We start from the raw sequence: 57,671 nt of genomic DNA, 5'->3' as shown, positions 1-57,671 counted from the left end.
TTCGGATCAGTATTGATCTGATTAAAATCCTCTGTACAGGAAGTGATCGTAAATACCATTAAAACTATTATTACATGACCTGCGATCTTAGCTATAGTGTACATGACAATTAATTTTATCTGTGAATTTTCTTAAGAACAACCAGATATGGCACTGAAGTTACAATTTAGTAGCGCACGTTTACTTTAAATCCAAATGTACGTGCAGTGGGTATCTGGAAATTTTCAAATCCGACTCCTTGAACCCCGCCACCCAGTTGGACTTCAGGATCAAGCATATACTCTTTCATATAATCGCTTCTATACAGTATGGCCAGGTTGCGTCCAAAAGCGGAAAGGTTAAGCTGGCTCAACCATTCGATACCACTTACGTCAAAACTGTAGCCAATATGTAATTCCCGAAGTTTTATGTACGAAGCATCTATTATGGAGTATTCATGGTTGTTCCATACCCATGATCCATTAAAGAAATCCTGGGCCGAAACCCGGATATCATTGGGGGTCCCGTCCTCCTTAACTGCACCATCCGAAAATCGGAATCCATCAAAAATCAACCCGTTCTCTCTGACATTGTTTCTAGTGGTTACCTTGTAAGCGCCCGTTGGATAAGAGTGCCAGGCGGTAGTACTAAAAATATCTCCACCCATTTTGAAATCCACCAAAAAGCTTAACGTGGTCCTTTTAAACCTGAATGAATTCCTGATACCGCCCGTCCAGTCGGGGGTAACATTGCCCAATTTCTGCGCCTCATTCGTTGTGGCCGGCAAACCGTCTGCACCGACTACAATCTTCCCCTCATCATTTCTGACGAAAGGAATACCGTAGATAGCCCCCCACTCTTCACCGGGGACTCCGAGAGAACGAGCACCACCAAATCCAGGAGATATCTGAATGGTCTCTAAGCCTTCGTAAAGTTCATTTACCATATTCTTATTCTGGGCATAGTTTACGGTTGCATCCCATTCAAATCCTCCCGGTTCAAGACTTTGGATTATGTTACCATTCAGGATAAGCTCTATACCGCTGTTTTGAATTTCTGCAGCATTAAGCAATCGCGAGGAGTACCCGGAGGAAGTGGGAGTTGGAACCCGCAAAATCTGGTCTTCCGTTATTTGATCGTAGTAGGTAATATCGAGCCCAAGCCTGTCCTCAAAGAATCGGAGTTCAGCCCCTATCTCATATGATGTAGTCTGTTCTGGTTTAAGATTGATCGGGGGTAACGTACTAGAAGGATTGAAAATGGAAACATTGTTAAAAGACCCTGCCGAGTATGTGCGACTCAACTGGTAAGGGCTTGTATCGCTACCAACACGCGCCCAGCTCCCTCGTAATTGGCCGTATGTGAACTTGTCTGACTCTATATTAAACGCTTCCGTTATGCTAAATCCCAAACTTATCGAGGGGTAGAAATAGGAGCGATTATTCGCCGGCAGGGTAGAACTCCAGTCATTTCTTCCGGTAACGCCCAGAAACAGGAAATCCTGATAGGAGAGGTCTACGGATGAATACAGGCTTTGCACTTCTTGCTCCTGCTCATATTGACCAGTAACAGGAGTTCCATTTACATTGGAGACGGTAAAAAGGTCCGGTACCGTAAGGTCGTTCGCTCCAATGGTTTGACTGTCAAGGTTCTCACGCCTCAGGTGGGCGCCCAATATTCCATCAACTTGAATAGACTCGGTAATGCTTTTAGTAAATTCAGCCATCAAGTCAACATTTAGCTCTTTCCTTTTTTGATCATTAAGGCGAAATTGCCCACCGATTCCACTTCTCTGGAAGCCCTTGTCTTCCGAGGTCGTTACTTCATCTTGTGTTTCACCATAGAAATCCAATCCAGTACGAGCCTTTAACGATATCCAGTCCAGCAAATCAAACTGAAGTGTAACGTTTCCATACACTCGATCCCTGTTGAGAGCCTGTGTATAGATATGATAGGAAGCAAATGGATTGTTACTGTTGGGAAATATGTGCCCGTTAAAATCATCTTCATGTACATCTCTCAATTCACTTATGGGAAGATTTCTTGGTCCCCATGCAAAGGATGTCATAGACCACGTAAAACCAGCTCGGCCGGTCCAACCGTACCCGCTCCAGGGCAGATTGTCGCTCTGTTTATTAACGTATGTAAAGGAGGTCGATGCCGTAAAACGATCGGAAGGATCCAGGGTCAGATTACCTGAAATATTGGTCTGCTCCATATCCGTATTGTGAAGTATGCCGCTGGTGTTGCGATTATTGACAGACAACCGGCCGGAAGCGATTCCCTCTTGAGCGGAAATACCGATATTGTTGATGAAACTGGTACCGGTTTCAAAGAAGTTCCTAACATTGTCCGGACGCGATCTGTAAGGACTGTCGGGTCCTGAAGCCCACTGGTCCAGGGTAAGGCCGGCATCCAGGCGGGGTCCCCAGCTGGTACTTCCTCCATCATTAACCCCTCCCCCTTTTCCGTCCACATAGTTATACGAAAATTGCTTTGCATATTCGTTATAGGTAAGGTTTGAGCCGGGATTTTGATCCAAATAACGCTGGTACTCAAATTCACTACCGCGATTGCCGCCGCCATATTCATTTTGATATGCGGGGAAATATGCGGCTTTGTCAACCACAACCGAGGAACTAAAATCAATATTGACACCGGCTGTTCTGCCCTTTTTGGTTTCTATGATTATTGCCCCGTTGGATGCCCGGCTTCCGTATAATGCCGCGGCATTTGCCCCTTTCAGGACAGTCATTGACTTGATATTATCAGGTGATATATCTGAAGCTGCATTGCCATAGTCAACACCACCAATCCCAGAGAGGTTGGAGGTGGAATTGTCTACGGGCACGCCATCTACTACAAAGAGCGGTTGATTTCCACTAAATGAAGAATTACCCCTGATCGTGATCCTTGAGGAAGCTCCTACCTGGCTGCCACTGCTGGTTACCTGCACGCCCGCGATTTTACCCGAAAGCGAGTTTACGATGTTAAAATCCGGTGCCGAAGTTATATTTTCCTCACTTATGCCCTGGACAGAATATCCCAGCTTCCTGCGATCTCTCTCGATCCCAAGTGCGGTAACTACCACATCACCAAGCTCCTCGACAGACTGTTGCAGTGCAACATCGATCACTGTTTGATTACCGACAGCAATCTCCCTGTTTTGATATCCTATAAATGAGAATATCAAAACCACATTGTCGTTCGCTATTGAAATTTCATAATTGCCCTCTGCATTTGTAACGGTTCCGCGATTTGATCCCTGCACTTTTACCGTTACACCAGGGAGTGGAGATCTGTCATCAGCGTCTATCACCTGCCCGGTAATCGTACGTTGCTGAGCAGACAGATCTGTTATTAACAGAAACATCAGAGAAACAAAGAGGCCTGTAACTAGTTTAGTCATGGCGAATTTATTTTTTTATGTAAAGCAGAACAATTCCTTACTTATTTATTTTATTATCAATTTAAACGATTGTATATCAGGTTCTAACAGATTCTTACTTAAAAGTTGTACTATTTTATTGTTTGCCACGTGAACTAGTAAGAGACCAAAAGTCTAACCCGAATTTCCATATTTTTTCGTACGGTGGACGAAGTGAAAATAGCCGAAAAACGCCTTTTACAGATGTTGAGCAGGTTGCTTACGCTTCAACGCCGCTGAGGGTGAAATTTCGCAACGTTTTATGCCCTGTCATGGCTATTTTGTCATAAACCACATTCGTAATCTTTATCTAAGAGGTATAAACTGCGGTTTCATATCCACTCAGGGGTTGGCATTGGACAAAACCCCTGAGTCCTCTTTAATTGAGAATCCCTCTATTCATCAGTGCTTTCTTCCAGTGCCTTACGGCGAAGTTCTTCGATTTCTGAACTCTTTTTGGGGATGGGATTGCCCAGCAGTCTGCAGCCACCCTCAGTTACTATATAATCATCTTCGATTCGGATACCCCCAAAGTCCCTAAACTCTTCCAGCTTATCATAGTTGATAAACGCTTCATGCTTTTTCTGGCCGCCCCAGTAATCAATCAGTTCGGGGATGAAGTAGAGACCGGGTTCTACCGTTACAACAAATCCGGGCTCCACCTTACGCCCAAGCCGCAACGATTTAAGACCAAACTGTTTTGACTTGGCAAGGTCCCCGGTGTACCCAACGTATTCTTCGCCCAGATTTTCCATATCGTGCACATCCAAGCCCATCAAGTGGCCGAGTCCACACTGAAAGTACATGGCGTGGGCCCCGGCCTGTACTGCTTCCGCCGGGTTACCTTTCATGAGATTCAAGTGCTTCAGGCCCTCTACCAGTTTTTTGCAGGCGGCCAGGTGCACATCCAGGAATCGAACACCGGGCTTCAGAATATCCACGGCCGCGATCTGGGCTTCCAGAACAATGTTATATGCTGTTCGCTGCAGATCGTTGAAATGCCGGCCAGCCGGAAAGGTACGGGTCAGATCCCCGGCGTAGCCGTCCGGATGTTCGGCACCGGCATCACAGAGTACCATATCACCCTCTTCAATGGTATTGTCGTATGAATGATTGTGCAGGGTCTCCCCGTGTTTGGTCAAAATGATGGGGAATGCCAGCCGACCGCCCAGCTCCAGCGCTTTTTGGTGGACCCGGCTCATCACTTCGTACTCTTTCATGCCGGGGCGGGTAGCACGGATCGCCTCGAGGTGCATCTGTCCGCTCATATTAACGGCTTCCTCAATACGAGCGAGTTCCTGCTCACTCTTCACATTACGTTGTTCAACGATACCCTTGATTAGTTCCACCGATTTACCGGCCGCTATCTCTTCAGGAGCCAAACCGAGCCATTCCTGCAACTTCAGCGTATGCCCGGGGCGGTAAGGCGGCAGGTAATGAATTTTCCGGTCTTTGGCATGTTGATCAAAATAGGCCCTGATTCCCTCATAGGGCCTGCAGCCATCCATGCCGGCCTGTTTTGTAAGCTCCTGCAGAGAGGGCACCTTGCCGGTCCACACTATTTGATCAATGGTAGGATCGTCACCGAATAAAAACTCTTTGTCCTCGTCTACGTCAATGATCGCGGCCAAACGAGATTTGTTTAATCCAATATAGTAAAGGAATGTACTGTCCTGCCGGAAACGATAGCAGTTATCGGCATAATTCATACTGCTCTCCTCGTTGCCCAACAAGAGTACCAGTCCCGAATTGAGACTCTTTTTTAGAGTATTGCGACGATTTTTATAAATCTTGGTCTCAAACATCGGTAGTGGATTGGATTATGGATTGGATCGAAACGCATTACCTTTGGAGTCCTGCCATGTTGTAGTTGCGCCGTACTTCAGCACAAAACCGAGGTCCACCGGTTAGCAGGCACACGGGATTCTCATACGTATGGAGGTCGATATAAAAGAAGCGTTTTACGCTCTTCAGGGAAACGTTTGGGATCAATATTTTTTTGAATCAATGGTGCTGATACAAAATTACAGAGAACCCGTTTTCTGCGAGCTCAACCGGGGAAGCTCGGGCCTGTTTTCGAGGGAGGTGTGTATGACCTTTAGTACCTGTTCACGCTCTTCACCAGCCAGTGGCAGGCGTGGAGGGCGTACCGTTTCAGTTCCGAGGCCTGTAGTCACTTCTGCAAGTTTAATGTTCTGCACCAGCTTGGGATTGATATCCAGCTCCAGCAGGGGCATAAACCAGCGGTAGATCTCGCGCGCCTCCTCTAGGCGGCCGGCCCTGGCAAGTTCATAAATAGCAACTGTTTCCCGCGGGAAGGCTGCAACCAGCCCGGCCACCCAACCATCGGCTCCCAGTAACAGCGACTCAAGGGCCAGCGTATCCACACCACACAGTATTTTCAGACGGTCGCCAAAACGGTTTCGATATCGTGTTATATTGGTCAAATCCCGCGTAGACTCTTTTACAGCCTGGATGTTTTCATGCTCCAAGAGTTTCTCAAACATGTTTGGAGTGGTTTCAATACTGTAATCTACCGGATTATTATAAATCATGATCGGCAGGCTAGTGCTCTCCGCAACAGTTTTAAAATAGGAAACCGTCTCACGATCGTCAGCTTTGTACTGCATCGGAGGTAAAACCATCAGCCCGTGTGCACCCTTTTCCTCAGCTTCCTCGGCCTCTTGAACTGCTCCCATAGTAGATGTCTGTGCGATGTTGAGAACCACACTGATTTGATCCCCAACCAATTCCAGTGTCTTTTCAAGCAGAGTGAATTTTTCATTTTTTTTTAACGTGCTGGCTTCTCCCAGGGAACCTCCAAGTACGATACCATGAATCCCTGCATCGAGCTGTGCATTAATGTTATGTTCAAACATTTTCAGGTCAAGTGAGTCATCCTCCTCTTTGAACTTTGTAGTAATAGCAGGGTAAATTCCATCCCAATCGACTTCCATAGTAAATAGATTTACAAATAAATATTTAGTAATACTCGACTAATTCAATAAGTAATGAAAGAGAAGCGTATTGAACATTCTTGTACTATATTTTCAAATAGTGTCACAATCTTTCTTAATCTTTTTAAATACTTGTTTATTTAATTAAATAACACATAATTGTTAGTGGTAGTCGAAATATCACCTATTTACAACAATTTAGTATCATGTCAAGCGTCCAATCGATTTATTTTAAGCTCCCAAAAACAGTGAAGGAAGGGTTTTTTATACAATATGATGAACTGACTCATTTTTATGACCAGTTACATCATCACCCTGAACTTCAACTAATTTATATAATTGAAGGTACAGGGGATCTTTTTATCGGTGATTCTATTTCCCCTTTCAACGATGGATCGCTATTTTTGATTGGAGCTAATCAAAATCACTTATTCAAAAGTGACCCATCGTATTTTGATGTAGAAAATGCTGGCAAATCACGTTCCATTTCAATCTTTTTCAGTGATGAATCTCTTGGCAATACCTTTTTTGAAATTAACGAGCTCTCTACTATTCAAGGATTAATAAAAAGAGCGGATCGGGGGATCCAATTCTTGCCTGGTATTTCAACAAAGATTGGGGCCCGAATGATCAGAACCCGGGGTCAATCAGGTTTTACTAAGTTCATTCGAATCTTAAAAATTCTTCAACGTCTTGCTGAATCTACAAATTTCAAATACCTGGCCGATATCAGCAGTACAAACCCTCCATCTGAAGAGGATAGTCGTCGAGTAAATTCAGTAATCAATTATATCCTAAAACACTATAAAGAAGATATTAAGTTGGAAACAATAGCTGATATTGCTCATTATAGCAAGGCAGCCTTTTGTAAATTTTTCAAAAAAAGGACTCGTAAGACGTTTTGCGAATTTTTAAATGAAGTGCGTATATCCCAGGCATGTAAGCAATTAAAAAAGACGGACAAAAACATTTCTCGAGTGGGATATGAGTGCGGTTATAATAATATTTCTCATTTTAATCGTCAGTTTAAAAAATTTACTGGTCTAACTCCCAGAGAATACATAAAAAAACATGAAAATTCGGTGACGGATCAGTCCAAATCACATTACCATGAGTTTGTAGATAATGCATTTACTTGATAAATATCGTGTAGTAATAAATTAATTTGAGCCCTTTTAAAATTATCAGAGGAAATGCAGGCTAGAAGGTAACCACTTCATAACCATCCACAATAAAGTTGCGCAGGCTTGGGTGCTGATCATATTCATCCAGCAGATCTATATCGGTCTCTTTTATCTCCTTGAAGACCCCGAAAGCTTTTGCACAAAACCGGCAGGCACCATGGATGTTGCCTTTAACGGCATTATATAGTGGATGGGCATCGTGTTCCTCATTTTCCAGTTCCGGAATCCATTCAGTCCCGGCTCCGTCAAATACGATCGTGACCTCGTCGTCATGCTCCTGCAGCTCCTTGGCAAGCTCCAGCGCATTCACTACCCGGCCCAGTGATTCGTGAGATTCTGTTCCCGCTAACACAACAACTGCTACTTTATTCATAATGATGAGATCAATTTATTCCTGTTGGTTTTGATATACTTTGACCACATGGATGGCGGATTTCTTACAAGTAAAATGTAGAAAGGGTCCCTTATACTTGACCAGGAAGGAAATCCCAGATTGAGGCTATGGTACGCTCACTTATCTGAACGGCATAGTTGACGGCTTCTTCAATTTTGGGATGGGAAGGCGGAAAGTCTTCATAAACATATCCGTCCTTAAAAGGCCCCGCAGCACGCACCAGTATCTCATCTGCAATATGAGTAGTCATAAAGTCGTGCTCTTCTTGATTGTACAGATTTTCAAAAAGTTCACCGGTAGTTTGCTGATATGTATTCCAGAACGATAACCAAAGCTGCTTCCATTTTTCTTTTACTTTAGACGAGGAAGCGGCGTGAGCCTGCATCCAGCAATGTGCTGCAAAATGCCCTGTATCCTGTAGCGGTCTTCCATAATGGACAAACTCCCAGTCGATCAGCCGCAGATTCCCATTCTTAATTAAAATGGATGCAGGCCACAGGTCGCCCATCACAAGACATTTCCCGGGGTCCAGCAGTTTTTCTCCCAATGCTTTTGTTCGAGTTTCAAAATTAGTGTTTTGTAACGAAATGATTTCGCTGGCATAATCGGCAGCGGGCTGGTACTGAACCTGGTTGCGCGTCTCCTGGATCGGCTTGTTGTTGAACTGTTTACGTAAACCCGAATCGTTAAAGGTTTTTTTGTGAAGCTGCCCGATGAAGTGCCCCAGCAGGCTCCCGATTTGGGTGGTTTCGGCAGCGCTGGAAAGCCAGGAATCAATCGCCGGGACCGATCCGATATCCTCCATTACCAGCAACGACTGATTCGGTTCATATAGCAGACGTTCAGGCGGCCGAACCTGCGCAGACGATATCTCACTCAACGTTTCTGCGGATTCAAACAGCTCTAACGCCCTGGCTTCAAAATCGATTCGGTTGTTGTTTAGCGGTATATCAGGATTGGATGCGATGTATGAAGGGGCATGTTTGATAATCAAGTTTTTATTTTTTCCTCGCAGACGCCAAACATAATTGAGGTTACCGCCCCGCAGGGATTCGAGTGAGCCAACACGCTCAAACTGGGGCAAGTGATCCGATATTAATGCGTATATCTTTTCCTTGGAGAGCTGCATAATAGTGTTATTACCATCAAATTTTGCTAGGTATTCAGCCAAAGTTTTACACAGATAACAAGCAGGATATGTTTAAGAGTGCAGTTATTTTAAACTAATAACTACTATACTAATTAGGACTTCCTCAAAAATTTACAATAGGTCTTTTCTTAAGGCGGAGGTGTCCCTTTTTGTGTGAACAAAAAGGAACCCAATAAATCACCGGCGGGATTAGTTATTGGTTATTAGGAATTAGTTATTCGTTGTCCCAAATAACTAATAACCAGTCACAAATAACTACCCTGCGCCTTCGCTTGTTTGTCAATAATAAGTAATTTTGTTCATCTGAGGCACCATTTTGGGATAATCAAATCGCAGAAATGCAAGGTTTTTGGCCAATAAGGGAATTAGTTACATGTAATTGTCATAAAAATATAACTCATTGGTAACCAATGAGTTTATATGGGTATGGGATGTCCTGATTAACCAATAACTATACTAATACCGATAAATGTGATTGCCAAATTCAACCGGTTCTCCCCGCTGTAAAAATTCCAGGAGAATGTTCTCTGTGGCTGAGCGCGCCTGCTCCAGCGTTTCCCTGATATCCTCTTCAGGCGGATTATCAATGCCGGGAACTGAATATTTGTGTCCGACCACCAGCCCCGAAACGGGGATTTCGAGTTCATTGGCCAATACTACTTCGGGCGCAACGGTCATGGAGTTGACATCTCCCCCCAGTTGTGCCCACATACGGTTTTCAGCCGATGTTTTACTGCGCGGGCCTCCCGCATAAACGAACACCAGCTCCCGGTTCGGTTTGTAGATTATATCAGGATCAAGTCCGTACACCTGGCTTGCCAGTTCTTTTGAAAACAGTCCCTCGTTTAATACCAGGTGTCCCTGGTTTTCCGAAGGATCTTTAAACATCGTGCAGGTGGATCCATCCGGCAGACGGTTCTCCGGCATCATCATGTCGGTCAGCAGCATCGGTTTATACAAGGGTAAATCCGGATCCAGCACGCCAACGGAACTGTTGATTAGCAGGGCGCCGCAGTTGACCTTATGGAGTGCCGCGGCCTGCGCCCGGTAGTTGATCTGGTTTGGGAGCAAATGGTGAGGAACGCCATGCCGGATGATGGCATACACCTCCCGGTTACCGGTCACGGTCGTTTTATACAGCTTCTGATTGCCCCAGTCGGTGGCAATTTCCACCGTCTGCATATCCAGGGCTTCGGGTATGCTTTTTTCAAAGGCGCTGCCGAGAATAACGGCTAGGGATTTAGTCAAAACAGAATATTTTAAATTAACGTGGCTTTATGTTCATTTTTTCAACGATGAAAAAACGAACCAAAAAAATCGCCGCCTGGTGAAATTTTTGTGGCGTTCCCTCCGCCGCAGCTAAAACCATTTAACTCAATCCGCTGGGAAACACGGATCTCAAACAGAAATGGTTTCTTTACGCTTCGGCTCCAGTCACTCGAATCAACAAAAATTTCAAAGGGCGGAAGGGTGAACGATTTAAAATTACGAATGATAAATAATGAATTTCGAGGGAGTTTTATAACCGGGTTATTGCACTAAAACCAACCGGAAGAATCTATGTCTGACGAAGGGCGGGCGGCAGATCTGAGCAGCGGCCGGATCGATATCCGCCCTGAGGAGTTTAGATTCTTCTTGATTGTTGAGACCCTTTTGTATCAAGACAAAAGGGTCACCTCTAACACTTGGAATTTGCAACATAATTTTGCGGAAGCTTTAAATAGGGTTCCTAAAAAAATCTCAATAGCTTTTCCCAAAGGAAGAGGTGTTCCTTTTTGTGTGAACAAAAAGGAACCCAAAAAATCACCGGCGGGATTAGTTATTGGTTATTAGGAATTAGTTATTCGTTGTCCCAAATAACTAATAACCAGTCACAAATAACTACCCTGCGCCCCCGGGGCGGCTCAGAAATCGCCAGGCCGGAGGGAGAAAGCCCAATTTCACTGGCAGCCATCAAGTCCAGAAAATACTTGCAGTTGAACAGCTCATTATTTCTGTTAAGTCATTGTCACACAGACAATTAAATTGTGTTAAGGAACTCATAAATAGTGTAAAAAAGAAAAAAGGGTGATGCGTTTACTGCTTATCAGATATTGTTTGCCAAAAATCGATTTCTTCCTTAACGCTGTTTTCCCCTGATTGTACAAAGGCCTCGATGGAATCAAACATTTTAAGGTTCCCATTATCCAGTTTTGCGATGCGGTCGCCCATCAAGATGGCTTCTTTTACATTATGCGTGACAAAGATCGCCGTGATGTTAATCTGATCCGCAACGCGTTTAAAGAGGTTCTGCATGCTGGAGCGCGTATCAGCGTCCAGGCTGCCAAACGGTTCGTCGAGCAATATCACTTTTGGATCGGTAATCAGGGCGCGTCCAAAAGAAACGCGCTGTTGCTGCCCGCCGGAAAGCTGGTGAGGCATCTTGTCCTGCATACCGTTCAACTCCAGTTGATTGATCATCTTATTCGTGCGCTTGGTAACGGTTTTTTCATCCATTTTACGCAAACGAAGGCCGAAAGCGATATTTTCAAATACATTAATATGGGGAAACAGCAATGCCTCCTGGTAGAGATATACGATATCACGCTGGCTGGAGGATAGAGATTGAATGTTCTTCTCTCCCACCCAAACGGAACCCTGGTCAGGTGATTCCAACCCTGCCAAAATCTTGAGCAGCGTCGTTTTCCCGCACCCCGACCGCCCGAGAATGCTCAGCGTTTCATACTCCTGCAGTTCCATGTTCAGGTTTATCAGCACCTGTTCGTCTCCGAACGACTTTGTTATGTGTTCTGCCCTGAGTGGATTTACCATCGTTTCTTAAACAGGTATTTTTTGTTGAAATAGAGCAAAATGATCGGTGGCAGTACCAGCAGCAAACTGCTCATTGCGGCATTATAAAAATTGGCTTCATTAATGTACTGGAACACCTTCAGGGTAAGCGTCTGCACTTTGCCGACTCCTATCAGGGTCGTGAGGCCGTATTCAAACCAGGATATCAAAAAGGTTTGGAAAAAGCAGACCAGCAGCAGGCCCTGGGCCATCGGCAGGAACACACGACGATAGGTCTGCCACCTGTTGCCGCCCAGCGTTTGAACCAGTTGTTCCATATTTTGGATACGGTCGCTCCAGAAACCGCTAAACAATATGACGCTGTACGGGTATGCGATCAAGAGCTGTCCCAGGATCACTCCGACTGCATTCCCGGATAGCCCGGCCCGGATAAAATAGAAATAAAGCAGGGCCGCGTAGATGATCGGGGAAAGTACAAAGGGAAAATAGGAAAGCCGCATCCACAGGCTTCTTTTGTGATGGTACGCCAGGTGTTTGCTCGTATAGAATCCGCCAAAGGTTGAAAGCGTAGCCACAGAAAAGGCGATCCCCAGCGAGAGCACCAGGCTGCTGAACAGATCGTTATTGCCGCCTGCCAGCGATATCCAGCGCTGTAAGGTCAGCGAATCAGGCAGCACCTCGGGAAAAATCCAGCTGACCGAAACGGAGAGCAGCAGCAGAAACACCACCGGGAATAGAAATGTCACGGCAAGGGTCCGGGCCAGATATGTTGAGAAATTAGTTGTCGAGATCATAGCTGAACGACCGTGTTTTGAAGATCACAATGAGCAGAATAATAATGACAGCGATAAACAGGAGCGCCGCCACATACGCTTCAGGGATGGTATCGAGGCTGAATTTTCGAAGTTTGCGGATGATCAGCACCGACATCATTTGGGGCGACTGCTGCCCGAGAATCAAGGGAATCTCATACGATCCCAGTATAAATATGGTGTACAGTATGATGGTGGGAAACCCGCGCCGCAGCAGAATCGGAGCTTCAATCCGAAACAGTTGCTGTGCTCTGGAGGCCCCCAGTGATTTGGCCACCTGTGTAAACTCCCCGATCTGTTCCCCGTCATACAGGTTCATGAAATAAAGCCCAAAGAATGGCACCGCCATAAAGGTATGTGCAGCAATAATGCCGATGCCAAAGGGATCATTCACCAGGTCGGGGAATGTGGCGGAATCGGATATCCAGCCCAGCTGCCAGGCGATGCGTGACAGCAACCCGGACTGTGAGGCCAGCTGAAACACCAGAAAGGCGACAACAATGGCTGGAAAAGCGAGCGGTACGTACAGCGAAAAGCCCGGGAATCCTTTTTGCAGCGGCTTTTTCAAAAAGAGTGTGAGACCAAGTGCAGCTGTAATGGTAAGTGTAATGGTGACCAGCGCAATATAAAAGGTGTATCCCAAAGAGTTCCAGAATTCTGCATCTGCCAAGACTTGTTGCCAGTAAGATAGGGTCACGCCTTCACTTAACAGTCCAATAATTCCGAGACTATAGAGCACGGCATACAGAATCCCCATAAGCAGCGGTGCCACCGTCAAAAGCAGGAATAGCAGAATACCTGTCGCCTGAGCTTTACTGCTGAATAATGTTTGTACGGAAATCCTCATACAGTTGAATCATATATTCGGGAGCCAGTTCCTGAAACGCGTGATTGTTGAGCGAATCCCTCGCTGGGGCATATCTTCGCTGCGGCATCTGCCGGAATTCTTCTTTCCACTTGTCGGGCAAATTGTCCATTGCAAGCACCGTCCCGTCGCCCCACACATCGGGCCGGGCTTTCCGGTACTGCGCCTCCGGTGAAATAAGAAAGTTACTGACTACCATGGCAGCGGCTTTTTGTGGAGCATTCACGGGGATACCAAGATAATGGGAGTTTTGTATGGTACCATCTTCTAGTACGAATGCACGGGCGGTCTTCGGGAAAAAGCCTTCCAGAATTTTATTGTCCACTTCCGAGTCGTTGTTGCTCATGGTGAAATGGAGTTCACCGTTCACAAAAAGCTGGTGCATGGCGGCCACGTTCTCAGGGAATGTTTCGCCCTCTTTCCACATATATGGTTTCAGCCGGTTGATATAGTCCCACAACCGGCTGGAGTATTTCTGATAGGCTTCTTTGTTGAATTCGCCGTCCAGCGTTCCCGGACCGGCCATCCCGATCAGCAGCGATTTCAGAAAAGTCATGCCGGAAAAGTCATTGGCAATGGTAAAGCTCCCAGGATGCCGCTTTACGTATTCAGCCAGCGCCTGCCGGGTGGTCGGCGGATCCGTCACCCGCGCTGAGTCATAGATCATCGTAAACTGCACATTGCCCCAGGGGACTTCATACCCGTCAATGGGCTGCTGGAAGTCATATTTAATAAACGGGTTGTCCAGGTCGATGTAGGTTGAATTGGGGAGCTGTTCCAGAAAAGGTCCATATAATCCTTCTATCTGCCGAAGCTGGTAAAAGGTTTCGCCGTTGATCCACACGAGGTCAAGTTCGCCTTCCTGTTTACCGGCTTGCAACTCACTCATAATGATAGAGACAATGGTATTGCCCTGCCCGTTGGCAACTTCCAGGTTGATATCATACCGCTTTTCAACTTCCGGCACCACATAGGTTTGCATGTAGTCGTTTATGTTGGGATCTCCCATCCACATCATCATGCTGACGGTCTGGCCGCGTGCCTGTTCGGTGATCTCTTCCCATGACAGATTCCGCAGGTTTGGATCGGTTCGTTGGGATGAGCAACTCCCGATCCCTAACACCGAGACCAGTATAACTAAAATGTAAATAATGGGTTTTTTAGGCATAAATCGAGATTACTTAAACCTCCAAGGTTTCAAAAACCTTGGAGGTTTGGAGATTTAAAACAGGTATCGCAATGAAAACTGGAACTGGCGTGGCGGACTCGCATTTTTTTGCACCAGCCGTCCCGAGGATGCAGGTCCCACCTGAATTTGGTTGCTCTGGGTGGCATTATTTGCGTACCCGCTCAGATTCTGTGCATTGAAGATATTGAAAATATCGGCCCTGAACTCCAGGTTTTGTCCGCTGGTTACGGGCAGACGGTATTGAATGCCAATATCAAATGTAGTAGCCCAGGGCAGTCGGTCGCTGTTCCGCGGTTCGCCCGGACTCCGGTCGCTGTTGCCTACATAAGCAGCGCCAAATGAGCGGCCGTCCCCGTTGAGATCGGTAGTGCCATATTTTTCGGCATCGGGTATCCTGTTGATCGGCTGACCGCTCTGCAGCAATCCGGCCATGTTTATCGCAAATCCGTCAAATGGATACCACGTGAAAAAGCCGCTGATTACATGGGTGCGATCGTTGATGGACGGTCCCCACTCATTTTCGAAATTGTTGGCGTCCATCGCCCTGAAATTGATATCCTCTGTGTTGTTTCGAAGCCTCGAAAGCGTGTAGCTGAGGCGATAGGAGTAGTCGTCATCACTCCGTTCTTTTCGCAAGTTGAAACTGGCCGCCCAGTACCGTGATTCCCCTTTGGTTTCTGTCATGATCACGTTTCGGCCAATTCCGCGAAGAGTATCTTCCTCAACAACTCCGTAGGTCCCGTTTTCATCAGAATAGATCGGCACCGGGCGGGTGGCATCCGCCTCGGCCTGTGAACGAATGGTGACGTTTTGCGGATCGATCGGGTAGGGAGCGGGGGCATTGATGTCTCGCAGCCGGAACAGGTTGAAGGAGCGCGTGTGCATCAGATCCACATAAAACAGTTTGTCCCGGTCAACCTGAAGCTGGTATCCCAGCGAAAACTGGTGGGTATAGGGATTGTCGTAACCGTTTGGATTCAGGAGCCGCAGGGAATTGCTGAAAATACTGTTTCGATCAGCGGATATCTCAGAAGAGGTCGGTCCCTCGAGATAATCGACATTGTTAAGCCCGGCAGAAACGTTGCCGTTGAATGTCACCTGATCCAGGTCGGTATCCCCGGGTATTTTGCCCAGATCTTCCAACTGCTGCAGTTGTCGCTTGAAATCGGGAGCTGTCGAACTCTGCTGCAGGGCATCGCTGTACACAGAATAGACAATTTTGTCATAAAAAAGACCGTAGCCTCCCCGGAAGCTGCTACGATCTGTCAGCTTGTAATTGAAGTTAAATCGGGGAGCAAGATTATTATAGTCCCCGGAATCACTTCCCCCTTTTGAAAGATTATCGTAATCGTACCGGAGGCCGAAGGTCAGGTTGAGCCGGGAACTGACCGAATACAGATCCTCAATATAAAAACTGTAGATATTCTGGCGGGTACCGAAACGGGTTGGACGCAGTTCCACGGAATAGTTCAACACTTCGGCACCATCCGGAATATCTACCAGATCCAGAGAACGACCCGGGTTGCTCGCGGCCACAGCATTCAGCTGCTGCTGGTTTAGTTTTACCGTGTAGTTCCCGAATGCATTGCCGCCCCCGAGCAGGGAGTGGTCGGAACTCAGGATACTGGCACCGGCTTTAAAAGTATGGTCACCAGCGTACCAGGTAAATTTTTGCTGGAACTGGAACGTATTTTCGATTGCATCAAACTGAAAGCCGGGATTACCGACAATAGCAATCGTCTGTTCAGAAGGGCCCAGCACTGTGGCGGAGGGACGGTTGGGGTTTTCGGCATTGCTGTAGTTCCACCGGAAACGGGAATATTGCAGGTTGGTTTCGCCGTGTAATTCTCCCATTCGGTAACTGTTTTTGAGGGTGGCATGAAACGAATTGCGGTCCTGGCTGTTGGAGGCCGACGGGAAGGTTACTCCGCCATCGATGCCGCCGCCCTGACGTTCAATGTTGATCAGGCCGGTATTTACCCGAAGCGATGACCGAAAATTATCGGCCCAGCGGTGGTCCAGCTTGCCGGAAAGTAAGGTAAAGCGATTTTGCCCGGGCACTGTTTGATTAATGCCCAACTGGGGCACGTTCAGCAAATTGTCCTTGAGATCGAAGATCTGTTCCGCATTCAGGTAAAAGAATGTTTGATCCTCCACAACGGGACCGCCCAGGCCAAAGCCAAACTGGTGGCGGCGGAATCCCTCCTTCACCTGGTTCCCGGTAAGGTCGCGCTGGGCAAAACCGGTTTCCCCGTCCAGCGGCTGCCCGGGCCTGACCACGTAAAAGGCTTCGCCCCCAAACTGGTTGCTGCCCGACTTCGTGGTGATATTAAACACGCCGTTCCCCGATAAGCCGTACTCGGTGGAATAGTTGTTGGTTAGCACAGTCACATTTTGTACAAATCCCGTCGGAATCGGGAATTTGGGTCCGCCCAGGAACTGCTCGTTGTTGTCCATGCCGTCGATCAGGTAATTGGTGTAGAGCGAGTTGGCCCCGTTGATACTGACGCTCGGCGCCTCGGGAAAAAAACCGGTGGCGGGCACGACGTTGGGCAGCCGGTATAACGCCGTGTTAATATCCCGGGCCTCCACCGGCAGCGTTTCGAGCTCTTCAGTATCCAGTTCGGCGGCCACCTCCGCATCAATCGTATTGATTTGGGTGATCGGGGCCTGCACCGTTATTTCATCTAATTCAACGGTCTTTTTGGACGAAAGTACCATCGTCACGCTGCGCATGGTGTTGGACCGGAGCTGAAGAGGATCGGTTACCAGACCGTGGAACCTCTCACTTTCCGGGATATTCACCCGGTATGTACCGGAGGTGGGGAGGCTCGTAAAACGGGCTTTTCCCTGTCCACCGGTTACAGCGCTTTGGGTAACACCGATCGAGGCATTTACCAGTGTCAATTCCAGGTCGGGTATTGGATTTCCATTTTCTTTCTGGATAACCGTTACTTCCAGGTCCGCCTGGGCACGTGTTTTTGTCGCAAAAAGTATACAAAGCAGGATCAGCAGCAGGGATATACGCTTCATTATAGAAAGATCATGTCTGATTAAAAATGAATGGATATGGGGAAACCTGTGCCAGCAATTTTTCACAGGATTCCGGTATCGGGACGATATAATCAGGCGATAAAAGGAGGGGCGCGAAGCAGTAGCGACGAAGAAGCCGGTGAGGTGGGCGTTTGAAGACACTCCTGTTTAAATTGATCTGAATATCCGGCTAAAATACCCCGGATCAGGTGGATCAGATGGAAAAGAGGCTGCAAAAACTGGGCGTTCCCGATAAACGAGACCAGGGAGGCATGGTTGTCAATATCCGCATACGACTCAAGCCGGGCTATTGAGAGCTGGTCAGATGACTGTTCCAGGATGGTATCAAATAACCTGGGGGTCCTCCAGGGTAGCTCCTGAAAGGAGTCGGCCTCAAACGCTTCCCGGCTGTAGCCCATCAGCCAGGTTCCTCCATCTTCGGCGGGACCCAGTACAATGTCATCCGTTCCGGCAGCAAGGCGTCGGGCCGCTTCACTGATATGGGCCGCTTTCAGTTGTGGCGTATCGTTGCCGACCGCGATGACATGCTCATACCCTGCGTTAAATACTTGTTCAAAGGCATGGGCAAAACGTTCGCCGAACGACCCGCCTTTCTGCATTTTTTCATCAATTTCAACAACGGGCAGACCGGTTCTTCTGATTTGCCTGCGGGTATGCTCAATTAAGGAGCTCGCAATATGAACATGCCGGCGATCACAGTTGTCACCGGCAAACCGCTTGCAGCCTCCCTCCGCTTCGGCGGAACGGGTAAAAAAAAGAACTGCGACATTTATATCGGTCGATGCCATAAATTATTGCTTTTCGGGACCTTTGCAGAACCTGCTATTTTGTTGGTCAATGGTTGTATCACCGACCCTATTGACTTTTTTTAAACGGGAGTACAACTCCCTCATAACAGAGGAATAGAGGATTTTGCAAAGCCCATGTTTTTATTTATAGACACAACGAAAAAAGTATTCAGCATCTCTGTTTTATCACTCCTTTTGACGGTACGTGAGCGGCGGGTCTTACGACATTGCCGGCAGAACTCAGTGAACTGGATAGAACGTCCAAACCCCGGTTTTGCAAAGCCATTGAAACCAGTGATCAAGAACATCCCGGTACCACGTGAACAAAGAGATAGTCAAACAACATAATCAACAACATAGTGCTCGGAAACGGACTTTAAAAGAAGGAACTCCATAGAGTGGTAGTCTGGTTTTTCGTTGCGGAAAATCCAGGAATAACCTGCCCTTCGGCATGATATCAAGAAGGCAAAAATCAACGTCAGGACCGTGAAAACGTTAAATGAGATGATGGCTAAAATTCCGAATTGAATGAGATAGGCTCAATATAACCGACTACTGCAAGCACCAATGGTGGGATAATCAGGGGATTCGCCGTATCGGACAAGATCCTGGCCTTAACTTCCGAAATTGTGCTTTTCTTTATCTGGTAATAGCGTGTCAGCGGCATGACCGAGGCATCCTGTTTCTTATTCAGCTTTGTGTACTGAAAGTGGCATGATAAATTAATGTGGGAGTTTGGTTTTTAGGATGGTTCGAAATCATTCCTTCTTACGAATTTTATCGATATTGAGATCAGTGAGAAACAGGATATCCCAACTAAAAGAGTTGGTTTTTAAGGGACTATGAAAACCCGCACCTTATGAGCGATACAATAGATTTATGGAGTCTCAGCTCGCTCATCGGATTACATAAACAGTCGCCCGATGAGTGATACAAATGCCTCTTATAATGTATACCTGTATTTAAGCAGGGCATCCCCAGAGTAAAGCTATGTCATTATCTGCCCGTATAACGGAAAGTTGGATGGACTTTTGAGGAAAACCCAAATTAATGTTACTAAAATAATATTACTGGCTAGCCAGTAATATTACCTATATTTGTGAATAATCCGGGATAAGATGAATACAACCTATTGCTCAGCCTGATCATCGGTCTCTTTATCCTCTTTCTTTGCAGCAAAATCATTGTTACTCAACACTTCCGATAATATAGATTGCTCAATAAAACTGCGCTGTCCCGATTTTACAGGTATCCGGATAATCAGGTGAACCTCCCCGGCTGTGGGGATCTGTATGGTTACCCGCGGTTCTACTGTCGGCACGTCAAGCCCTCCCTCCTCGCTAAGCTGTTTCATGTGCCTTCGCACCTCCTCAAGATAAGGCTCGCAATGCCGGTTTGCCGATTCAAGGAACGTCTCCTGTGCCCCCCGCCAGTCATCTTCGCGTTTAAAGGGGATGGTAAAGACATGCAGAATATAGTCGTGGGTATAGCTCTCATTGATAACCGGCTCTGATACGAATAGCGCGTTGGGGATCACCGTCATTCGGCCGGTTCGCTGGTGGGTAATCTTACCCGGACCGACCTCCAGAATGGTAGTGGCAAGCAGATTTTGATCGATCACATCACCCCTGAAATCTTTGACCTGGATACGGTCACCAAGGTTAAAAGAGCCGGCACCGGTCTTGAGTATGGAGCCGGTAACACATAGAATAAGTTCCTTCGTGGCCACTACAAAAGCAACGGCAATCGCAACAATAGAAAGCGCGAGGGTACGAAGCTCTTCTCCCCATATAAAGAGGAGTCCCAGCAAGAGCAGCAGAAGCAATCCATTGCGCGACTGAACCAGCCATCGGCGCCGCAGCTCGGTAGAGGAAACACTCCGACGGATATATCTCGAAAAAAGCCATCGCAATATTATTGTTGCAAGAATGAGTATGGCCGTACTTATGAGCATATTCGGCAACGAACCCGACACGTAGAAATACTCCAGCCACTTTCTGAGGTCTTCAAGCATGATTTTTAGTCCTGCATATTCAACTCGGTATTAAAACACATTATATACTCTTGTGGGACGCACTGCAAATCCAGGATGTAACGCAACAGATCAAAGACCTGGACCAATACGCAAAGTCCACTGCTAAAAAATTCAGGTAGAACTTATCCCTGGATACATCAATAATAATCTGTATTGATTTCTACAATCAGTATCATTCGGTATAACTGAAAAGAACTCGCAATAAATTGGTCTGGTTATTCCCCTCATCTGATGTTTAGTATGAGGTGGGGATGAACATTCAAGCCATTGGTAGCATTATGATAATAAATATGGGATTTTTCGACGACATATTCTCTACCTGTTGCTGTTGTTGTATCACAGCACGTGAAGAGGATATGTGTATGAAGATTTGAATCATTTCACTTTCAATATACAGATCTCATCACACAAAACTGGTGAGGCTTTTTTATTTCTGATCCCAAAAAAACACAACTATTATGCCTGGTACATGGTGGTTATGGCTGCAAGCGTACTGTCAGGCATATAATTTTCTTTGACAATGATGGCGCCATTGGACATCGGGTTCTCTCCATTCATGGCGGCGTCATAGGCAACATCATTCAGGTATATGGCCAGGAGCATGCCGTGGGGCTCGGTACCCTCATACAGCTCTTCCGTGCCCGGAAATAGTCGCCATGAATCCTGGTAGTTTTCCTGCTCAAGGTGATTCCACACCGCCGTTCCCGAAGCCTGGAGATCCGTCACCTCTTCCATATCGCTATCATTGGTTCCACATGCAACCAGAACCAGCGCGCTGAAGACAGCTGCAATACTGATTTTCATCCCACCTGCTATTCGATCCATCATAGTGTCCCTTTATTTAAGTTCTAATTTCGGTATAAATAATTAGATGGGGCTAACTTTATTCTCTTGGCAAAAAAAGAGAATTTTTTTACCGCTGGGAATGAATGAGGTGCGGCGACCGTCTCATGAATGGAGATTCGGGTAAGAACTTCGTGTTTGAACGCATCCATTGATAACAACTTTGTAACCATTAAAAAATCAACGGGGATATTACGATGGATCAACTGAATAAACTTTCGGGTATAGCGCACTGGCTTCCCAGGCTTTCACTGGCGGCCACCTTTATTTATCACGGGTTCCCAAAAGTAGCGATGACCGGCGACGTAGCCGCGATGATGGGTATGCCGTTTATCATGGTACTGATGCTCGGCATCGTCGAAGTGGGAGGCGCTTTGCTTATGCTGTGGGGTGGATTTGGTCCCGATTGGGCTACACGAATCTCCGGATTGTTATTTACAGTGGTAATGATTGGAGCGATCGTAATGGTCCATGCGCAATACGGCTGGAACTCGATCAACATGGGAGACAACGGTGGACGCGGAATGGAGTTCCAGGTATTGATTATCGCCGTATCGCTGCTTTATGCCTTCAAAGGCAATGCCCTGAAACAAAAAGTTGACGTTAGCACCACTCCATAACATCCACAAGACAGAAAGAGGAAGGCTGGAAGATGTCTTCCTCTTTTTTTAACTCCTCATCACGTCCGCCGCAAGCACTGGTGGCACCCAACTTGGGCCCTGACCAATAACTCCCATTCATAACCAACGCAATGGGGTGTCCTTTTTTAGAGGCCCTTGCAAAACATTCGAATCACCGTTCGGAGGGAGTTGCACTCCCGTTAAAAGGTCGGTAGTACAACTACCTCCCAACAAAATAGCAGTTTTGCAAAGGTCCCGAGCAAAAAGCGAACAGGGGAAGATGATTAGAAAGGCCCAGGTAGAGACTGCAAATTTACGTCCCCTGCCTGCCGAATGAGAAAAGGGTAATAAAATCATACAATTGCATCTGACAGTTCAGTGAGTTTGCGTATCCTTTTTACAAAATATTTTAGTACCCCCTGGCTCAGGTTCACGCGTTCCTCCATCAGGTCATAAAAGTCCATTCGGTTGATCGTTAAAAAATGACTTTCTTCTTTACAGACAGCGCTCGTAAGCCGTTCGCCGCCGTCAAAAAATCCCCAGACACCGATAGCTTCCGAATTGGTTAACTCTTTTCTGAGCAAACCGTTGCGTTTCAGCTGCACCTTGCCATTTATTAGCAGAAACAGCGATTGAGACCGGTCGCCCTCTTCAAACAACACGTGTTCTCTGTCCGCCGCAAGACTTTGGGTAATTCCGGCCAGGTGCGCCAGTTGCTCAGACGGGATATCGGCAAAAAGCTCAATGCCCTGCAGGAAAATGACGCGTTCAATTGTTGTATCCATGATCTTCTGATTAAGTGTCGTTTGCATTTCGTTTGATAACCAGCTCCGCTGTTTCCCTGATCAGCTTGTGGGGTGAGTGCGCCACTTCTCGCACTTTCGCCTGAAGAGTGGCGGGACATTGGGGAGAGACACTGTATATCGCGCAGATCTGGAGCCACAGGTCCTCCCCGTTAATCAATTGCAGCAGGCCCTGGTCATACCGCATTTGGGGGATGTCAAAGAGCCTGCGCCCTGCCTCCAGTTTTTCAGGCTCCGACCGGCTGTCAATAATAGGGAAAATGTATTGATGATCTGCATCGGTTAATACGTTATCCAAAAACTCAATGGCAGCAGATCGTTTATCCGGGGAGATACTTTGCAAGGCCAGATAAGTGCCATACATATCACGGGAGTCATAAATGAGTCCCAGCAGTCGGAATATGCGCTCAGTGCCCTGTTCCATCTTTTCATCAAGCGCTTTTAACAAAATTTTGTTCGGCCTGTTCGGGGGCTGAAGCTGCTTCATGGCAAGCAGCTCAAAAATATTCTGCGCCTCACTTCTTATGATGGCACGCACTCTCATTGTCTTCATGGCAAGAGACGGGCGTTCCCGGAGCAGCTTGTTAAGACTTTTGATGACATGGTACCGCAGGTCGGGATCATCAATACGGATCATTTCAAAAAGCTGGTCGGCCGAAATTTGCTCCGGGAGATAAGCAAAAATACCGGGAATGCTCTTGCGAATATTTTTGGAGACTGATTCATCAAAAAAGCGATCTTTGAACAGGATCAGGTGATCGCTGCCAAAGGAGGCAAGGGCCTTCCTGATTTCGATCTTGTATTCGGGATTTTCCAATTTCTTTATCAGCAACGGGATAAAGCGGTCGTTCTGTTGGCGTCCCATGCTGGCGATGGCCTTCCGTACCACAGAGGGGTGATCATCATCCAGGAGTTGAGAAAGGTATTTCCGGGATATGCGATCGTCATTAATATAGCCGAGTGCATCGGCAATCTGGGCTTTAATGACGATTGCATCCTTTCCCTCTTTATGGAGCAGCTGATCGAAAAAATCCGGTTCCACCAGGTCGGTCGCCGAACCCCGGTGCTTGCTGGCACATCCGAGTGCAGCCGATTTTAACTTGTAGCTGCTGTGGTCCAGGTATGATTTAATAACACTTGTGGGATCCTCGCTTGAATGCCGGCACAGATAGTAGATCGTTTCCAACCGGATTTCCGGGTCCTCATCATCCAGTAACTCCTTTATCTCCTCAGTAAGATTCAGGGACTCCACATCCTGCAGCATCTTCAGCGCCCTCAGTTTTATTTCTTTGTTGGAATGATATAACAGCTGCCGGAGCTCGTCCGCAATCTTGTCAACTTCACCGTCTTCCAACAGGATCAGGGTGTGCAGCACCTGGGAGTCGCTGGAGCTGGAAAGCGATTCCTTAATAATGGTCAGGATGGTGGATTCATTGAGATTCAGGGCGATGCTGCCGGTGCCGATCAGCTGTTTCTGGACCGAGTTGCGAAACTTGTCCACATAGCCCCTTTGGGCCTTGATGCCCAGTAAAATCCAGACGATTAACAACGTAATAACAGCATAGGTTAACAGGTGTACCGACCATCCCAGTACCGCGATAAAGCCCAGCAGGAGAAGCCCGCCCAGCCCACGGGAAAACCGATCCACAAAAATATCGATAAAGATTTTGGTCTGTTCTTTCGTGTGCTGGGAAAGGGGCAAAAAGAGCAGTTCGCGCCCCGTTCTATCAATGGAGTAGCGGGTAGCGCCGTCAAACCCATTCAGGATAACAACGGACGCCAGCACCGGTTCTATGGCCATCAGTATGGCTCCGATCATCATACCGGCGGGACGGGATAAAATAGCCCCGGACAGCCCCGTTTTTTTAATGATTTCGGAGGAGAGCAGTACCTGAATCCCCAGCGATGCCAGGCTGATACCTGCATAAAAGGTGCCCATAAAGGCGGTCAGGCCGGCCGTATCAGGATGGGCATCAAACGCCAGGGCCTTGAATTGATAATCGGTAAAGGTAGTTGTGATCATGGTCAGGCCGATAATAGCAGCCACGGTCAGCTGGTAGCGGGAAGTCAGCACGTTCCTGGCCGACTTGAAGGCAGAACTGCTCTTTTCCCGCTCGCCTCCTGTCTGCTCCTTTCCGGCTTCCGCGGATTGCCCGGGGATGAAGTAGAGCAGCACAATTCCCGCCAAAAGCAACGCGATACAGACATATAACAGGTTTTCCGTGGACAGATCGAGCAGGGCAACGATAAGGCTGGAGGTTTCACTACCGGTGATGGCCCCAAAAATAGCTCCCAGCGTCAGGAAGGAAAAGATCCGTTTGGATTGGGATGGCTGGAAAATAGTATTGGCCAGCAGCCAGAACAGGGATATCACCAGGATGCCGAATATGCCGACCCATATGTAGAACCCCATAAAGATCCATTCCATCCTGAACTGGAACAGCCACCGGATAAATAACAAGTTGGCCGCCAGCGCCCCCAGGGTCCATATCAGGACGTTGCGCACGGGGTAGCGTTTCATGACCGAGGTTAGGAGCTGCGTGACCGGAATGGAGACGACAGCCAGCAAAATATACACGTAGGGGAGCTCACTGGGACCATTTTCGGTGAGGAACAGGCTGTCGCGGGCGGGCTTCAAAAAATATAGCACGACCATAAGGATGAAATGAAGCCCAAACATCAGGAGTACCCGCTGCCATTCATCCTTGCGGATATCGTAAAACGTGGAAATTAGTTTTTTCAAGCTTGCTATTATTTATACAGGCAGTTCCTCAACAGCTGCCTTTTTATCAAATTCACGGCCGACGTACCGGACGGTCATGATCCAAAACACAAGGATAACCAGGCAGGCTACCGACAGCCACCGCACATGTTGGAGTCCCACCCAAGCGGCAACCGCCAGGTTAAGCACCACGGCCAGCACCTTGGCAAATCGCTGAACAAACATGTCGATGAACGCCTTGGCCTTGTACTTGGTATCCTGGTCGGTGGGGGTGTATAGTGCTTCTTTGGCTGACTGGTTGATCGAATAATTCAGGCTGTTATCGCTGGCGGACATGATGGTTACAAACAAAAGGCTGGGTATCACCAGGAAACCAACAGACCCAAAGGTAATGGCTAAGGGCAAAAACAGCAGGGCGATGCCCACCCCGTATCGCTTCATGATAAAACTGGTCAGGAACAGCTGCACAACAAGAGAGATAATACTGGTTATTTGGCCCACAAGACCGAAATAGGCATCTTTTTCCAGGTCGCCGCTGATGCTGGAAGCGATGGTCGCTGACAGCTGAAAATCAACGATATTGGATACTATTTCGTAGAGCCCAATGATCCCCACTATAGCCAGCAGGTAGTTGGATTTAAATACGATATTCGCCCCTTCAAAGATTGCGTTACAGCGCTTTCCCTCGGCGCAGGGCTCTTGCGTGTTTGGTTCCCGCACTCCCGGTGTTCGACGGTTGACGATATACCCGATCGCGATCATTACGGCCAGGGGAATCAGGCATATATACAGCAGCGTGGGACGCCCCAGCTCGCTTACGTAACCAGCTACCACGGATGACCCGACAATGCCCCCGATTATGCCGCCCAACCCAACGATGCCATACGTTCGCCTGGCCTGCTTTGCGTTAAAAATATCATTGGAATAGGCCCAAAAGAATGTAACCATCGCAGAGTTGAACATATCGCCCAGCACGTAAAAAGACCAGCTGGTGGAGGCCCCGGGGTTGTGCATGAAACCGGCGAAGAGAATAAACAGTCCACCGAACAAGAGGTTCAGGGCAAGATTCAGGTGCTGTCGCTTGAGTTTCCGGGCCAGCAGGGTAAAAATGACTACAACGGCATACACCACTACCATATTCACCACTTTGGCCAGTTGCTCCACCTCGGCACCGGCAAAGCTCGTACCCATAAACTGCAGCGGATTGGTTTGGTAGTAGTTAACCAACAGCCCGCGCTTTAACGGCTTTAAGACCCAAAACGTGGCAATCACCATGAAAAAGAACAGGGACATCAGCAGCACATTGGGCCACTCCTCTTTCCTGATGTCAAAGAAGTTTTTGCGGATGTGCTGGATAATTCCGGATTCAGCCATAGTGCTGTCGATTTATTCTTCTCGTTTAATGCCAACCACTCTGGGACCCGAAGATTCGAGGGCTACATACACCCGGGTGCTTTTTTCGGATACTTCGGAATTAGCCCTTCGGGTTATAATATCATACTTCAGTACCGTCCCCTGGCCGTTATCTTTCCTTTTGGGAATCAGACATCGATCAATAGATATCCTGGGTTGCTGAACCTGCTGATGTTGCAGTACTGATCCATCCACAATAGAAACAGTATAGTCGTAATTCGTTGAACCTTCTTCAAAAAGTCCGCTGTCAATTCCCAAGTCCTTGAAAGAGAGTACGATCTGTTGCCCGGTGTCTTTCGCGCTGAACTTGTCAACCGGATTGATGCGGCGGAACCAGTGGCGGCCGATCTTGTCTCTGCGTTCTATTAGTACATCAATGACATATTGCTCGGCTTTGGGATTAGTAAGCTGACCGGTCTCTGCGATTGCGCGGATATCCTCATCACTGAAACTCATCACCTGCTTGGCGCCCCAGAAAGCGTCGCGCAGCGTCATGTTTTCGTAGGCGGGCAGCGGATGGGCCGACACCCACCGGCCCGGTTTGAACACATCAGCACGAAAATAACCCACAGAGGGATGAGGAATATAATTTTGTGGATCTACCGTCTCCCATAAATTTACATTAAGTCCAAGAGTGGCGGCATTAAGCGCCATGTATCGCGGGTCAATCAGGTAGGCCTGTCCATAAATCGGTTCGTGGATACCCGCTCCGTTGGCTCCAAGGGTGTTGCCGAAATCCTGCACGTAATGTTTGATGTAACCCTCGTCGGTATAGACCGCCATGGTATTGGCATCGCGGCGGTCCGTATCATTCAGCCAGGAGCTGAGGATGCGCATGCCCCGCAGCTCACGGCGGTGCTCGTGGGCCACCCGATCGTTGGGATCATCGGGTCGCGTCCCCTCAAATGCCCACTGGCCGACCGGAACGCCATCTACAAATTTGCTGGCCAGGGCGCGGATTTTCCCCTGCTCGTTTCGGGGCTTACCAGAGATAATGCTCCGGTAGTCCGTCATCGTCATAGGGCGTTCTTTGCCGGCTTCCATTACGTAAACTCCCTCTCCAATGGTTACTTTGGCAGGATCAAAATAGGTGATCGTGGCTTCGGGCACGTTGTAACCGGCGCCGTGGAATATTTTGGTGCCGATGACCTCGGCAGAAGTGGTTAGTTCGGGGTACTGCGGACCGTCAAACTTGATCAGGAACCGGTTACCGCTGGCATCTTCGATAAAAAATCCGGGATTGGCGCCCTCCAGCTTGGCGGAAAAAATGGTCCAGGAGCCCGAGGTATCAGGCTTGACAGTATTGGGACCCTGCGCCAGTTCTTCAGGCGTCATGGGATTATAGTAGTGCCGGTAGTTGTACCAGCTCGATTCGGGCGGCTCGTCCAGGCGATTCACATTGTCGGCCTGTCTGGCACCGGCCGCCCCAACGGCACGCCCAGCCGTTCGAATAACCTTGTTGAGGTCCAGCGGTTTTTCGAGCTGGTGAAAAATGGTGTTGTCGATGCGGTCCCAGTATTGGTAAGACTCGTTTTCTTCCGGCTGGGGAATTTCAGCAGTATCGGGATCAAATGTTTTAACCGGTCCCAGCGTGTAAGGCCTGGTATTGCTGCATCCCATTAGTCCCAAAAACAGGACCAGGAGTACTGGTTTAAATGTAATATTTGAGTAAAGCGGAGCCACAAACAAATCTTAAAAATTGGGATTTATGGACAGAATTACGCGGGAAGATTCTTTACTGAAGGCAAATTCGGACCGAAAGGCAAACCCTTTGGTGGATATCAGGTGAAGGCCAAAGCCGTAGCTGGTATGAAAATCCTCCAGACCAATGTCAGAATAGCCATTGAACACCTGACCTTCATCCACAAACAGTACGATGTCCGCAAAATTCCACAGGGGATACCGGTATTCCAGGGTCGCCAGCAACGACCCGTCATCCCGGAAACGGTCGGTGGGAAAGCCCCGCAGGTCGTTGGAGCTGCCGAGGATGGGATAATCAAAAAACGGGATTTCGCGGTCTCCCAGCGGCGCGGTTTTCTGCACTCGTGTTTTTAATGCCAGGCGTCGCGTATCCGGCAGAAAGGGAACCGGCAAAAACTGGTGCCACTCCAGCTGGTAGGTCAGGTAATGAAACCGGTCGTCGGTCAGTGAGCGGTTCCAGTTTAATCCCAGTATATATCTTGCTCCGTGTGTGCTTCGGGGGGATTCATTAACGAAATCAAACTGCAGAGAGCTACCGATCCCCAACAGCGCAGTTGCGCCCCTCAGCGGTTCAGGAATCAGCGGGAGGGGATCTTCCCGTACGATTTCATTATTGGAAATATCCATCTTTCGGTACCGGCCTGAGATGGTGAGTGTTGTTGCCGGGCTAACCAGGTGGCGAAACTCGATCCCTCCTTCCAGTTCTTCAGTGGCATAAAGCTGCTCATTTACCAGCGCAGAATTATTACCTCCATACAGCGATTTGACGGGATCGTTGGAATAGCTGGCGTCGAATTCTAACTGACTCCTGCTGGAAAAAAATTGGGGGATGGCATATTTGAAATCAACATCGTTGTATTCCTGGGATCCGAACAGGGCTTCTATGCGGGCGCGGTGATTATAGCTGGTAAATTGGTTGTGGTACAAAAGTAATCCATAGGCAATTCCGACATCGCCGCCCAGCTCGAACAGTGGATATACGCCGTAGGGAGCACGCTCTCCCTGCAGCAGATGGGGCAGCTCACGTTCCGCCCATTTTACGCCCCAGCCCAGCGGGCGCGTGGTCCAGTGCAGTAGGTACGAGGGAAGCGCAAGCAGGTGCTCTCCTGCAGATCGCTCCGAGGAGTAGGGAACCGAGTTTGGGTTTGCAGTAGCCTCTTCTGACTCTGAAGATTTTTTTTGGACACTTTGGCTCCAACCATCTGTGACAGGTGCAATCGTCAGAACACTTAATAAGCCAACGAAAATCGATTTCCAGGAGTGATTGGTCTCCATTAAAAAAATCCGGGATAAAAAATGACTATTCTATTTACAGTTGATCGACACATTAATTTGAAGGGAATAAAGTACAAAATCTTACGAACAATCTTGCCCTGGCTGTCCGAGCAGATATTCCTTACAGGAATTTTTCGACCCTGTTCTTTTGTTCGATATCGGCATATCCATACATTCGAAATCCTCATGTTAAAAATTTACGAAAGATTATTCTCACACGGGACGTCCGTTACATCAAGCAAACTCTAATCACATAGACAGTAAACACATGGAAAAAGTGAAAGTAAGCGGTACCATCAATGCACCGGCTGAAGAGGTGTGGAAACTAGCGGGTAATTTTAACGGATTAGATGAGTTTGTCGAAGCCGTTGCCAGTTGTACTACCGAGGGGTCCGGCGTTGGAGCCGTACGGACGCTGATCTTGCAGGATGGTGGAGAAGTCAGGGAAAAACTGGAAAGCCTGGATGCAGATAATCGGGTGATGACCTATTCCATCGTAGAATCTCCTATGCCCATTGAAAATTATACCGGAACCATAGAAGTTAAAAAGATCGATGAAGAGCGGTCAGAATTCACCTGGTCATCGACATTCGAGGCGGCTGATGGCACGGAAAATGATATGAAGGAAGCGCTGGAAGGTCTCTATTCCCTGGGCGTGGCGGGGCTGAAGGATGCTTTTTAGCGTGGCTGTTATCTTTGTTAAATGTTGAAGGTTGACAGGTTGAAGGTTACTAACCCGCAACCTTCAACCTGTCAACCTTCAACCTGCAACAAGAAAACAGCAGTCGCTGCTACCTACCATTAACTACTGCCCTCTCCTCCGGAATTCCGGTTTCGATGGGATTAGCCGGATCGTTGCACCACTCATACCATCCACCGTCATAGACCGACACGTTGGGCCATTCCATCAGCCAGGCGTTGATGAAAGCCTCGCTGCCCCGCCATCCGGTACCGCAATAAAAGGCGATATGTTTGTCCGGCGTGATCCCCCCCTCCCGCCAGGCCGCTTCGACTTCGTGGTATTCCCGCATGGTATGATCGAAATTCCGGTAATTTTCCATGTGGTAGGCGTCGCTGCCGCAGTTGCCGAACACCGCGCCGGGAATACGTCCCTTCTGCTCGATATAGTGATAGCCGCTCCGGTTGCCGATAAACTCCTCCCAGCTGCGGATGCTTACCAGCTCGCCATTGGCTGAGCCCAGCAGCTGCTTCGCCTCCGGCGTGTCGATCATGTATTCGGGATGGGCGGGGATATCGATTCCAAAATCGCTGGCGGGATTGGGGTCGTTCGGTTCCATGGAAAGATCATATCCCGCATCTTCCCAGCTGGTGACGCCCCCGTTTAAAATCCGTATATCCTTGACCCCCGCATACAGCATAATGGCCGCGCAGCGCAGGGCGCCCAAATGACCGGCACTCTTCCCGGGAAATTTTTCTTTATCGTACACCGGCGACGAAAATCGCCCGTAGATGACCACGGTGGTGTCGTGGCGTATTCCGAGGCTTTGAAGCGTTTCCCTCAATTCTTCCGGGCTCCGTCGGTTCCAGGTTTCGGTCGATTCCAGGCTGTTGGTATCCACCGCAACGGCTCCCGGGATATGGCCCCTGTGGTAATCTTCGATATGGTCGTAGTGGGAATGGCAAATGACATAATTTTTGCCGTTGGAGTGAAGTGGTTTTTTACCATCGATCAACTGCTTCACCCATTCGGGATACACCAAATGTTTGAACCGGGGGAGCCGCTCCATCGGCAGCTCCGGGCTGGCTGCCCATTCATAAACAAACCCGTTGTAGATGGACACCTGCTGAAAGCCCAGCTTCCGTAATTTTTCAGCCATTTGAATACTTTCATCCGGCTTGTATCCATACACAATAACGGGTCGGTCTTTGGCAATACTCTTTTCTTCCAGCACCTCCACCCAGTCCATATACCGGGTCCAGGTCAGGGGAACGCTTTTTGCGCCCTGGATGTGTCCACCGCGCTGCTCCCCCTGCAGGGCCCAACCGTTGTAGGCGGCAAGGGGGCGAACGTCGATAAGGGTGGTAGTTGTCTGGTTCAATTTTTCAGCGAGCGTGCTGGTGGAAAGTTCTTCAAATGCGGGCATATAGGTTCGGTTAGTTAGGATCGAAACGGATTATCTGAATGTACGGATGCTCAGACAAGGTAAAAACCCCGGCACGCAGCAACCTTGTTCCAGTAGTTGACATACCGGTGGCTGTACCGAGTCAACGGTGTTCAGGATTGGGATGATCAAAACGGCAGCCGGCCTCCCATTCTGATCGCTGGTTGCCGTGGGCGGGTATGCCGCCGGCCTGGTCGAGCATCAGGGCCATGTGCATCAGGTTCCAGGTCATAAAGGTGGTATTGCGCTGGGTAAACTCGTTGTCGAAACCTGCGCGACCATTTTCCACTTCGTCGCCGTAACTCGGCCCCGGACCTGCTTCGCCGATCCACCCGGCATCAGCCTGTGGTGGAATGACATAGCCCAGGTGCTGCAGACCATAAAGAATACTCATTGAACAATGTTTGATGCCATCTTCATTTCCGGTAATCAGGCAACCCCCTACCCGACCGTAATAAGCGTATTGCCCCTTGTCGTTAAGGTTTCCGGAATACCCGTACAACCGCTCAATGACTTTGGCAGCAACAGAAGATTTTTCTCCGAGCCAGATGGGAGATCCGATGACTAAAATATTGGCATCCATCACCTTCTGCTGAATAGCCGGCCAGTCGTCGGTTTCAAATCCGTGTTCCCTCATATCCGGGTAGACCCCGGGCGCGATATCGTAATCCACAGGCCGCAGCACTTCGGTAGTCACATTATTCTTTTCCAGGATAGACCGGGACACCCCGATGAGCGTCTCGGTATGCGATTCTTTTGGACTGGGCTTCAGTGTACAGTTCAGAAAGAGTGCGCTGAGGTTTGAAAAATCCCATCGACTGTCGCTGCAAAGATCTTCCTGTTTTTTTGATAGAGCCATATTCTATGCCTTGTTGTATTAAAATTACAATCTTCCTCAATGTTTACCGTAACAAGAGATATCGTGTTATAGGTTGCAAGTTTCAGGTTGCAGGTTTATACGAACATAACCTTCAACTTTATTCTTGCAACAGAGAAAAGAGCTAAGAGTTAGATCTCATTATCATCGTAGTTCTTACCAAATCAATACTTATAACCCTTCACTTCCTGTTCGTCGGCCTCCACTCCCAGTCCCATTACCATTCGGTTAACAAAATTGAAATAACTGATAACCAGTACAGCATCCAGAATCGCGCGGTCTGAAAGGCCCGTGTGCTTAAGAGGCTCCACGTCTTCTTTCGCGTCTATCTGGTCTGGAGTATTGGTTAGTTTTTGTGCCAGTCTGCACAGTCGGGCATCCACATTATCAAGATCAAGCTTGGTATAATCCTTCCGGAGCTGCTCCACCTTCTTGCGGTTTTTCCAATAATGGTTTAGGGCCTCCCCGTGATGCAGCTCGCAATATTCGCATTCGTTAGCCGCTGACACGACTACGGCCATCATCTCTCGCCGGGCCCGGCTCAGTGGCGACTTGCTAAACATGATGGACATATACAGCTCCATATGTGCGACAATGGTCTCCGGGTTCAGGCTCTGAATCTTGTGAATTTGAGCCAGCTTTCCCCGCTTTTTCCTCAAGTCTTCATAAATCTCTTTCAAGGTGCCGGAGGCTTCATCCGGTTCAATAATATCAATATATGCCATTTAGAGGTAGTGATCTGTAATTTGGAATTTCCCTGTTTGGACAACAACACGGTCTCTTTTCTTACCGTACGGTACTGAAACTTAGGTACCGCCGCCCTTTTACCCGCACCAACCCAATGTATATGGTTTTATTAAAGTCTGCTAATAACGCGGATCAACAGGTAAGATCCCCGGGCGGCTGTTCATCCACTAACATTCAAATTATGATGCAAGAATTCAGTTTTCGTATATGGGAGAAATAGAGCCGCAGAACAATCGATTTTACCTGAGTCGGAAATTAATCCTGATCGTTAGCCTGTTCATTCTTATTGCGAGCGTTCTGGTTGTACTTACCAATTTCTCCCTCAACATGATTGCAGCCACCAGCGACTACACAGCCTTGCTGTCTAAATGGAGCCAGCTTCACTACAGGTCCGAAATAACCATCCAGCAGTATGCACGAACAAAATCGGACTCTACATACCACAATTTCCTACAGATGAAACGTGAGATGGACCGGCTCCGGCAGCCCATTGACGAGCTGTTCCAGGACGAGGTGGATGCGGATCTTGTTTTTGAGTCGCTCCGCCCAGATCATATATATCCAAATGAAATTTCAACCCTGATCTTTGTTTTCAGCTGGTTTAACGATCTGCAAATAGTCGGCGAAATACGACAGGAGTGGCAGCAACTGCACCGAATTGAAACGGCTCAATCTGTACTGTTGAACTCACTGCACCGAAAACGGGAAACCGGAGCTCCCGGCCAAAATATAGTCGATCAATACGTGTCGGAGGCAACCCCGCTATACAGCCGGTGGAATACTCACCACGAGAGGTTGATGGGAAAGGTTGAAACTGCCTCCCTCGCCATCAAGCGGATCGGTTTGTGGATTAGCGTCATACTGGGGATCCTGCTGGTGCTGATTGGGGTCGTTGTTTCAGTTCGGGCCAGCAAAAGTGTCGGCCGATGGGAGCAGTCCCTGCATGAAAAAGAGATTCTGCTTTCAGAAATTCATCACCGGGTTAAAAATAACCTGGCCGTGATTTCAGGCCTCCTGGAACTGGAGACTATGCAAAACAAAAATCCCGGGCAGGCCCTGAAGGAGAGCCGCGATCGCATCCACTCCATGGCCATAATTCATGAAATCCTGTACCAATCCCGGTCCTTTTCACAAATCAGGCTAGACCGTTATATCTATGAGTTGGCGGATTATATCCGCGAGACCTATGCGGACAACGCCAGGAATGTTGAACTGACTTATGATTTAGAACAGGTAACCCTGAATATAAACCAGGCTGTTCCCGCCGGACTCATCCTGAATGAACTCCTGGTAAATGCCATTGAATACGGGTTTAGGGAGACCGCGCAAGGTATGCTGACGCTCCACCTGGATGAATCAGAAGGAAAGGTGCGTTTATCGCTTCAGGATAACGGAAAAGGACAGACCACCAAATTTGACCCTGAAACAGCGGAAACTGCAGGTTTTGCCATCGTGGAAACATTGGTCAGGCAGCTGAACGGGCGGTTGCGTATTAAACAATCCAAGACCCCAACCGTTGAGCTGGAGTTCAGGAAATCAGATGCTTCCGGTTCCAGCAACAGGTATCTGTAGGGGCCTTGCGAAGTCAAACAGGTAACTATACTAGTGTTGTGTCGATAACTAAATGCCGGTCCAGACCTGGCAGGGCTCTGATCTTTTTTAGTTGGCCCAACACTGTTGATAATACTAATGCATTATGAAGAAAACTCTGGAAAAAAATTTTAACATCATGCTGGCCGGTTTTCTGGCCAGCCTTGCCATGTTCCTGTTCATCTACATTGGAATCAATATCACCGGGCTGGCCCCCTTTAATGTACCTCCTTCGTCCGCCTTTTTGCATAATTTGGGGATCGAGGGCAGAGGGTACGCCCTGGTGCTGCATTTCTGTTACGGAATTCTCTGGTCCTATGTATTCGTCTATACGTTTGAAGAGGACGTTTCTATTTCTAAAGCAGTTATTCTCTCGGTCATCTTGTGGATTTTCATGATGCTGGTATACAGCCCGCTAATTGGCTGGGGCATCTTCGGGATGGGCTATGCAAGCCATTTACGTCCCGGCCATCCACTGTTTCTCTCCAACAGTTTCTCCTACATCGCCATCACGCTGGCTCTTCATTTGGTTTATGGATTTACGCTGGGCTACCTGAACAGCCGGTGGCTGAGAATGCAGTATCAGCAACACCGGTAGAGTTTACCCGGGATTTCTCACGATTCCCCTATAACTCAAATTCATCAGGGCATCCTCAAAAAAATCACAAAAAGGCTTTTTCCCCGGCCTTGAGTGGATCGCGGAAGCCGAAACAAAATCCAGTACAGACGAAGCAGATCGCGTCTCAACGAGCTTCACCGCCTGGATCTTTTTTTTGGATCAAGACAAGAGAAACACCTTGGTTTGAAAATGATCTCCTGTTTCTCGTGGAGGCTTCTCAATCAACTTTCCCTGTTCATTTTTTGTACGACATCAAAAACGAACCGAAACAGTCACCGGGTTCGTTTTCAAGGCCATCTCAATTTCTGAACCGATAAATTTCCACCTCCGGGAAAAAGTCGGCCCAGGCAAACCAGTATCCGGTGTAGGAGTTGGTCGGCCTCAGTCGTTCCCCTTTCCTCGGGCCCTCCATGGCATAGCCGAACAGGTCCCAGCGGTTGCCCTCCTGGTCTTCCATGATCACCGGCAAGGCATCCTGTACGGCCTCAAATTGAAGCTCGGTGCCATCTTCCGGACGTGCTTGGAAGGATACGGCAAAGTTGTGATTTGAGCTTCCGGCAATGATAACCTCCAGGCCTTCAACCTGGTCAGTTACCAGGTGAACCCCTTCTCCGAACATCCCGACCTGGTACACCTTCACCTGCGCGTCCTGGTCGGCCGGGCGTTCCGCTATGATACCGTGTACCCGGGCTTTGTTGGGTAGACGACTGTCAGCATTTTGTACTGGAAACAGGGTCCCGGAATCTTCATCCCGGTAGTAATCGCGGCCGTACACGAAGCCGCTGTAATCCCGGCTGAAACCGGTATCGGTGGTAAGCACTTGCGAGTCGGGGTACATCTCTTTCCATGTGCTCCAGGTGGTTTGAACGACCTGTATCGTAGTTAGCGGTGACCCGGACTCCTCACCGTTTACCCCGCGCATCTGCATCTGAGAGTAACGGCTTCCCGTCCTGCGATCATAAGGGATGAGATTATTCCTGAACAACCAGCCGGATACCCCGAATTCAACTGTTTCTCCATTGATGGTTCTCTCCCACGCGATGGCGGTACCTGTCAGTGGACACAGGGTAAGGCAATACGGGAGATCTCCAGCCGCGTCGTTCACAATTTCGTGATGATCCATCACCTGGTGGGGATACGCTTTGACGGTATCCCCGATTTTGATCCCGGTGACCAGTCGACTATTGCCGACATAGCCGACCCCGCTTGCGGGGGAAAACCGGGGTTCGTCGATAGAAGGGATGCCATCGGGTCCCGGACCGCCATCCACGATCTCATCCTTCGGGATGAGCCAGTCGCCCTCCACACCCCGACTGCTGTCCGAGCTGTCAAATACGGAACCGCAACCTGCCAGTACCAGGATCAGGCTTGCAGCCATGAATCGCTTTACATGTTTCATTCTATTCCCATGGTTTAAAATTGACTTTAAAAGATGACCCGCCTCCCGAAGTTGTAAAAAAGAGAGATCGAAGCGGTATACGCCGTAGTGGGCTGGGTACCATTGAGGTACTGATACACCGGTATTTGTCCCCCCACTTTTACGGATAGCTCCTGCGAAATACGGTACCGAACGGCCGGCTCCAGGTTAATCCATTTTCCACCGGTGTTGGGCAGCGCCTGGCCGTTGCGCCGGTCTGAGCTGGTAGACCGGTAATTGATCATCCCGATATAGGATAGGCCCGGCAGGAATGTATCTGTGATACCGGCATTAACCACCCACTCATTGCCAAACTTGTACCGGTCGTTACTTCCGAAGCGCTCACTGGAGCCGGTGATACGGTAGGTGTTAAACAGGAAAAAATTGATGGTCGAGGACGGTGCAAACGTTTTGGAAAAATAGGACCACAGCACCCCGTCCCAGGCCCCGGTTCCCGGCTGCATATCCATATTCAGGGCAATGCCGTTCTGGGACAGCGAGCTCCTGCCAAACGGAATTTTCCCGCCCCCGCCCACGGCCAGCTGGTACTGCTCGCGCATCGTATTCTGATGCAGCACATATTTGAACAGCACTAGCCCGTCCCCGATGCCCTGCGTAGTTAGCTGATCATTGGCCCCGGGCGACCGAAGTCCGGTCCGCTGTTTGCGGACAAATGTGGTTGTGGCCGAGATAGTGAGTCGATCGGTAATCCCATAATTGAGTTCCAGCAATGTGGACTGCGTATTTCTCTCCACCGAACGGTTGGTTAACTGTGTTTTACCGGTATACAGATTGGAGATGTCATTGTACTGGTAGGTCACTCCGGCAAGAAGATTTCCCTTTGAGGCAGAACTGATGCTTTGGGAACTGATAAGCGGCGCGCCGGCACAACTACAGGTTTGACCAGGCAGGTCAGCAGGAATTAGAAAGGCGAAAGCGAGAAGAGTATATGCGAATTGCTTTTTCATACCTGGCAGTTTTGTTCCTTTTCTACTAGACTACCAGGTAACGGGGTATCTTACGTTTTAAAAATTTATGCCGGACTTTGAAGGCCTTCCATCGCATCAAGGAGGGCTTCGTACTCCTCCCTGCAGCTGCCGCACCGGTCAAGATGATCTTTTACCAGGGGCATCGCCTCCTCCGGCGATTTACCGGCCAGCTTCATTTCGGCGAACTGGTGCAGGTCCTCAAAGCACTCATCGCAGCCGATTTCATCGGATCTGGTCATTTTGACCATCCGAATCATTTTCTTTAACAGATCATTGGTTAACTTCATGACTAATAGGTAATTATAACTGTTTCTTTACAATAGACGACATTAAGGCGCGAATTCTTACAGCTTGTTGAGCATCTCATCCGGATCGATCCCCTCCAGCTCAAAACGGTGCTTTAGCTTGAGGCGTGCGTCATGGACCACTTTGTACAGGGCGTTCCTGTTGGTTCCCAGTTGTTCGGCTACGACCGAAGGGGGAATCCCGCTTATCACAATCGCTTTGATGGCGATTTTTTGCTTCTCGGTCAGCTCCTGGTTGATAATGGTCATCATCTTCTCCATCAGCTGCGATTCGTGCGTTGTACGATCCGGGGCCGGCTGGTTGTCGGCGACGCTCATCGAACGGATTTCACTGTCGTCGTCTTCATGCTTCAGGTCGTCAAGGGAGATATCGTCATACCGCTTTCTCCGCAGCTCCGTCAGCCCTTCGCGGACCGCAATTTTCATCGCCCAGGTGGTAAACTTGCTTTCTCCCCGGAACGTATGGATGTTATCCAGGATTTTGAGCAGGCTGTCCTGGGCCACATCTTCCACAAACTGATCCAGTTCACGATCCACGTATTTGGAAAGCGCCGGTTTCAGGCCCCTGATCAACACTTTTCGCAGGGCTCTTATGGCGTTGTCATCAGGAGGAGATTCCAGGCCATTGATCCAGTCTTCATTGGATTGGTAAGAATCTTCCTTTTTCCCGCGTCTTTTAAACCAGTTGAACATGCTTCTTTCTTTCTGAGATTGAACGAACTTATAAATACAGATACCGATGCTTCCATTCAAGTACACTGCTGGCAACTATCGGATTTTTTTTGACGTTCGGTGCCGGTACGCTGCTGGCACAGGAGGACCTGTTAAAGGGGTGGGAGACGAATACCTCCAAATCCGTCATCGACATCGAAGAATTGATTCCCGGCGGACCCGGTAAAGACGGCATTCCCGCTATTGACAGCCCCGAGTTTGTCTCAACTGATGCCGCCCGGTCATGGGTCTCCAGCAAGGAGCCGGTGATAGCGGTTGAATACCGGGGAGAAGCCCGGGCCTATCCGCTGCAGATTTTAATCTGGCACGAGATTGTTAATGACCTCATCAGGGATACGCCGATACTGGTCACCTTTTGCCCGCTCTGCTACTCTGCGCTCGTATTTGAACGGCGCGTTGATGGAGAGGTACTGAGATTTGGCGTTTCCGGCTTTTTGCGCCACTCCGACATGATTATGTATGATCGCAGAACCGAATCGCTGTGGCAGCAGTTTACCGGCAAAGCCCTGGTCGGCGACTAAGTCGGCACCCGGCTTAAACAGATCAACAGCCAGATCATATCCTTTTCCCAATTCCGAAACAGCTATCCCGACGGAAAGGTGCTGTCTCGCAACACCGGTCACAAGCGCCCCTACGGAAATAATCCCTACGGTGGATATGACGACATTAACAACACGCCGTTTGTGAAAACGGATACGAAAGACCTGCCGCCGATGGAAAAGGTGGTTGGGGTTAAAGTCGGTGATGCTGCCAAAGCCTACCCGTACTCTGTAACCTCACAGAAGAATATCATTCATGATACCATCGCTGACACTGCCATTGTCCTGTTTCACATAAAAGGTGCCCGCTCCGCCCTGGATTCCACCGACATTTCGGCATCGAGAGAAGATGGATCAACAGGGGTCTTTGAGAGAGCGGTTGACGGGAAGCTGCTCACATTTGAAATGCGCTCGGGTCAAATTTACGACAGGCAAACGGGCTCCAAGTGGAGTATTACGGGCAGAGCCGTGGAGGGACCGCTCAAAGGGCACCGGCTTCGTCCGGTCACGGCCGGCGATTATTTCGCCTTTGCCTGGATGGTATCCTGGCCGGAAACGGAACGGTACGTGCCGGAATAAACAGGCATCAATTATACCCCTGGCTCCTCGGACAAGGTCACAGAAGGCAATATCTCGATCTCGGGTTCTTTTAGAGGGCTTTTCCGCACGCTAGTTTCGGGCCACCAGTTGAAACCCGATATTCATTCAATAAAAATGTTGAATGTATTATTTTTTTGCCGTACTATTCATTCAACTAAATTATTGAATGACAAAGATTTCAACCCAGCATATGGACATACGGAAATTCAAAACAACCTTGTACCAGGAACTGTCGCAGGTCACCAAAGCGCTGAGCAATGCCCACAGGCTTGAAATCCTGGATTTGCTGGCCCAGGGGTCATTCCCGGTTGCGTACATTGCCGAGCAGATAAACTTGCCGGTGGCTAACGCCTCCCAGCATCTGCAGGTCCTGAAAAAGTCGGGACTGGTTAACACGCAACGCGAGGGCAAGTACATGTTCTATGAACTGGCGGGCGAACATGTATTCGAAACATGGTGCGCATTACGGAAGCTTGGGTTTGCCCAAAACGAGGAGATCAGCAAGCTGCTGAATGACTACCGAAACCGCCGCAACAGGTTAAAAACCATCAGCAGCACTGAGCTCAGTGAAAAGATGGACCGGCAGGAGATCTATCTCATCGATGTAAGACCCAGGGAGGAGTATGAGAATGGGCATATTGAAGATGCCGTGTCGTACCCGCAGAAAGAACTGAGTGAACGTATTAAAGAGCTGCCGGAGGACCGGGAAATCGTGGCGTACTGCAGGGGACCGCTGTGCCTGATGGCGGATGAAGCTGTCAAATACCTGCAAAAGCATGGGTTTAAAGCCGCCCGGCTCGGGGGCGGGTATGCCGACTGGGTAGCAAGCGATCAACCCGCGGAAAATTCCGGAGCAGGAAATTCACAATAAACAACGCAAAAAAAGAACGCTATGAAACCGACAATATTAGTTTTGGGTGGAGGAATAGGCGGAATCAGCACGGCCAGGGAATTGAGCCGGAAAATTGGTAACGAAGATGGTATTAACCTGGCCCGGATTTTGGTCTTTGAAAAGGAAAAGAGCAGCCTGTATGCTCCCTCCCTTACATGGATGATGGTGGGCAAAAGAGAAGAAAAACAGGTGTACGGGGATCTGTCCGACGTCGAACTCGGCGGTATCGAAGTTATCCACGGAGAGATCCAATCGATCGACCCCGAAAACAGAGCGGTAATCTCAAATGGCACGGAATACCGGGGGGATTATATAGTGATCTCTCTCGGAACGAAGCTGACGGATATTTACAATCTCAGCCGATATGGCCACAACTTCTATACCCCCGCCGGGGCCTCTTCTTTCTATGAGGATCTACAACAGTTTGAAGGCGGGGAAATCGCCGTGGTGGTCTCTTCCCTGCCCCACAAATCACCGGTAGCCCCCTACGAAGCCGCACTGCTTATCGATGATTTTATCCGGGAGAAAGAGATCCGCCATAAAACCGGGATCACCCTCTATACCCCGGAAACCGGTCCCATGGATTTTGCCAGCGAAGAAATATCCGGCAAGGTTCGCCGACTAATGGAAGAGAAAGAGATCCACTACAAGCCGGAGCATACATTGATTACGGCTGAGAAAAACAGCCTGACGTTTTCAAGGCCTGGGAATAAAAATGTAAAAGCGGCATTCGATCTGCTGGCCTTCACTCCCAAACACACCGCCCCGGATCTCATACGGGAGGCGGGACTGACCGGAACATCCGGGTGGGTGGAAGTGGATGAGCAGACTTTGCAGACGACCCATGATAATGTATTCGCGATAGGCGACATCATCTCTCTCCCGGTCGGCGACGGGAAAACGCTGCCGAAAGCCGGCGTATTCGCCCAATATCAGGCGGATACGGTTGCCCACAACATTGCCCGCATGTTACGCGGCAAGCAACCCAATAAAATGTTTGAGCCAAAAGGTTCCTACATCCTGGACCAGGGAGACAAGGCCAGCAAAGTTGACGGCGACTTCAATGCTGAAGAGCTGAAAATAAAAACCTCCAGCATGATCCGCCACTGGGAGAAAGTACTCACAGAAAAGGCCTGGTTCCTGAAAAATTTCTAATCCCCAAACCGATCACAATATGACACTATCAAGCTCTTGCCAAATGGTACGGTACTGCATAATGGAAACATGCGAACCGGAGTAAAAAAAAGATGATCACAGAGCCGGCAGGAATATAACCTCCATAACAACTTAAATTAATACCTGAAAATGAATTCAACCCATTCATATGTACCGGGAGTATATCTTCTTCTGATGATGTTACTGCTGCCGTTGTATGCTTCGGCACAGGATATCCCGTCCGAAAAAGAACCCCTGTTTCTTTCACTCGAGGAAGCCATTGAGCGGACCGGGGAGGAAAATTTTCGCATCAGGCAGGCCGAGTATGATGTCGAAAAGGTTCGGGGACAGTACCGCCAGACCAATGCCACATTTCTTCCGCAGCTTTCTGTCGAAGAGACGGGCATATCCACCAATGATCCGCTGAACGTATTCGGTTTTAAGTTGAAGCAGGAGGCCGTAACACAATCTGATTTTGATCCCCCGCGCTTAAACGACCCCGATTCCTACGACAATTTTACCACCAAATTCCAGGCAAGGCAGCCGGTTTTTAATGCGGATGCGATTTTCCAGCGGCGCGCCGTCAAAAAGCAGCTCGAGGCGGCCAGGGAGCAGCTTGAGGGAACGCTCCAGCACGCGCGCTACCAAGTCAAGGAGACCTATTACCAGCTGCAGCTGATGGAAAACCAGTTGGAGGTGATCCGTAAATCGCTGGAGACGGCTCGTGAAAATGAGCGGCAGTCAAAAAATTATTACGAGCAGGATATGATCAACAAGGCCGATTACCTGGCTGCTCAAGTGCGGGTGCTGGAGCTTGAAAGCCGGCTGTCGGAGACCAACGATCAGCTGCAAACCGTACAGGATAACTTGCGATATCTGCTGAATATTGATGAGGAAATAACCATTGTAGCTACCGACAGCCTGCGTATGCGTCCCGGTATTGCCGATAACATGGTTAATCCGAAAAATGCCCGTAATTCACGGTTGGATGCGTTGGAGAGTCGAAAAGCGGCAGCGGAGGAGATGCTCCGGGCCTCAAAATTCAACTTCATCCCAAGCCTGAATCTGTTTGGCAGCTACGAGTTTAATGACCAGGTGCCGTTCGGTATGCAGGGAAACAGCTACATGGTGGGCGCCACGCTTCGATGGGACCTGTTCAGCGGATTTAAAAACGTGGGCAGGGTGATGGAGTCAAAAGCCGAACTGAAGCAAGCTGAGCTGGCCTACGAAAGCAATCGATTTAAAAACAAACTGGAGATTCAGCAGGCGCAGCGATCAATTGACCAGGCGCAGGAACAGCTCCGGTTTGCGGAAGCCTCGGTAGAGCAGGCCGAGGAGGATTTCCGAATCCGCAACAATCGATACAGGGAGGGACTCGAGAGAACGACGGATCTGCTCCAGGCGGAAACCAAGCTGTTGCAAAGCAAAATGAAGCGCCTGAATGCCCTGTATCAATACAATTTGAGTTTGGCTGCGCTGGAGCTGCTCATGGAAAAAGAGATGCCTTACTAATCAGTTTTGAAACGATTTTAACACAAAATAAACAGCACAATGAAAGAGCAGATCATGAATATATCAGGCAGACTAATAACGGTATTTACGGTACTTGCGCTGGCTGGCGCAGCCTGCAGCTCTTCGGAGCAGCCGGATTCGCAGCAAACGAAGCCGATTCCAGTGACTACACAGACGGCGAAGTTTGTAAACAGCAGTACGACACACCGCTTTTCAGGTACGGTAAGCAGCGACCAAACGGTCCATTTGAGTACCAAAATTATGGGGCGTATCTCTCAACTTGATGTCGAAGAGGGGGATTACGTTCAGGATGGAGACCTGCTGGTGCGTATCAAAGATGACAACGTGATGGCGCAGAAACGGCAGGTGGAATCAAGCTTGTCGGAAGCCAAAGCGGCGCTTCAAAATACCGAGACCAACTACAAACGGATTAAAAACCTGTATGAGCAGGAAAGTGCCACCAGGAAGGAGCTCGATGATATCTCCACCCAGTACGAGATGGCCAAGGCGAGGGTGGCTGCGTTAGAAGGACGCCTGGCGGAGATTGAGGATATGCTGGATTACACGCAGCTGAGAGCTCCTTTTAATGGCTACGTTACCGCTAAAATGGCATCGCAGGGCGACATCGCCAGCCCCGGTCAGCCGATTCTTTCTGTGGAACAGGAAAATGTGATGAAGGTGAAGGTCACGGTTCCGGAAAGCAGAATATCACTATTTCATCTTGATGATACCGTTTCGGTAGATGTACAAGCGGCCGGCTATTCTGAGGGGCAGGGTATAGTGAAAAATATTAACCAGGCCGGCAATCGCGGCAGCCGGCAGTTTTCGGTGGAAGTGATGCTGCCGGAGGCAACCGGGGTAAAATCAGGCATGTTTGCCGAGGTAAGCCTTAAAACGCAGCAGGACCAGGTTATTGTGGTGCCGAAGTCTGCCCTTATTGAGCGCGGTCAGCTTACCGGGTTATACACCCTCAATGATGATTCTGAGATCGTATTGCGCTGGGTACGTCTCGGCGATGAAAATGGTGACGGCATTGAAGTACTGTCCGGATTGACGGCGGGCGAAGCATTTGTGGCTTCGGCAGATCAGCCGTTGGCCGAGGGACAAAAAGTAAGTACACAGTAACAGAAATTATTTACCAACCGTATTATGAAAACCGGAATTGCAGGTAAAGTTGCGCAGGGCTTCATCGATTCAAAGCTGACCCCCTTGCTGATGATCGTGTTTCTGGCGCTCGGATTTTATGGAACATATCTGACGCCGCGCGAAGAGGAGCCCCAGATTGATGTGCCCATGGCGGATATTTTTATAGGATACCCCGGGGCAACGCCTGAAGAGGTGGAGAAACGGATCTCAATCCCCATGGAGAAAATGCTCTCCAACATTGAAGGGGTTGAATACGTGTATTCGACCTCCATGCCCGACCAGGCGATGGTCTCGGCCCGTTTCTACGTCGGGGAGGATGTAGAGCGGAGCCTGGTGCGGCTCTACAATGAGATCATGAAGAACATGGATCGGTTTCCCGAGGGAGCGACCCAACCCATGGTAAAAACGAGGTCGATCGATGATGTGCCGATAATGACCCTGACGCTGTGGAGCGATGCATACAGCGATTTTGACCTGCGGCGCATGGCTGATGAACTTTCGCTGGATATCAAACAGATCGAAGATGTCGCTCAAACTGGTATCCACGGGGGCCGAACGCGACAGGTGTCGGTAAGCCTGGATAAACACAAGATGGCCTCCTACGACATCGATCCGCTGAAGGTCGCCGGACAAATCCAGGCGGCCAACCGGGAGTTGTCGTCGGGATCCTACAGCAAAAACGATACGGAATACCTGGTTGATACGGGCGACTTCTTCCGAACTGCCGAAGAGGTTCGAAATATCGTTGTGGATGTTCAAAATGGGGATCCCATCTACCTGCACAGTATTGCCGAGATTCGAGACGGACCGGAAGAGCCTTCCGAGTACGTCTCGTTTGGGGTGGGTAACCAGATGGCGGAAGAGACCGGGTTGAATGTGGGAGAATCGTATCCCGCAGTGACCATATCGGTTGCCAAGCGGTCGGGCGCTGATGCCATGGCGATTGCCGAACAGATCGAAAATAAAGTAGATAAACTGGACGGGAGCCTGATCCCCTCTGATGTGCATGTAACAACCACCCGAAATTACGGGGAGACGGCTTCAGCCAAGGTATTCTCCCTCCTTGAGCACTTGCTGGTTGCCATCCTGGCGGTAACGTTTGTGGTGGCGCTGGCGCTGGGCTGGCGCGGCGGACTGGTGGTCTTTTTGTCGGTGCCGGTAACCTTCGCCCTCACCCTCTTTCTGTACTACATGTTCGGCTATACGCTGAACCGCATTACGCTGTTTGCGCTGGTCTTTGTGACGGGAATTGTGGTGGATGACTCGATTATTATCGCCGAAAACATGCACCGGCATTTCAAGATGAAAAAGCTCCCGCTTAAACAGGCGGCAATCGCTTCCATAAGTGAGGTGGGCAACCCGACCATTCTGGCAACGTTTACCGTTATTTCGGCGGTGCTGCCGATGGCTTTCGTATCGGGATTGATGGGACCGTATATGAGTCCGATGCCCATTGGTGCCTCCCTGGCGATGATCTTCTCGCTAATAGTGGCCCTGATTATTACGCCCTGGCTGGCCTATATTTTGCTGCCGCACGGCAACAAGAAAGACAACAATGGAGAAGAGCCGAGCTATGATCTTAAAGAAACGGTCATCTACAAATGGTATGAGCGTGCAATGACGCCCCTACTCGAAAGTGTTGCCATGCGCTGGACTTTTATTGTCAGTGTAACGGTATTGCTGCTGGGGTCCACCCTGCTGTTTTACTTCCGCGCGGTGGAGGTCAAAATGCTTCCCTTTGATAACAAAAATGAGGTGCAGCTGATCATCGATATGCCGGAAGGGACCACGCTGGAGCGGACCAATGCGGTGGCTCGCGAGGTGGGACTGAGCCTGAAGGGAGTCCCCGAAATTAAGGATTATCAAATTTATGCGGGCACGAATGCTCCCATAAACTTTAACGGGCTGGTTCGTCACTACGATCTGCGCTCCGGAGCAAATGTGGCTGACGTGCAGGTCAATTTGGTAGACAAGGGCAAACGCAGCGATCAAAGTCACGCGATTGCAAAACGCATACGCCCGGTTGTACAGAAAGTGGGCGAAAAATATGACGCCAACGTAAAAGTTGTGGAGGTCCCGCCCGGACCGCCCGTTCAGTCCACCATAGTCGCGGAGGTCTATGGACCAGATACGGATGAACAGGAGCGCGTAGGCAAGGAAGTCAAAGGTATCTTTGAACAGACGGCCGGTATTGTGGATGTGGACTGGATGAAGGAAGCGCCGCAGACCAAGTACAAGCTGGATATAAATACCGAAAAAGCGATGATGTCGGGAATCACCTCCGGCCAGGTCGTAAGAACAGTGACGATGGCGCTGAGTGGTCAAACTGTGTCGCGTATTTATGACGAAAAGGAACTCAATGACGTGCCAATCGTAGTAAAGCTGCCAAAAGCGGATCGCTCGGATGTGGAAAAGCTGAAACAGTTGTACATGCAGTCGGCATCGGGACAGATGATACCGGTTTCGGACCTGGTGACCGTGCGCGAAGATACGCTTGAGTCGAGCATCCACCGCAAAAACCAGCGGCGCGTAACCTACGTGCTGGCAGAGGTGGCCGGCGAAATTGAGAGCCCGGTGTACGCCCTGCTGGATACCGGTGACGAGATCGGTAATATAGAAATGCCTGCGGGGTACAACTTGGCGCAAATATTTGCCGGACAACCTTTTATGACGGATGACTATACCCTGAAGTGGGACGGCGAATGGCAGATTACCTACGAAGTGTTCCGTGACCTGGGTATCGCCTTTGCCGTTGTGCTGGTGATTATTTACATGCTGATTATCGGCTGGTTCCAGGATTTCAAGGTCCCCATCATTATGATGATCGCCATCCCGCTTTCGTTGATCGGTATTCTCGTGGGCCACTGGGTACTGGGCGCCTTCTTTACGGCAACCTCGATGATCGGGATGATTGCCCTGGCCGGTATCATGGTGCGCAACTCGGTATTGCTGATCGACTTTATCAACATACGGATCGACGACGGCGAATCGCTAAAGCAGGCCGTGATCGAAGCGGGTGCGGTACGCAGCATGCCGATTCTGCTGACAGCCGGTACCGTTGTTATTGGTGCCGTGGTCATCCTGTTTGACCCGATATTCCAGGGATTGGCCATCTCGCTGATGGGCGGTGCTGTTGCCTCTACGGCGTTAACGTTATTAATGATTCCGCTGATCTTTTATATGGTGGAAAACAAGGTTAAGGAGCTGAAAGAAAAGAACGCATAAGGCGAGCAGATATATCGTGGCCGGGTTGGATTGTGATTCCGGCCGCGATCTATCACTAAATCAAAAAACGAATACTATGAAATTACTAATCATACTCAGCATCGAAGAATACACCGATGACGTACGCAAGATTTTAGCCCGACAAAAGGTACCCATTTACAGTGAAACGAATGTGCACGGGTTCCGAACGGACGAGTACCAGCCGGACATCACAAACTGGTTTGCCGGCGACGATCACGGCGTGTACTCCACGCTGTTCTTTTCGATACAGGATGGAGCCTGCGTAGAGCGTGTGCTCGAAGAAGTCAAAGCCTACAACAAGGAAACCGGTGCCGAAAAGCAGAATCCACTGCACGCGTATTCGCTGAACGTTGAAGAATCAGCATAATTCGGGCATCCTTTGTAACAGGCTATTTAAACACCAATAGCTAATTGGGTCAGTGGATGAAGTGTTCATTTTTTTAAACGAGTCAACAACGAACAGGGAAAAGTGATCCGAAAGTCCCCTAATTTAAACCCTGGAAACCCCACGGAGCAATATTATGAGTAACAAAACTACCTCCTGTTCAACAATGCGGCCTATGGAGCGTGCAATACGAATCCTGGCCGGTACGATGATAACCATAAGTTTGGGATTGGGCTATTTCGTAAGTCCATACTGGCTTTTGCTTACCCTGTTTGTCGGTCTGAACCTGTTCCAGTCGGCATTTTCCCACTGGTGCCTCGCCGAACAGATCTTTGCCAGGCTGGGAGTGGGCGACGAGAAAAAATCTGTCCCTGACTAACGTTTCTCACAAGTATTTAGCCTGAATTTGTGTTTTCTAAAGAATAACGGCAACCGATCCACACGGATCTTTTCAGGAATCCATAAAGTTCCGGCGCCGGGAGTAAGATTTGCCAAACCAAAGGCATCCATAGTCTGAACATGAGACTCATAAAACGATCTTCAGGCATTCAGATATGGTTAAAATATACCGGGATGACGAGCTGGGCAGCAAGATGATCCTGACGGACCATCACAGCGATATTGACAGGTACGATGGAGACGATTTCTTTAAAATACTCTGGAATCGCGGCTCCCCGTTCGGCCTCATGATAAACAATGTGGAGGTTACGGTTGGACGGGATAACCTCATCTGCCTTACGCCCCTGCAAAACCCTGACTTCTCTGCTATTGCTCGTGATTACCAGCTGCTGCTGTTCAACAGGGAATTTTATTGCATCCACGAGAACGACAATGAGGTATCCTGCGAAGGGTTGCTTTTTTGGGGATCCTCCGAACTGCCCGTACTGAATCTCAATGACCAGGAGGTGCCCAAGTTTGAAACCCTGTTCCAGGTGCTGATTGATGAGCTTGACACCCGGGACCGGATCCAGGGAGAGATGCTGCGAATGCTGCTGAAGCGGTTAATTATCAAAAGCACAAGGCTCGCCCGCAAGCAGTTTTTCCCGGAGGATATCGGGGAGCACCAGACCGAGCTGATCCGCCAGTTTAATATCCTGGTGGAACAGCATTACAAAGAGCATCACCAGGTAAGCGCCTACGCGGAGATGCTGCACAAATCTCCCAAAACTCTTTCCAACGTATTTGCCGAGGCGGGACATAAAAGTCCGCTTGAGATGATCCACTACCGCATAGCCCTGGAAGGGAAACGCCAGCTTCTCAAGACCGACAAGCTTGCCAAGGAGATCGCCTACGAGCTCGGCTTCTCGGAACAGGCCCATTTCAGCCGATTTTTCAAGAAGGAAACCGGTATGTCTCCCTCGGCCTACCGGAAAAGCATCACCAGTTAGCCCGGGTTCTGCTACCGTACAGGGAACACAATCGGGTGGATTATGGCAGTAAAATGGTAGCTTAACCTGAGTTCTACATAGTGATTTCAACCAGAATGCCTGTTTGCCTTGAAATGGCAAGAAAACAGTCCCTCCTCGAGGAGGGTGGGCCAATCGCGTGGGTTTTGCGATTGGGTCGGGAGGTGCAGGTCTGACATAGAATAACACCCCTCCCGCCTTCGGCGGGGCTCCCCTGAAGGGGAGATTAAAGCCCTGCCACAACAAATTAAGAAACAATGTTCAAACTGATGTTTTGCAAAGCCCTCTGATTTTTAATTCTTCACTGATTACCCTCCTGTCCCCCCTTCGAACATCACTTCCAGCTCTTTCATAATAACCGCCACAATGGGGAAGGCACCCCGTAAAATTCATAATCCTTCATCCATAATCCCCCCTTCCACGATCCTGAGCCCTCCGGCAGAATACAGCAGCGACGCGATTTAGTTATTGGTTCAAACAAATAACGGATGAACAGGGAAGGAGTATTAAAGAAGCACCAAAAGGAAAAATTGACAAGGATATGGGAAGAGTGGTCATTCGCATTCCGACTGGTTCCATAGATATTGGGGCAGAATCAAAATCGAAACAAACCCAAAACATACTATGGAATCACTCAACTGGAAGAAAGCGATTATTGCCGGAGTCGTTGGTACCGTTCTATTTGACATCGTTGGCCTGATTTTTACCGGCCAGTGGTGGGATATTCCCGGACTGCTGGGGCAAAAGACGGGACTGGGATTTGCCTACGGCATATTCGGCCACTATGGCAACGGCGTGTTGCTGGCGATCCTCTACACCGCCATTGCCCCTCACCTGTGGGGGCCCTACTGGCTCCGGCCGTTGATCTTTGTTACGGCCGAGACCATCGCGCTGGTCTGGCTCTTCATGCTGCCCCTGCTTGGAGCGGGCGTAGCGGGACTTGATCAATCGGCCATGACACCGGTGGTCACCCTGCTTCGTCACTTTGCCTTTGCACTTCCGCTCATTTTCTGGATCAACCGGGATTTTAAGCAGCAATCTACAACATCTGAAGCTACAGCCTGATCTTGTACATCGCACGTTAATCACTCAACAAATCAAACACTACTTATTATGAATTTTACTATCTATAACACCGACAATGCACCGGAAGAATCGAAACCATTTCTCGAAGCGGCCAGGGAAAAATTCGGCTTCCTCCCCAATTTACTGGGAGAGTTTGCCGAATCGCCGGCCCTGCTGGAGGGCTACCTGAAGCTGAACGAAATCGTCGGCAAGACAGACTTCACTCCCAAAGAACAGCAGCTGGCAATTTTGGCAGTCAGCGTAGAAAACAAGTGTCATTACTGCACGGCCGTTCACTCCACGATCCTGCGCAACCAGATCAACGCCGACGACGAGATTGTCGATGCCGTCCGCAACGGGGATCCGCTGCCAGACTCAAAACTGAACGCACTGGTTACCTACGTAAAGAGATCCGTTCAAAAACGGGGCTTTGTGGAAGAAAGCGACCTCCAGGCGTTCCTGGATGCCGGCTACAGCAAGCGGCAGGCGCTGGAGGTGAACCTGGTGATCGCCCTTAAGACGATGAGCAACTACACCAATCACCTGGCTGTCACCCCGGTCGATGATCCGTTTGAGCCGGAAAAGGTTGAATTTGCCACGGTATAACCCGTAAAAAGTATAACAGTCGCAATGGCAGGTCCGGAACGCTACGGGCCTGTTTTGCGATTTAACATCGTTAAAATCTGCCGGTATCAACAGCAGTGGCAGCCATAAACACAACAACTATTATTATGAGTTTTTTTGATCGAATTAGAGATAAATCTTCTGAATCGGACGAACGTGAACTATGGAATAGCATCCCCGGGTTGGAAGATATTGAATCCATGCTGGAGAACTCCGAAGAACGGCCTCAGCTCATTTACAAGCACAGCCATCGCTGCAGTGTCTGTTTCCTGGCCCGGCAAGAGCTTGACAAGATTACCAACCAGGCAAGTGAGATCGCCGACCTGTATTTGGTCAATGTTATTCACCAGCGAGACGTATCCAATGCTATTGCATCCACACTGGATGTCCGCCATGAATCGCCCCAGGCTATTGTCGTAAACAACCGATCCGTTGCCTGGAAGGGATCGCACTGGGATGTCAAGGGAAACAAGATACTGGAATTGCTGAACGGTCTTGTATAAGCAAAGCTTTACAGATGCTGGCATGCTTTAGCCTGCATGTCTCACGATAATAGAGTCTGAATACGTGTAATGCCTTGACAGGATGCAAGTTACCTTAATTTTAAGGCTGGAATAAACCTAACAGTGTGTATCGGGCTACAAAATAGTCCCGTCTGCTGCGTTAAAGTTGGAAATCGCGCTCTCAATGCATCAATATACGTTTCGCTTGCGATTACCACTTCGCCTTGCACACGAACCAATTTCTTGGTGAATACTCCGGGTAAAACCAATCCCTAATAATCCATAATAGCCTGTGTTCAACGGTAGTATTTGTTTACTCTATTCTCGTCAACATCAACAGCCGTACGTCCGCTACCTCATCCCCGGGCATTTCGGAGGCCTTCAGTGTCAATGTGCCTCGTCCCTTTTCCAGTTCAATGGTTCCCATGTCCAACGGTTTGAAATCCTTCACATACGACTCAATCCGCTCCACGCGGTCATGCTCCATCCCCTCCAGCGGGGGGTCGTGGGGCTGGCCGACGACCGTTTCCACCGAGTGGGACCCAAAGGACAGTGATATCGTTGAACCCACATCTTCCGGCCGGCAGGTATAATACAGATCAACAGTAAATTTTCCATCATTTATTACCTCAACGTCCCAGGTAATGCTGTCCTGCTTGCTTGTCCAATTGGTGAAGAAGGAGGCATTGGGGAATCGGTTGGACCGCTCAATATTGCCGTGGGCCGCCCCATCCCGCGCCGGCAGCTGCGTGTACCGGAAGTCCGGGTGCCCCACCGGGAAGGGGCGCGGGGCCTCCGGATGTTCCGGGATCACCTGCTGTTCCCAGCGCGCCACGGTGTCCCTGAGAGATTTCGCCAGCTCCGGAAACTGGTCAGACACATCGCGTCGCTGACCCCGATCCTGCCTGATATCGTAGAGTCTTCCCTCGTGGTCCAGCCGGTAGGTGCCGGTTCGCACGCTGGTCCGGCCCCGCCAGTGGGCAAACAGCAGGCGGTCCTGCCACCCGGGGTCTTCCGAGAGCAGCAGCGGTTTCAGGCTTTTCCCGTCTACCGGCTGCCGGGTCTGCATATCGATTCCGGCCAGGTCAGCGAGCGTCGGCATCAGGTCGATGGCACCGGCCACCTCCTCCACCTGTTTGCCGGCCTCAATTTTTCCCGGCCAGCGAACAAACAATGGAGATCGCACGCCACCCTCATCGGTCGAGCCTTTCCGCCCGCGCATACCGCCGTTCCACCGCCAGCTGTTGGGACCGTTATCACTTATATACAGCACGATTGTGTTTTCTTTAAGTCCCAACCTATCCAGTTTCCGATTGAGGCGCCCCACATTCCAGTCAATATTTTCCACCATTGCCAGGGCGGCCCGCGTGAACTGCGGGTCTTCTTTTTCGGGATCCCGGTGGTGCATCTCCAGCTCCGTGCCCTCAAACTGGTTCCACCAGCGATCCGGGACCTGCATCGGTGAGTGCGGAGTATTGTATGGGATATACGCGAAAAACGGCTCGTCTTGATTGGCATCAATAAATGAAAGCGCTTTATCTGTTAAATCATTTACTATGTATCCTTCACCCTGAACCAACCTGCCATTGCGTTCCAGAAATTTCGGGCTGAAGTAATCGCCCCAGTGGCCGGAGGCGAACCCGTAGAACTCGTCAAATCCGCGCCCGTTCGGGTGGTAGGGATACTGCATCCCGTTGTGCCATTTGCCAAACACGCCGGTGTGGTATCCTGCCTGCTGGAACACCTCGGCTATCGTGGTCTCATCCAGGTCCATGCGCTCTCCGCCGGCCGAGGTGCTGTACACGCCGCTGCGCGGGTGATACCGGCCGGTCAGCAGCTCCGCCCGCGTGGGCGAGCAGACCGGCTGCACGTAAAAGTTGGTGAATGAGGCTCCTTCGTAGGCAAGAGAGTCAATGTTTGGTGTCCTGATGTTTACATTTCCGTGAATACTCAAATCCCCCCAGCCCTGGTCGTCGGTGACGATGAGTACAATATTCGGCAGTGCGTCGTCCTCACTCGTATTGCTTCCGCTGCATGCACCAAGCAACAGTACCCACTGAGTGATGATAAGAAGGTAGTTTATTCCTTTCATTTGTATTTGGATGTCAGGATTGATCGTTTATCCAATACCTGTCATATTTACGGGATCAAGTGGATCATACAATAAACAAAACCTGACAGGTACGATTTTTGACCCGGTTTCGCAGATGTCGAACATTTTCATGGTTCGAGCAAGCCCGGGTTGACTATTAAACCGTGTTATAGGGTTACACCGGTTCTTGTTTTTTAATCAAGACGAACAGTTATCGCCACCCCAGTATCATTACAGTATATTATTTATGAAAACTATTTATGTTGACACCTCCGTTTTAGGTGGCAAGTTTGATGAAGAATTCGGTTACTGGACTCAAAAATTTTTTGATCAAGTTATTACAGACAACGTTCAACTTCTAAAATCAGATGTAGTTGATGATGAATTAACAGGAGCTCCTGGATTTGTTCGTGAATTTGTTAACTCACCTCCGGGTAAAGTTATTCAACATATTGAGTTATCGGAATAAGCTATTTTGTTAGATAAACAGTATATCAAAGAAAGAGTTGCTGGGAAAGCCAGCAGAGCTGATTGTTTTCATATTGCGATTGCAACCCTTTCAAAAAGCAGATTTACTGGTACGTTGGAATTTTAAACATATCCTAAATATCGAACGAATTCATGGCTACAATGCTGTAAATCTTAAAAATGGTTTTCAAATGTTAGAAATAAGAAAACCAAGAGAAGCCTCTGATTATGAAGACAACAACTAAAAAAGTTTGACTGTGTAAGCAGTTTGATTTTGATCCGGCATACTTTCTCCTTTCAACAGATGTGACAAACTCTCACCCTGAAGTATTTCCGGTGCTGATGCAGAGTATCCCGGTAAATCTGTAAGGGTTGGATAAGGATCGATCAATTCCGTGATAACTTCTGATTCGGTTCCGTAATTTCGTTCAAAATAATCCCCCGGTACCGAAACAATCAAAGGAACCCGAATGCTACCCTCCCAAAGACTGATTTTAGACCAGTTGTCATGCTCGCCCAAAGTTGTACCCATGATCAGATACAAAAATCACTATAGTGAGGAGGATGTTTGGTTTATCAGCGGTCTGCACAACTCAGCCTCCATCTCAGAATTACATCCAGCCAGGTAAAAGAACAAAACCCGGAAATATTGATAAAAAAGGGTTTGAGCACCCAACAGTTTGTTTACTCATCCCAGGTATCATCTTCATATTTATCCTGAAGCTCGTCAATCCTATTCTTAAGTCTTTGCTGCACATCGGTATACTCCGGGTCGTCATATACACTTTGGATCTGTTCGGGATCGGATTCAAGATCAAACAGTTCCCATTCATCGTGATTGGGATAATGAACAAGTGTATACCGGTCTGTGCGAACACCATAATGCTTGGCTACTTCGTGTACTCTTGGCGGACCTTCATAATAGTGGTAATAAACCGCATCACGCCAGCCTTGCGGATTTTCACCTTTCAGCAAAGGCACTATCGATTTACCCTGCATCCTTTCTGGGATTTCTGCATCGGCCAGCTCTAAAATTGTGGGGGCCAGATCCAGGTTTTGAACCAGTTGTTTGTTTATCGAACCCGCCTCGATTCCTTCCGGCCAGTGTACAATCAGCGGCATACGCATCGACTCTTCGTAGATCCAGCGCTTGTCAAACCAGCCATTTTCACCCAAAAAGAATCCTTGATCACCTGCATAAATGATGATGGTGTTGTCGAGCAGATTCTCCCGTTCCAGATAAGCCATCATCTTTCCAACCTCATCATCCACTTCCCGGATCACCCGCAGGTAGTCTTTGATGTAACGCTGATATTTCCAGCGGAGGAGTTCCTCTTCGCTCATCCGATCGTAATTTTCGTAGAGGTATTCGTTGTCTTTTTCGTAAGCATTGTTAATGCGTTCAAGTTGTTCATCCGTCAGTCGATTTCGTTCCACGAGATTGTCCCATCCCTCACTCGGTTCCCCCGTTTCGGGATTGGTCGGAACTTTCAGATCCCAGGCCCACCGCATGGTGGTTCCGATCTCCATGTCCTGTTCGTGGGCTGGTGTTGCCAGACCGGAATAGTCGTAGAAAAGTGTGGGAGGTTCCGGTATATCACGCATTTGATAATCATTGAGTGCGGGACCCGGCAGCCAGTTTCGGTGCGGGGCTTTGTGGTTGTAAATCATCATGAAGGGTTTGTCCCTGTCTCTTTGCAGCCTGAGCCACTCAATCGCTCTGGTGCCAATTATTTCCGTGGTATGGCCGTGCCTGTCTACATCTCCGTTTGAGGTCCTCATGGTTGGATTATAGTACGGACCTTGTCCATATAAAACTTCATAATAATCAAATCCCTGGGGTTCGGTTCCCAAATGCCATTTCCCAATCATAGCCGTCTGGTAACCGTTTCGTTGAAGAATCTTAGGAAAAGTTTCCAGGTCAACAGATATCTCTTCACCATTTGTCAATACGCCATTTTTGTGGCTATGTAATCCCGTCAACAGAACGGCACGGGAAGGTTTACAGATGGAGTTGGTGACAAACGCGTTGTCGAACCGCATGCCGCCTTCGGCCAGGCGATCGATATTTGGTGTGGGAGTATGATCCAGCTTCAGGCCATAATTCAACACATCCTGGTAGGCTCCGATGGATTGCGCAGTGTGATCGTCGGAGTACATGATGATGATATTGGGTGAATCAGTGGATTGGTTTTCCCCCTCATAGCCTTTCAATCCCACGAATATTACGGTCAAAAAAAAGAAGGCAGAAATAGTGATTACTTTTTTCAATACTCCTCTATGACTTTTCCAAGTAAAATACATACCAATTGTTTTGATTTGATTAAATAAGTATGAATCGAATTCAATAAAATAGAAAATATAATTACCGCATTATTATCAATTATTCATCCGCCCAACAAGGCAGCGGAGCACCTGTTTCCTGGAGCCACCCTTCCAATTGTTGCATTAATTGTACTCTTTTTCCAGGCATCTGCCTGGAAAGGTCTGTTTCCTCACCTGGATCATCCGCGAGATTGTAGAGCTCAACATCACCTGTTTCATAGAATTTCATAAGTTTCCAACGTTCAGAACGTACTGCGCTCACTGGACCTGTTCTCCATCTTGAATTCGGATACCCCGGAAAATGCCAGTACAA

At 48.9% G+C, this 57,671-nt stretch carries 49 protein-coding genes and 1 pseudogene (1 of these 50 running past the window's edge); 19 read left to right on the top strand and 31 right to left on the bottom strand.

The features are described from left to right. The 4 genes from ACG2E4_RS12885 to ACG2E4_RS12870 form a co-directional block, all read right to left on the bottom strand. Positions 1–104: the start of a SusD/RagB family nutrient-binding outer membrane lipoprotein gene (locus tag ACG2E4_RS12885; protein ID WP_395276805.1), read on the bottom strand. 1,369 nt of this gene lie to the left of the window's left edge; the window shows 104 of its 1,473 coding nt (coding positions 1–104); it begins with the start codon at positions 102–104; its stop codon lies off the left edge, out of view. A gap of 62 nt (positions 105–166) precedes the next feature. Next, positions 167–3,388 (bottom strand): SusC/RagA family TonB-linked outer membrane protein, encoded by a 3,222-nt coding sequence (locus tag ACG2E4_RS12880; protein ID WP_395262288.1) that lies wholly within the window; start codon positions 3,386–3,388, stop codon positions 167–169. A 413-nt stretch (positions 3,389–3,801) separates the two neighbouring features. Then, positions 3,802–5,211, bottom strand: coding sequence for an aminopeptidase P family protein (locus tag ACG2E4_RS12875; protein ID WP_395276804.1), 1,410 nt, complete (start codon positions 5,209–5,211; stop codon positions 3,802–3,804). Positions 5,212–5,430: 219 nt separating this feature from the next. Next, positions 5,431–6,363 carry a dihydrodipicolinate synthase family protein gene (locus ACG2E4_RS12870; RefSeq protein WP_395276803.1) on the bottom strand — a complete coding sequence of 311 codons (933 nt, stop codon included), beginning with the start codon at positions 6,361–6,363 and terminating at the stop codon, positions 5,431–5,433. A gap of 206 nt (positions 6,364–6,569) precedes the next feature. Between ACG2E4_RS12870 and ACG2E4_RS12865 the strand changes: the two genes are divergently transcribed. Beyond that, positions 6,570–7,502: an AraC family transcriptional regulator gene (locus ACG2E4_RS12865; protein WP_395276802.1), complete on the top strand. Its 933-nt coding sequence runs from the start codon at positions 6,570–6,572 to the stop codon at positions 7,500–7,502. A gap of 61 nt (positions 7,503–7,563) precedes the next feature. Here ACG2E4_RS12865 and ACG2E4_RS12860 read toward each other — a convergent pair whose 3' ends face one another. From ACG2E4_RS12860 to ACG2E4_RS12850, 3 genes are all read right to left on the bottom strand, one after another. After that, on the bottom strand, positions 7,564–7,920 hold the full coding sequence (locus tag ACG2E4_RS12860) for a hypothetical protein (protein ID WP_395276801.1): 357 nt from the start codon (positions 7,918–7,920) through the stop codon (positions 7,564–7,566). Between the two features lie 91 nt (positions 7,921–8,011). After that, entirely contained in the window at positions 8,012–9,070 is a 1,059-nt protein-coding gene (locus ACG2E4_RS12855) for a phosphotransferase family protein (RefSeq protein ID WP_395276800.1), read from the bottom strand. A gap of 477 nt (positions 9,071–9,547) precedes the next feature. After that, positions 9,548–10,339: a 5'-methylthioadenosine phosphorylase gene (locus ACG2E4_RS12850; RefSeq protein ID WP_395261936.1), complete on the bottom strand. Its 792-nt coding sequence runs from the start codon at positions 10,337–10,339 to the stop codon at positions 9,548–9,550. A gap of 312 nt (positions 10,340–10,651) precedes the next feature. Between ACG2E4_RS12850 and ACG2E4_RS12845 the strand changes: the two genes are divergently transcribed. Further along, positions 10,652–10,924 (top strand): hypothetical protein, encoded by a 273-nt coding sequence (locus ACG2E4_RS12845; RefSeq protein ID WP_395261935.1) that lies wholly within the window; start codon positions 10,652–10,654, stop codon positions 10,922–10,924. Positions 10,925–11,167: 243 nt separating this feature from the next. Here the strand turns inward: ACG2E4_RS12845 and ACG2E4_RS12840 are convergent, their stop codons facing one another. The 8 genes from ACG2E4_RS12840 to ACG2E4_RS12805 form a co-directional block, all read right to left on the bottom strand. Then, complete coding sequence (locus ACG2E4_RS12840) at positions 11,168–11,902, bottom strand: ABC transporter ATP-binding protein (protein ID WP_395261934.1); 735 nt, start codon at positions 11,900–11,902, stop codon at positions 11,168–11,170. Beyond that, a complete protein-coding gene (locus ACG2E4_RS12835; RefSeq protein ID WP_395261933.1) occupies positions 11,896–12,675 on the bottom strand; it encodes an ABC transporter permease in 780 nt (259 codons plus the stop codon). Before ACG2E4_RS12835 ends, ACG2E4_RS12840 begins: the two co-directional genes overlap by 7 nt. Then, positions 12,659–13,540: an ABC transporter permease gene (locus tag ACG2E4_RS12830; RefSeq protein WP_395261932.1), complete on the bottom strand. Its 882-nt coding sequence runs from the start codon at positions 13,538–13,540 to the stop codon at positions 12,659–12,661. The genes ACG2E4_RS12835 and ACG2E4_RS12830 overlap by 17 nt, the downstream gene beginning before the upstream one ends. Continuing rightward, on the bottom strand, positions 13,506–14,726 hold the full coding sequence (locus ACG2E4_RS12825) for an ABC transporter substrate-binding protein (RefSeq protein ID WP_395261931.1): 1,221 nt from the start codon (positions 14,724–14,726) through the stop codon (positions 13,506–13,508). Before ACG2E4_RS12825 ends, ACG2E4_RS12830 begins: the two co-directional genes overlap by 35 nt. A gap of 54 nt (positions 14,727–14,780) precedes the next feature. Beyond that, entirely contained in the window at positions 14,781–17,780 is a 3,000-nt protein-coding gene (locus tag ACG2E4_RS12820; RefSeq protein WP_395261930.1) for a TonB-dependent receptor domain-containing protein, read from the bottom strand. 92 nt (positions 17,781–17,872) lie between these two features. Beyond that, positions 17,873–18,589 carry a DUF2064 domain-containing protein gene (locus tag ACG2E4_RS12815; RefSeq protein ID WP_395261929.1) on the bottom strand — a complete coding sequence of 239 codons (717 nt, stop codon included), beginning with the start codon at positions 18,587–18,589 and terminating at the stop codon, positions 17,873–17,875. 1,129 nt (positions 18,590–19,718) lie between these two features. Next, the gene (locus tag ACG2E4_RS12810; protein WP_395261928.1) at positions 19,719–20,603 is read right to left on the bottom strand and encodes a mechanosensitive ion channel domain-containing protein; all 885 of its coding nucleotides are present in this window, start codon (positions 20,601–20,603) and stop codon (positions 19,719–19,721) included. A gap of 477 nt (positions 20,604–21,080) precedes the next feature. After that, a complete protein-coding gene (locus ACG2E4_RS12805) occupies positions 21,081–21,452 on the bottom strand; it encodes a hypothetical protein (RefSeq protein WP_395261927.1) in 372 nt (123 codons plus the stop codon). Positions 21,453–21,664: 212 nt separating this feature from the next. Here ACG2E4_RS12805 and ACG2E4_RS12800 point away from each other — a divergent pair, with 212 nt between their 5' ends. Next, entirely contained in the window at positions 21,665–22,087 is a 423-nt protein-coding gene (locus ACG2E4_RS12800) for a DoxX family protein (protein ID WP_395261926.1), read from the top strand. 353 nt (positions 22,088–22,440) lie between these two features. On the opposite strand, the gene ACG2E4_RS12795 is transcribed toward ACG2E4_RS12800, so the two are convergent. Genes ACG2E4_RS12795 through ACG2E4_RS12775 form a run of 5 tightly spaced genes read right to left on the bottom strand, consistent with a single transcriptional unit; the run spans position 22,441 to position 30,001 of the window. After that, positions 22,441–22,872, bottom strand: a complete 432-nt coding sequence (locus ACG2E4_RS12795) for a Crp/Fnr family transcriptional regulator (RefSeq protein WP_395261925.1) — start codon at positions 22,870–22,872, stop codon at positions 22,441–22,443. A 10-nt stretch (positions 22,873–22,882) separates the two neighbouring features. Then, on the bottom strand, positions 22,883–25,633 hold the full coding sequence (locus ACG2E4_RS12790; RefSeq protein WP_395261924.1) for an Npt1/Npt2 family nucleotide transporter: 2,751 nt from the start codon (positions 25,631–25,633) through the stop codon (positions 22,883–22,885). Positions 25,634–25,645: 12 nt separating this feature from the next. Then, positions 25,646–26,986, bottom strand: a complete 1,341-nt coding sequence (locus ACG2E4_RS12785) for an NTP/NDP exchange transporter (protein ID WP_395261923.1) — start codon at positions 26,984–26,986, stop codon at positions 25,646–25,648. 12 nt (positions 26,987–26,998) lie between these two features. Then, entirely contained in the window at positions 26,999–28,708 is a 1,710-nt protein-coding gene (locus ACG2E4_RS12780; protein ID WP_395261922.1) for a hypothetical protein, read from the bottom strand. A gap of 9 nt (positions 28,709–28,717) precedes the next feature. Beyond that, positions 28,718–30,001, bottom strand: coding sequence for a BamA/TamA family outer membrane protein (locus ACG2E4_RS12775; protein ID WP_395261921.1), 1,284 nt, complete (start codon positions 29,999–30,001; stop codon positions 28,718–28,720). Between the two features lie 268 nt (positions 30,002–30,269). On the opposite strand from ACG2E4_RS12775, the gene ACG2E4_RS12770 reads away from it, so the two are divergent. After that, entirely contained in the window at positions 30,270–30,683 is a 414-nt protein-coding gene (locus ACG2E4_RS12770) for an SRPBCC family protein (RefSeq protein WP_395261920.1), read from the top strand. A 109-nt stretch (positions 30,684–30,792) separates the two neighbouring features. On the opposite strand, the gene ACG2E4_RS12765 is transcribed toward ACG2E4_RS12770, so the two are convergent. The 3 genes from ACG2E4_RS12765 to ACG2E4_RS12755 form a co-directional block, all read right to left on the bottom strand. Next, entirely contained in the window at positions 30,793–32,106 is a 1,314-nt protein-coding gene (locus ACG2E4_RS12765) for a rhodanese-like domain-containing protein (RefSeq protein WP_395261919.1), read from the bottom strand. Between the two features lie 121 nt (positions 32,107–32,227). Continuing rightward, on the bottom strand, positions 32,228–32,983 hold the full coding sequence (locus ACG2E4_RS12760) for a flavodoxin family protein (RefSeq protein ID WP_395261918.1): 756 nt from the start codon (positions 32,981–32,983) through the stop codon (positions 32,228–32,230). 182 nt (positions 32,984–33,165) lie between these two features. After that, positions 33,166–33,726 carry a peroxidase-related enzyme gene (locus tag ACG2E4_RS12755; protein ID WP_395261917.1) on the bottom strand — a complete coding sequence of 187 codons (561 nt, stop codon included), beginning with the start codon at positions 33,724–33,726 and terminating at the stop codon, positions 33,166–33,168. 229 nt (positions 33,727–33,955) lie between these two features. On the opposite strand from ACG2E4_RS12755, the gene ACG2E4_RS12750 reads away from it, so the two are divergent. Then, entirely contained in the window at positions 33,956–35,320 is a 1,365-nt protein-coding gene (locus tag ACG2E4_RS12750) for a sensor histidine kinase (protein WP_395276799.1), read from the top strand. 124 nt (positions 35,321–35,444) lie between these two features. Then, the gene (locus ACG2E4_RS12745) at positions 35,445–35,936 is read left to right on the top strand and encodes a hypothetical protein (protein WP_395276798.1); all 492 of its coding nucleotides are present in this window, start codon (positions 35,445–35,447) and stop codon (positions 35,934–35,936) included. 319 nt (positions 35,937–36,255) lie between these two features. Here ACG2E4_RS12745 and ACG2E4_RS12740 read toward each other — a convergent pair whose 3' ends face one another. From ACG2E4_RS12740 to ACG2E4_RS12725, 4 genes are all read right to left on the bottom strand, one after another. Further along, complete coding sequence (locus tag ACG2E4_RS12740; RefSeq protein ID WP_395276797.1) at positions 36,256–37,356, bottom strand: DUF3179 domain-containing protein; 1,101 nt, start codon at positions 37,354–37,356, stop codon at positions 36,256–36,258. A 26-nt stretch (positions 37,357–37,382) separates the two neighbouring features. Then, positions 37,383–38,342 carry a hypothetical protein gene (locus ACG2E4_RS12735; RefSeq protein WP_395276796.1) on the bottom strand — a complete coding sequence of 320 codons (960 nt, stop codon included), beginning with the start codon at positions 38,340–38,342 and terminating at the stop codon, positions 37,383–37,385. Between the two features lie 65 nt (positions 38,343–38,407). Further along, a complete protein-coding gene (locus tag ACG2E4_RS12730; RefSeq protein WP_395276795.1) occupies positions 38,408–38,650 on the bottom strand; it encodes a hypothetical protein in 243 nt (80 codons plus the stop codon). A 57-nt stretch (positions 38,651–38,707) separates the two neighbouring features. Beyond that, positions 38,708–39,361, bottom strand: coding sequence for an RNA polymerase sigma factor (locus ACG2E4_RS12725; RefSeq protein WP_395276794.1), 654 nt, complete (start codon positions 39,359–39,361; stop codon positions 38,708–38,710). Between the two features lie 89 nt (positions 39,362–39,450). Here ACG2E4_RS12725 and ACG2E4_RS12720 point away from each other — a divergent pair. From ACG2E4_RS12720 to ytxJ, 12 genes and pseudogenes are all read left to right on the top strand, one after another. Beyond that, positions 39,451–40,518: pseudogene (locus ACG2E4_RS12720) on the top strand (DUF3179 domain-containing protein). A 187-nt stretch (positions 40,519–40,705) separates the two neighbouring features. Then, on the top strand, positions 40,706–41,410 hold the full coding sequence (locus ACG2E4_RS12715) for a metalloregulator ArsR/SmtB family transcription factor (protein ID WP_395276793.1): 705 nt from the start codon (positions 40,706–40,708) through the stop codon (positions 41,408–41,410). A 21-nt stretch (positions 41,411–41,431) separates the two neighbouring features. Further along, a complete protein-coding gene (locus ACG2E4_RS12710) occupies positions 41,432–42,586 on the top strand; it encodes an NAD(P)/FAD-dependent oxidoreductase (RefSeq protein ID WP_395276792.1) in 1,155 nt (384 codons plus the stop codon). A gap of 150 nt (positions 42,587–42,736) precedes the next feature. Beyond that, entirely contained in the window at positions 42,737–44,098 is a 1,362-nt protein-coding gene (locus ACG2E4_RS12705) for a TolC family protein (RefSeq protein ID WP_395276791.1), read from the top strand. Between the two features lie 39 nt (positions 44,099–44,137). Next, entirely contained in the window at positions 44,138–45,223 is a 1,086-nt protein-coding gene (locus ACG2E4_RS12700; protein ID WP_395276790.1) for an efflux RND transporter periplasmic adaptor subunit, read from the top strand. A gap of 24 nt (positions 45,224–45,247) precedes the next feature. Further along, positions 45,248–48,469: an efflux RND transporter permease subunit gene (locus ACG2E4_RS12695; protein WP_395276789.1), complete on the top strand. Its 3,222-nt coding sequence runs from the start codon at positions 45,248–45,250 to the stop codon at positions 48,467–48,469. Between the two features lie 76 nt (positions 48,470–48,545). After that, on the top strand, positions 48,546–48,857 hold the full coding sequence (locus ACG2E4_RS12690) for a hypothetical protein (protein WP_395276788.1): 312 nt from the start codon (positions 48,546–48,548) through the stop codon (positions 48,855–48,857). Positions 48,858–49,011: 154 nt separating this feature from the next. Further along, the gene (locus tag ACG2E4_RS12685; RefSeq protein WP_395276787.1) at positions 49,012–49,254 is read left to right on the top strand and encodes a DUF2892 domain-containing protein; all 243 of its coding nucleotides are present in this window, start codon (positions 49,012–49,014) and stop codon (positions 49,252–49,254) included. A 175-nt stretch (positions 49,255–49,429) separates the two neighbouring features. Next, on the top strand, positions 49,430–50,263 hold the full coding sequence (locus tag ACG2E4_RS12680; RefSeq protein WP_395261902.1) for a helix-turn-helix domain-containing protein: 834 nt from the start codon (positions 49,430–49,432) through the stop codon (positions 50,261–50,263). Between the two features lie 642 nt (positions 50,264–50,905). Then, positions 50,906–51,346, top strand: a complete 441-nt coding sequence (locus ACG2E4_RS12675) for a hypothetical protein (RefSeq protein WP_395261901.1) — start codon at positions 50,906–50,908, stop codon at positions 51,344–51,346. Between the two features lie 48 nt (positions 51,347–51,394). Beyond that, the gene (locus tag ACG2E4_RS12670) at positions 51,395–51,952 is read left to right on the top strand and encodes a carboxymuconolactone decarboxylase family protein (protein ID WP_395276786.1); all 558 of its coding nucleotides are present in this window, start codon (positions 51,395–51,397) and stop codon (positions 51,950–51,952) included. Positions 51,953–52,077: 125 nt separating this feature from the next. Then, positions 52,078–52,473: a bacillithiol system redox-active protein YtxJ gene (gene ytxJ, locus ACG2E4_RS12665; protein WP_395261899.1), complete on the top strand. Its 396-nt coding sequence runs from the start codon at positions 52,078–52,080 to the stop codon at positions 52,471–52,473. 313 nt (positions 52,474–52,786) lie between these two features. On the opposite strand, the gene ACG2E4_RS12660 is transcribed toward ytxJ, so the two are convergent. Next, positions 52,787–54,565: an arylsulfatase gene (locus tag ACG2E4_RS12660; protein WP_395276785.1), complete on the bottom strand. Its 1,779-nt coding sequence runs from the start codon at positions 54,563–54,565 to the stop codon at positions 52,787–52,789. A gap of 247 nt (positions 54,566–54,812) precedes the next feature. On the opposite strand from ACG2E4_RS12660, the gene ACG2E4_RS12655 reads away from it, so the two are divergent. Then, the gene (locus ACG2E4_RS12655) at positions 54,813–55,034 is read left to right on the top strand and encodes a hypothetical protein (RefSeq protein ID WP_395276784.1); all 222 of its coding nucleotides are present in this window, start codon (positions 54,813–54,815) and stop codon (positions 55,032–55,034) included. A gap of 240 nt (positions 55,035–55,274) precedes the next feature. Here the strand turns inward: ACG2E4_RS12655 and ACG2E4_RS12650 are convergent, their stop codons facing one another. The 3 genes from ACG2E4_RS12650 to ACG2E4_RS12640 all read right to left on the bottom strand — a co-directional run. Further along, positions 55,275–55,565, bottom strand: coding sequence for a sulfatase/phosphatase domain-containing protein (locus ACG2E4_RS12650; protein ID WP_395261896.1), 291 nt, complete (start codon positions 55,563–55,565; stop codon positions 55,275–55,277). Between the two features lie 152 nt (positions 55,566–55,717). Continuing rightward, positions 55,718–57,304 (bottom strand): sulfatase, encoded by a 1,587-nt coding sequence (locus ACG2E4_RS12645; RefSeq protein WP_395276783.1) that lies wholly within the window; start codon positions 57,302–57,304, stop codon positions 55,718–55,720. A gap of 112 nt (positions 57,305–57,416) precedes the next feature. After that, on the bottom strand, positions 57,417–57,671 hold a 255-nt coding region (locus ACG2E4_RS12640; protein WP_395276782.1), incomplete at its 5' end, for a sulfatase/phosphatase domain-containing protein.

The organism is Halalkalibaculum sp. DA384 (assembly GCF_043951955.1).
Lineage (GTDB): Bacteria > Bacteroidota > Rhodothermia > Balneolales > Balneolaceae > JAMQKA01.
The sequence above is the reverse complement of the archived record's forward strand: the minus strand, read 5'-3'. Positions and strand labels throughout refer to the sequence as shown.

Bases quoted from the DNA above. Each gene is read 5' to 3' on its own strand.
- ACG2E4_RS12880 (WP_395262288.1), bottom strand. From the start codon at position 3,388: ATGACTAAACTAGTTACAGGCCTCTTTGTTTCTCTGATGTTTCTGTTA.
- ACG2E4_RS12875 (WP_395276804.1), bottom strand. From the start codon at position 5,211: ATGTTTGAGACCAAGATTTATAAAAATCGTCGCAATACTCTAAAAAAG.
- ACG2E4_RS12870 (WP_395276803.1), bottom strand. From the start codon at position 6,363: ATGGAAGTCGATTGGGATGGAATTTACCCTGCTATTACTACAAAGTTC.
- ACG2E4_RS12865 (WP_395276802.1), top strand. From the start codon at position 6,570: ATGTCAAGCGTCCAATCGATTTATTTTAAGCTCCCAAAAACAGTGAAG.
- ACG2E4_RS12860 (WP_395276801.1), bottom strand. From the start codon at position 7,920: ATGAATAAAGTAGCAGTTGTTGTGTTAGCGGGAACAGAATCTCACGAA.
- ACG2E4_RS12855 (WP_395276800.1), bottom strand. From the start codon at position 9,070: ATGCAGCTCTCCAAGGAAAAGATATACGCATTAATATCGGATCACTTG.
- ACG2E4_RS12845 (WP_395261935.1), top strand. From the start codon at position 10,652: ATGTCTGACGAAGGGCGGGCGGCAGATCTGAGCAGCGGCCGGATCGAT.
- ACG2E4_RS12840 (WP_395261934.1), bottom strand. From the start codon at position 11,902: ATGGTAAATCCACTCAGGGCAGAACACATAACAAAGTCGTTCGGAGAC.
- ACG2E4_RS12835 (WP_395261933.1), bottom strand. From the start codon at position 12,675: ATGATCTCGACAACTAATTTCTCAACATATCTGGCCCGGACCCTTGCC.
- ACG2E4_RS12830 (WP_395261932.1), bottom strand. From the start codon at position 13,540: ATGAGGATTTCCGTACAAACATTATTCAGCAGTAAAGCTCAGGCGACA.
- ACG2E4_RS12825 (WP_395261931.1), bottom strand. From the start codon at position 14,726: ATGCCTAAAAAACCCATTATTTACATTTTAGTTATACTGGTCTCGGTG.
- ACG2E4_RS12820 (WP_395261930.1), bottom strand. From the start codon at position 17,780: ATGAAGCGTATATCCCTGCTGCTGATCCTGCTTTGTATACTTTTTGCG.
- ACG2E4_RS12815 (WP_395261929.1), bottom strand. From the start codon at position 18,589: ATGGCATCGACCGATATAAATGTCGCAGTTCTTTTTTTTACCCGTTCC.
- ACG2E4_RS12810 (WP_395261928.1), bottom strand. From the start codon at position 20,603: ATGCTTGAAGACCTCAGAAAGTGGCTGGAGTATTTCTACGTGTCGGGT.
- ACG2E4_RS12805 (WP_395261927.1), bottom strand. From the start codon at position 21,452: ATGATGGATCGAATAGCAGGTGGGATGAAAATCAGTATTGCAGCTGTC.
- ACG2E4_RS12800 (WP_395261926.1), top strand. From the start codon at position 21,665: ATGGATCAACTGAATAAACTTTCGGGTATAGCGCACTGGCTTCCCAGG.
- ACG2E4_RS12795 (WP_395261925.1), bottom strand. From the start codon at position 22,872: ATGGATACAACAATTGAACGCGTCATTTTCCTGCAGGGCATTGAGCTT.
- ACG2E4_RS12785 (WP_395261923.1), bottom strand. From the start codon at position 26,986: ATGGCTGAATCCGGAATTATCCAGCACATCCGCAAAAACTTCTTTGAC.
- ACG2E4_RS12775 (WP_395261921.1), bottom strand. From the start codon at position 30,001: ATGGAGACCAATCACTCCTGGAAATCGATTTTCGTTGGCTTATTAAGT.
- ACG2E4_RS12770 (WP_395261920.1), top strand. From the start codon at position 30,270: ATGGAAAAAGTGAAAGTAAGCGGTACCATCAATGCACCGGCTGAAGAG.
- ACG2E4_RS12765 (WP_395261919.1), bottom strand. From the start codon at position 32,106: ATGCCCGCATTTGAAGAACTTTCCACCAGCACGCTCGCTGAAAAATTG.
- ACG2E4_RS12760 (WP_395261918.1), bottom strand. From the start codon at position 32,983: ATGGCTCTATCAAAAAAACAGGAAGATCTTTGCAGCGACAGTCGATGG.
- ACG2E4_RS12755 (WP_395261917.1), bottom strand. From the start codon at position 33,726: ATGGCATATATTGATATTATTGAACCGGATGAAGCCTCCGGCACCTTG.
- ACG2E4_RS12750 (WP_395276799.1), top strand. From the start codon at position 33,956: ATGGGAGAAATAGAGCCGCAGAACAATCGATTTTACCTGAGTCGGAAA.
- ACG2E4_RS12745 (WP_395276798.1), top strand. From the start codon at position 35,445: ATGAAGAAAACTCTGGAAAAAAATTTTAACATCATGCTGGCCGGTTTT.
- ACG2E4_RS12740 (WP_395276797.1), bottom strand. From the start codon at position 37,356: ATGAAACATGTAAAGCGATTCATGGCTGCAAGCCTGATCCTGGTACTG.
- ACG2E4_RS12735 (WP_395276796.1), bottom strand. From the start codon at position 38,342: ATGAAAAAGCAATTCGCATATACTCTTCTCGCTTTCGCCTTTCTAATT.
- ACG2E4_RS12730 (WP_395276795.1), bottom strand. From the start codon at position 38,650: ATGAAGTTAACCAATGATCTGTTAAAGAAAATGATTCGGATGGTCAAA.
- ACG2E4_RS12725 (WP_395276794.1), bottom strand. From the start codon at position 39,361: ATGTTCAACTGGTTTAAAAGACGCGGGAAAAAGGAAGATTCTTACCAA.
- ACG2E4_RS12715 (WP_395276793.1), top strand. From the start codon at position 40,706: ATGACAAAGATTTCAACCCAGCATATGGACATACGGAAATTCAAAACA.
- ACG2E4_RS12710 (WP_395276792.1), top strand. From the start codon at position 41,432: ATGAAACCGACAATATTAGTTTTGGGTGGAGGAATAGGCGGAATCAGC.
- ACG2E4_RS12705 (WP_395276791.1), top strand. From the start codon at position 42,737: ATGAATTCAACCCATTCATATGTACCGGGAGTATATCTTCTTCTGATG.
- ACG2E4_RS12700 (WP_395276790.1), top strand. From the start codon at position 44,138: ATGAAAGAGCAGATCATGAATATATCAGGCAGACTAATAACGGTATTT.
- ACG2E4_RS12695 (WP_395276789.1), top strand. From the start codon at position 45,248: ATGAAAACCGGAATTGCAGGTAAAGTTGCGCAGGGCTTCATCGATTCA.
- ACG2E4_RS12690 (WP_395276788.1), top strand. From the start codon at position 48,546: ATGAAATTACTAATCATACTCAGCATCGAAGAATACACCGATGACGTA.
- ACG2E4_RS12685 (WP_395276787.1), top strand. From the start codon at position 49,012: ATGAGTAACAAAACTACCTCCTGTTCAACAATGCGGCCTATGGAGCGT.
- ACG2E4_RS12680 (WP_395261902.1), top strand. From the start codon at position 49,430: ATGGTTAAAATATACCGGGATGACGAGCTGGGCAGCAAGATGATCCTG.
- ACG2E4_RS12675 (WP_395261901.1), top strand. From the start codon at position 50,906: ATGGAATCACTCAACTGGAAGAAAGCGATTATTGCCGGAGTCGTTGGT.
- ACG2E4_RS12670 (WP_395276786.1), top strand. From the start codon at position 51,395: ATGAATTTTACTATCTATAACACCGACAATGCACCGGAAGAATCGAAA.
- ytxJ (WP_395261899.1), top strand. From the start codon at position 52,078: ATGAGTTTTTTTGATCGAATTAGAGATAAATCTTCTGAATCGGACGAA.
- ACG2E4_RS12660 (WP_395276785.1), bottom strand. From the start codon at position 54,565: ATGAAAGGAATAAACTACCTTCTTATCATCACTCAGTGGGTACTGTTG.
- ACG2E4_RS12655 (WP_395276784.1), top strand. From the start codon at position 54,813: ATGAAAACTATTTATGTTGACACCTCCGTTTTAGGTGGCAAGTTTGAT.
- ACG2E4_RS12650 (WP_395261896.1), bottom strand. From the start codon at position 55,565: ATGGGTACAACTTTGGGCGAGCATGACAACTGGTCTAAAATCAGTCTT.